The sequence below is a fragment of the Acidobacteriota bacterium genome (genome assembly GCA_040754075.1).
Lineage (GTDB): Bacteria > Acidobacteriota > Blastocatellia > UBA7656 > UBA7656 > JBFMDH01.
Window position 1 is genome coordinate 1 of record JBFMDH010000039.1, and the last position, 57,671, is coordinate 57,671.

At 48.8% G+C, this 57,671-nt stretch carries 44 protein-coding genes and 1 riboswitch (1 of these 45 running past the window's edge); of the genes, 17 read left to right on the forward strand and 27 right to left on the reverse strand.

What is annotated here, in order from left to right:
- Positions 1 to 201: 201 nt before the first annotated feature.
- The 3 genes from AB1757_27585 to AB1757_27595 are packed head-to-tail and all read right to left on the reverse strand — an operon-like array spanning position 202 to position 2,208.
- On the reverse strand, positions 202 to 1,764 hold the full coding sequence (locus AB1757_27585) for a glycerol-3-phosphate dehydrogenase/oxidase (GenBank protein ID MEW6130823.1): 1,563 nt from the start codon (positions 1,762 to 1,764) through the stop codon (positions 202 to 204).
- Entirely contained in the window at positions 1,761 to 2,099 is a 339-nt protein-coding gene (locus AB1757_27590; protein ID MEW6130824.1) for a hypothetical protein, read from the reverse strand. Before AB1757_27590 ends, AB1757_27585 begins: the two co-directional genes overlap by 4 nt.
- Complete coding sequence (locus AB1757_27595; GenBank protein ID MEW6130825.1) at positions 2,071 to 2,208, reverse strand: hypothetical protein; 138 nt, start codon at positions 2,206 to 2,208, stop codon at positions 2,071 to 2,073. Before AB1757_27595 ends, AB1757_27590 begins: the two co-directional genes overlap by 29 nt.
- A gap of 178 nt (positions 2,209 to 2,386) precedes the next feature.
- On the opposite strand from AB1757_27595, the gene argS reads away from it, so the two are divergent.
- From argS to AB1757_27670, 15 genes are all read left to right on the forward strand, one after another.
- Positions 2,387 to 4,396, forward strand: coding sequence for an arginine--tRNA ligase (argS, locus tag AB1757_27600; GenBank protein MEW6130826.1), 2,010 nt, complete (start codon positions 2,387 to 2,389; stop codon positions 4,394 to 4,396).
- 208 nt (positions 4,397 to 4,604) lie between these two features.
- Positions 4,605 to 5,054 (forward strand): GxxExxY protein, encoded by a 450-nt coding sequence (locus tag AB1757_27605; GenBank protein ID MEW6130827.1) that lies wholly within the window; start codon positions 4,605 to 4,607, stop codon positions 5,052 to 5,054.
- Between the two features lie 121 nt (positions 5,055 to 5,175).
- Positions 5,176 to 5,685: a carboxypeptidase-like regulatory domain-containing protein gene (locus AB1757_27610; GenBank protein MEW6130828.1), complete on the forward strand. Its 510-nt coding sequence runs from the start codon at positions 5,176 to 5,178 to the stop codon at positions 5,683 to 5,685.
- A gap of 121 nt (positions 5,686 to 5,806) precedes the next feature.
- The gene (aroF, locus tag AB1757_27615; GenBank protein MEW6130829.1) at positions 5,807 to 6,832 is read left to right on the forward strand and encodes a 3-deoxy-7-phosphoheptulonate synthase; all 1,026 of its coding nucleotides are present in this window, start codon (positions 5,807 to 5,809) and stop codon (positions 6,830 to 6,832) included.
- A 40-nt stretch (positions 6,833 to 6,872) separates the two neighbouring features.
- Entirely contained in the window at positions 6,873 to 7,421 is a 549-nt protein-coding gene (locus AB1757_27620; protein ID MEW6130830.1) for a hypothetical protein, read from the forward strand.
- 41 nt (positions 7,422 to 7,462) lie between these two features.
- Positions 7,463 to 7,963: a hypothetical protein gene (locus AB1757_27625; GenBank protein ID MEW6130831.1), complete on the forward strand. Its 501-nt coding sequence runs from the start codon at positions 7,463 to 7,465 to the stop codon at positions 7,961 to 7,963.
- Between the two features lie 136 nt (positions 7,964 to 8,099).
- Positions 8,100 to 9,674: a hypothetical protein gene (locus AB1757_27630; protein MEW6130832.1), complete on the forward strand. Its 1,575-nt coding sequence runs from the start codon at positions 8,100 to 8,102 to the stop codon at positions 9,672 to 9,674.
- 206 nt (positions 9,675 to 9,880) lie between these two features.
- Complete coding sequence (locus AB1757_27635; protein ID MEW6130833.1) at positions 9,881 to 12,046, forward strand: SUMF1/EgtB/PvdO family nonheme iron enzyme; 2,166 nt, start codon at positions 9,881 to 9,883, stop codon at positions 12,044 to 12,046.
- Positions 12,047 to 12,067: 21 nt separating this feature from the next.
- Positions 12,068 to 13,315, forward strand: a complete 1,248-nt coding sequence (locus tag AB1757_27640; protein MEW6130834.1) for a trypsin-like peptidase domain-containing protein — start codon at positions 12,068 to 12,070, stop codon at positions 13,313 to 13,315.
- 194 nt (positions 13,316 to 13,509) lie between these two features.
- Positions 13,510 to 16,794: a choice-of-anchor D domain-containing protein gene (locus AB1757_27645; GenBank protein MEW6130835.1), complete on the forward strand. Its 3,285-nt coding sequence runs from the start codon at positions 13,510 to 13,512 to the stop codon at positions 16,792 to 16,794.
- Positions 16,794 to 17,804, forward strand: a complete 1,011-nt coding sequence (locus AB1757_27650) for a hypothetical protein (GenBank protein ID MEW6130836.1) — start codon at positions 16,794 to 16,796, stop codon at positions 17,802 to 17,804. Before AB1757_27645 ends, AB1757_27650 begins: the two co-directional genes overlap by 1 nt.
- 205 nt (positions 17,805 to 18,009) lie before the next feature.
- Positions 18,010 to 20,400 (forward strand): hypothetical protein, encoded by a 2,391-nt coding sequence (locus tag AB1757_27655; GenBank protein MEW6130837.1) that lies wholly within the window; start codon positions 18,010 to 18,012, stop codon positions 20,398 to 20,400.
- A gap of 126 nt (positions 20,401 to 20,526) precedes the next feature.
- Positions 20,527 to 21,096 carry an RNA polymerase sigma factor gene (locus AB1757_27660; GenBank protein ID MEW6130838.1) on the forward strand — a complete coding sequence of 190 codons (570 nt, stop codon included), beginning with the start codon at positions 20,527 to 20,529 and terminating at the stop codon, positions 21,094 to 21,096.
- 73 nt (positions 21,097 to 21,169) lie between these two features.
- Complete coding sequence (locus AB1757_27665) at positions 21,170 to 21,850, forward strand: zf-HC2 domain-containing protein (protein MEW6130839.1); 681 nt, start codon at positions 21,170 to 21,172, stop codon at positions 21,848 to 21,850.
- Positions 21,851 to 21,870: 20 nt separating this feature from the next.
- Entirely contained in the window at positions 21,871 to 22,638 is a 768-nt protein-coding gene (locus AB1757_27670) for a hypothetical protein (GenBank protein ID MEW6130840.1), read from the forward strand.
- 146 nt (positions 22,639 to 22,784) lie between these two features.
- Here the strand turns inward: AB1757_27670 and AB1757_27675 are convergent, their stop codons facing one another.
- The 15 genes from AB1757_27675 to AB1757_27745 all read right to left on the reverse strand — a co-directional run bounded on the left by AB1757_27675 (position 22,785) and on the right by AB1757_27745 (position 42,406).
- Positions 22,785 to 24,062 (reverse strand): DUF5666 domain-containing protein, encoded by a 1,278-nt coding sequence (locus tag AB1757_27675; protein ID MEW6130841.1) that lies wholly within the window; start codon positions 24,060 to 24,062, stop codon positions 22,785 to 22,787.
- Positions 24,063 to 24,242: 180 nt separating this feature from the next.
- Positions 24,243 to 25,562: an amidohydrolase family protein gene (locus AB1757_27680; protein MEW6130842.1), complete on the reverse strand. Its 1,320-nt coding sequence runs from the start codon at positions 25,560 to 25,562 to the stop codon at positions 24,243 to 24,245.
- Positions 25,559 to 27,049 carry an amidohydrolase family protein gene (locus AB1757_27685; protein ID MEW6130843.1) on the reverse strand — a complete coding sequence of 497 codons (1,491 nt, stop codon included), beginning with the start codon at positions 27,047 to 27,049 and terminating at the stop codon, positions 25,559 to 25,561. The genes AB1757_27680 and AB1757_27685 overlap by 4 nt, the downstream gene beginning before the upstream one ends.
- Positions 27,050 to 27,130: 81 nt before the next feature.
- Positions 27,131 to 28,882: an amidohydrolase family protein gene (locus AB1757_27690; protein MEW6130844.1), complete on the reverse strand. Its 1,752-nt coding sequence runs from the start codon at positions 28,880 to 28,882 to the stop codon at positions 27,131 to 27,133.
- 241 nt (positions 28,883 to 29,123) lie between these two features.
- Positions 29,124 to 30,869 carry a sulfatase-like hydrolase/transferase gene (locus AB1757_27695; GenBank protein MEW6130845.1) on the reverse strand — a complete coding sequence of 582 codons (1,746 nt, stop codon included), beginning with the start codon at positions 30,867 to 30,869 and terminating at the stop codon, positions 29,124 to 29,126.
- Positions 30,869 to 32,218 (reverse strand): class I SAM-dependent methyltransferase, encoded by a 1,350-nt coding sequence (locus AB1757_27700; protein ID MEW6130846.1) that lies wholly within the window; start codon positions 32,216 to 32,218, stop codon positions 30,869 to 30,871. The genes AB1757_27695 and AB1757_27700 overlap by 1 nt, the downstream gene beginning before the upstream one ends.
- Positions 32,219 to 32,363: 145 nt before the next feature.
- Positions 32,364 to 32,585 carry a hypothetical protein gene (locus tag AB1757_27705; GenBank protein ID MEW6130847.1) on the reverse strand — a complete coding sequence of 74 codons (222 nt, stop codon included), beginning with the start codon at positions 32,583 to 32,585 and terminating at the stop codon, positions 32,364 to 32,366.
- A gap of 323 nt (positions 32,586 to 32,908) precedes the next feature.
- Positions 32,909 to 35,581 carry a PAS domain S-box protein gene (locus AB1757_27710; protein ID MEW6130848.1) on the reverse strand — a complete coding sequence of 891 codons (2,673 nt, stop codon included), beginning with the start codon at positions 35,579 to 35,581 and terminating at the stop codon, positions 32,909 to 32,911.
- 1 nt (position 35,582) lies between these two features.
- The gene (locus AB1757_27715; GenBank protein MEW6130849.1) at positions 35,583 to 36,029 is read right to left on the reverse strand and encodes a response regulator; all 447 of its coding nucleotides are present in this window, start codon (positions 36,027 to 36,029) and stop codon (positions 35,583 to 35,585) included.
- A 2-nt stretch (positions 36,030 to 36,031) separates the two neighbouring features.
- Positions 36,032 to 38,392: a PAS domain S-box protein gene (locus AB1757_27720; GenBank protein MEW6130850.1), complete on the reverse strand. Its 2,361-nt coding sequence runs from the start codon at positions 38,390 to 38,392 to the stop codon at positions 36,032 to 36,034.
- A 656-nt stretch (positions 38,393 to 39,048) separates the two neighbouring features.
- A complete protein-coding gene (locus tag AB1757_27725; GenBank protein ID MEW6130851.1) occupies positions 39,049 to 39,510 on the reverse strand; it encodes an MOSC domain-containing protein in 462 nt (153 codons plus the stop codon).
- Positions 39,511 to 39,523: 13 nt separating this feature from the next.
- Entirely contained in the window at positions 39,524 to 39,913 is a 390-nt protein-coding gene (locus tag AB1757_27730; GenBank protein MEW6130852.1) for a RidA family protein, read from the reverse strand.
- A gap of 16 nt (positions 39,914 to 39,929) precedes the next feature.
- Positions 39,930 to 40,283, reverse strand: a complete 354-nt coding sequence (locus AB1757_27735; protein MEW6130853.1) for a hypothetical protein — start codon at positions 40,281 to 40,283, stop codon at positions 39,930 to 39,932.
- 42 nt (positions 40,284 to 40,325) lie between these two features.
- Entirely contained in the window at positions 40,326 to 41,366 is a 1,041-nt protein-coding gene (locus tag AB1757_27740; GenBank protein ID MEW6130854.1) for a hypothetical protein, read from the reverse strand.
- Positions 41,367 to 41,479: 113 nt separating this feature from the next.
- On the reverse strand, positions 41,480 to 42,406 hold the full coding sequence (locus tag AB1757_27745; protein MEW6130855.1) for a cobalamin-binding protein: 927 nt from the start codon (positions 42,404 to 42,406) through the stop codon (positions 41,480 to 41,482).
- Positions 42,407 to 43,034: 628 nt separating this feature from the next.
- On the opposite strand from AB1757_27745, the gene AB1757_27750 reads away from it, so the two are divergent.
- Entirely contained in the window at positions 43,035 to 43,850 is an 816-nt protein-coding gene (locus AB1757_27750) for a DUF5694 domain-containing protein (protein ID MEW6130856.1), read from the forward strand.
- 255 nt (positions 43,851 to 44,105) lie between these two features.
- On the opposite strand, the gene AB1757_27755 is transcribed toward AB1757_27750, so the two are convergent.
- From AB1757_27755 to AB1757_27770, 4 genes are all read right to left on the reverse strand, one after another.
- Positions 44,106 to 46,544: a S8 family peptidase gene (locus AB1757_27755; protein ID MEW6130857.1), complete on the reverse strand. Its 2,439-nt coding sequence runs from the start codon at positions 46,542 to 46,544 to the stop codon at positions 44,106 to 44,108.
- Positions 46,545 to 46,556: 12 nt separating this feature from the next.
- Positions 46,557 to 47,609 carry an AAA family ATPase gene (locus tag AB1757_27760; protein MEW6130858.1) on the reverse strand — a complete coding sequence of 351 codons (1,053 nt, stop codon included), beginning with the start codon at positions 47,607 to 47,609 and terminating at the stop codon, positions 46,557 to 46,559.
- Between the two features lie 63 nt (positions 47,610 to 47,672).
- Positions 47,673 to 49,568: a phosphomethylpyrimidine synthase ThiC gene (thiC, locus tag AB1757_27765; GenBank protein ID MEW6130859.1), complete on the reverse strand. Its 1,896-nt coding sequence runs from the start codon at positions 49,566 to 49,568 to the stop codon at positions 47,673 to 47,675.
- Between the two features lie 201 nt (positions 49,569 to 49,769).
- A riboswitch (TPP riboswitch) is annotated at positions 49,770 to 49,874 on the reverse strand.
- 17 nt (positions 49,875 to 49,891) lie between these two features.
- Positions 49,892 to 50,443, reverse strand: a complete 552-nt coding sequence (locus AB1757_27770; GenBank protein MEW6130860.1) for a Uma2 family endonuclease — start codon at positions 50,441 to 50,443, stop codon at positions 49,892 to 49,894.
- A gap of 375 nt (positions 50,444 to 50,818) precedes the next feature.
- Between AB1757_27770 and ligD the strand changes: the two genes are divergently transcribed.
- Complete coding sequence (gene ligD, locus AB1757_27775) at positions 50,819 to 52,411, forward strand: non-homologous end-joining DNA ligase (protein MEW6130861.1); 1,593 nt, start codon at positions 50,819 to 50,821, stop codon at positions 52,409 to 52,411.
- 69 nt (positions 52,412 to 52,480) lie between these two features.
- On the opposite strand, the gene moaA is transcribed toward ligD, so the two are convergent.
- The 5 genes from moaA to glf form a co-directional block, all read right to left on the reverse strand.
- Positions 52,481 to 53,479 carry a GTP 3',8-cyclase MoaA gene (gene moaA / locus AB1757_27780; GenBank protein MEW6130862.1) on the reverse strand — a complete coding sequence of 333 codons (999 nt, stop codon included), beginning with the start codon at positions 53,477 to 53,479 and terminating at the stop codon, positions 52,481 to 52,483.
- Between the two features lie 212 nt (positions 53,480 to 53,691).
- Positions 53,692 to 54,783 (reverse strand): CBS domain-containing protein, encoded by a 1,092-nt coding sequence (locus tag AB1757_27785; GenBank protein MEW6130863.1) that lies wholly within the window; start codon positions 54,781 to 54,783, stop codon positions 53,692 to 53,694.
- 93 nt (positions 54,784 to 54,876) lie between these two features.
- Entirely contained in the window at positions 54,877 to 55,623 is a 747-nt protein-coding gene (locus AB1757_27790) for a CBS domain-containing protein (protein ID MEW6130864.1), read from the reverse strand.
- A gap of 372 nt (positions 55,624 to 55,995) precedes the next feature.
- Positions 55,996 to 57,162, reverse strand: coding sequence for a glycoside hydrolase (locus AB1757_27795; GenBank protein MEW6130865.1), 1,167 nt, complete (start codon positions 57,160 to 57,162; stop codon positions 55,996 to 55,998).
- A 55-nt stretch (positions 57,163 to 57,217) separates the two neighbouring features.
- A protein-coding gene (gene glf, locus AB1757_27800; GenBank protein ID MEW6130866.1) for a UDP-galactopyranose mutase crosses the window boundary here: on the reverse strand, positions 57,218 to 57,671 show its final stretch. It continues 644 nt past the right edge of the window; 454 of the gene's 1,098 nt are visible here — the last part of the coding sequence; the start codon falls outside the window, past its right edge; its stop codon occupies positions 57,218 to 57,220.

The window sequence follows — 57,671 nt, forward strand, 5'->3', positions numbered from 1 at the left end:
AGCTTTTGGCTTTGGGAGCGATCTTAATCTACCAACTTGTCTTGCTCTATCAATACGAGCAAGGCAAGACGGTAGGTAAAGGAATCAAAGCACTTTTGAGGGCGGCATGATTTATGACCACGCCTCAATTAAATGAATGAATCGGCTGTCGCTTCTTCAACCGCAGATAACATAGAAAACTGCAAAGCAACGCCTGGTGGCTCATTCAATCAAATAGCCTTTCGCGAGTTGGTTAAACGATTCAATTTGCTGTTGCTGCCAATGTTGATCGAGACCAAGTTCGTTTGCCAGAATTTCCGCCACGCGCGGAGCCATCTCGATTGCCGCACGCGCATTCAAAAACAGCGCCCGTGTACGACGCGCTAAAACATCCTCGACGGTGCGCGCCATCTCGCGTCGCACCGCCCAGATAATTTCCGCCAGCGTGTAAGGCAACGCCGTATGCAAAGGTTGACCGCGACTTGGGTCTGAACGAATCGAATCAAGTATGGCTATGGCATCCGAACCATAGACCGCAAATGCTGTGAATTTTTCAGGATTTCGGTGATAGCCGTGGATGTTCAAGCGTTCAGTGATGCACGGTTTATCAGGTAACTTCGCAAGCATCGCCGCCTGATTGACACAATCTTCAGCCATCCGCCGATAGGTTGTCCATTTGCCCCCGGCGACGCTCAGCAACCCCGATTGTTCGATTAAAATGGTGTGGTCGCGTGAAAGCGCCGCAGTGTTTTGCGCATTCGCAGCTTTCACGAGCGGGCGAATGCCGACAAAGACACTCAAGACATCTTCACGCGAAGGTTTTTTATGAAGATACTTTCTTGCTGTCGAAAGGATGAATTCAATCTCTTCATCAAACGGATGCGGTTCAAGCGAGGGTTCGCTAATCGGCGTATCGGTGGTGCCGACCAGAGTGTGATTATGCCAGGGAATGGCGAACATCACGCGCCCATCATCGGTGTGCGGAACCATAATGGCGCTATGACCAGGCAAAAACGAATGATCGAAAACCAGATGCACACCTTGACTTGGGGCAATCATTGGCTTGGCATCGGCGGTCGCCATCTGCCGAATCGAATCGCAAAATGCGCCGGTGGCATTGATGACGACTTTAGCTTCGACGCGAAACTCTTCGCCGCTTTCCATATCGGTAAAGGTCGCGCCATTAACGAAGCCTTCTTCGTCTTTCGTCAGGCTGGTCACCGCCGTGTAATTGATGAGGGTCGCGCCCTGTTCGGATGCGGTAGTGACTAAATTGATGAGCAGACGCGAATCATCGAACTGCCCGTCAAAATAGACTACGCCGCCGCGCAAGCCTTCGGTGTTGATGGTTGGCAAACGTTCAAGGGTCTCTTCTTTGGATAAAATTTCCGATGAACCGAAACCGTATTTTCCCGAAAGCAGATTGTAGAGTTTCAAACCCAGCCCATAAAACGGCGCTTCCCACCATTCGTAATTGGGAACCACGAAAGCCAGGTCGTGAACCAGATGCGGCGCGTTTTGTCTGAGAATCCCGCGCTCTTTCAAGGCTTCCATCACCAGTGAGATGTTGCCTTGTTCAAGGTAACGCACACCGCCGTGAACCAGTTTGGTGCTGCGGCTGGATGTGCCTTTGCCGAAATCCGCTTGTTCAAGCAACAACACTTCATAGCCGCGCGAAGCGGCATCGACCGCACAACCGACGCCGGTTGCGCCGCCGCCGATAATCAACATATCCCAGGCAGTGCTGCGTTGGGTGACGCGACTGAGCATTTCCGAACGATTCATAACAACTTACCCGACATGAAAAAGTTGATACGCCGTGATAAGCATCGCTTCTTATGCAAAGCTTGTTGAACGACATCGCATAGTTCTTCGGCGTATTGCTCGATTATGACCTGGTCTTTATCCCAATCAAAAGGTGTGTCAGTAAAAAGAATATTGATTTTGTCTGGCAGAATAACCCCTGAATCCGAGCGGTATTTGCCTGCTGATGAAATCGCTGTACAACCACCGAAGGCATAACTTAATTCGTCGCCTAATTCCTCAAGGATGCGAGCATAAGCCGGATCAGGCAGGTCTGGAATGAATATCTCAATGCGAACCTTCTTTGATAGCGGCAATCAGTTTCTCCTTGCGTTTGGCGAATGCCTTCACTCGTTTCAGGGCTTGCTCTCTATCAACCTTTTCACGTTTGGGACGCTCAATTTTGATTTTTTTTAGCGGTTTCATTTCATTCTCCAAGCCCATTATTGCAGAGGCGATTTCATCCCACAATTCAAATCCCGGCAAATCTAACAATATGCCGTCTCGTACAGGCTTATCAAATTGTTTGAGGACTGCTATCATCAACGATTCATCAGGCGAGCCTGTAGCTTGCCACCCGCATATCAAACGGAGATTTTCTTTTATGATGATTCAGGAAGTCGTGCGAGCGAAACTTGCCGACGCGATTAAAAATCTTTTTGAAATTGAACTGACAGACTTTTCAACCGAAGTGCCGCCGCGCACCGAACTCGGCGACCTCGCTTTTCCAGTGGCTTTTGAACTCGCGAAACGTTTGAAAGCCGCGACCGGTCAAAAACAGAATCCCCGCGATATTGCGACAAAACTCGCCGATGAACTTCGCGGCATTTCGGGCATCGCTCGTGTTGATGTAGCGGGCGCGGGATATTTGAATCTCTATTTCGACCGCGCGCAGTATTTGCTCGAAGCTTCAAGAATTGATGAACCCGCAAGACCACAACTCGGCGGCAAACTTATCGTCGAACATACCTCCGTCAACCCTAACAAAGCGGCGCACATCGGGCATATGCGCAACGCCATTTTAGGCGATACAGTGGTGCGCATCTTTCGCGCTGCCGGTGAGCAGGTCGAAGTGCAGAATTACATTGATAACACCGGCGTTCAGGTCGCCGACGTGGTTGTCGGATTTAAGTACCTCGAAAACAAAACCCTCGATGAAATCAAAGCGATTGAACCGGGATTGGGCGAGCCTTATACATCGGGCAGTAAAGATATGTTCGATTTTTACTGTTGGGATTTGTATTCCAAGGTCGGGCAGTTTTATGAAGAGGACAAATCGCGGCTCGAACTTCGCGCCAACACGTTACACGAAATCGAAGCCGGCGAAGGTGAGATTTATGAGATGGCTGATTACATCGCCATGCGCATTTTGCGTTGTCACTTGGCGACGATGTATCGTCTGGGAATCGAATACGACGTGATGCCGCGCGAATCGGATGTCCTGCATCTGCACATCTGGGATAAGGCGTTTCAACTGTTGAAAGAACGCGGCGCAATTGAATTTGCAACCGAAGGCAAACTGGCAGGCTGCTGGGTGATGCGTTCTGTGGATGAAGCGAAAGAATCGGACGAAGAGAGCGAACACGAAGCCGATAAAGTCATTGTCCGTTCAAATGGAACGGTGACTTATACAGGTAAAGACATCGCTTATCATCTGTGGAAACTCGGACAACTCGGATTGGAATTCGGTTATAAAAAATTCGACACCTACCCGGATGGTCATACGGTTTGGATTACCACTTCAAAAGCTGAAGAAAATGATTCGTCGCATCCGTCGTTTGGTAATGGCGCGGCGTATTTCAATGTCATCGACGTCGGGCAATCTTATCCGCAGCATTATGTCAAACTCGGCGTCAAAGCCATCGTGCATGATGAGCGCGTTGAACGCAGCGCCCATCTCGGTTATGAAAAAGTGGCGCTGTCGCCTGCCGCCGCCAAACAACTCGGCTATCAACTCACGGAAGAAGAAGAAAAGCGCACGGTGATTGGCATGTCGGGGCGTAAAGGTTTAGGGGTCAAAGTTGATGATTTGATTGACCAGCTCGAAGCCTCTGCGCTCTCGGAAGTAACCAGTCGCCATGCGGATTTGAGCGAAGCGAAAAAAAGAGCGATTGCTCATATCATTGCAGTCGGCGCTTTGCGCTATTTTTTATTGAAATTCCTCAGAAATTCAGTGATTTCATTCGATTTTAAAGAAGCGTTGGCAATGACCGGTGAAACCGGCGTTTATGTGCAAAACGCGGTTGTTCGCGCCAATTCGATTTTTAGAAAGCTCGAAGAAACCGGCATTGATACGCAAAAAGAGGAAGTGCATGAGCGTATGCCCGAGGTGTTGGCGCAGGAAGATGATTTGTGGTCATTGATCTATTTTGCCTTGCGCTTGGATGACGTAATTCGCAGTTCGGTAAACGCGCTTGAACCGGCGCATGTTGCAAAATGGGCATTTCAACTGGCGCAAAAGTTCAATGGTTTTTACGACAACGATAAAAATCGCATCATCGCTGAAAAGGACGAAGCGCGACGCGATTTGCTCGTGATAATTACCGGCGTCGTGCGTCGCCAGTTGACGGCGGCGTTGGATGTGTTAGGTATTCAAGTGCCTGAGCGGATGTAGTCAACGATTATCGGCAATCAGAGCAAATTTGCTTTGAGATTCTAACGGAAAGAGATCGTTTGCTTAATCACGGTGAATTTCCCAGCGGATGCGGCGGATGCGGCGGATTAGGACGGATTACCGGATAGGCGAACGATATTTTTAATGATTTAGGTGATTGTTGCAGATTTTTGAAATTTACATGCGTCATGAGAAACCGGAGGGTTTTATGACGCAGGATTTACAACACCGAGATTTGACCGACAAGATTCTCAAGGCATTCTACAAAGTGTATAACGCGCTCGGTTATGGATTCCTTGAAACAGTTTACGAGAAATCGCTGTTGCTGGAGTTGAGAAATTCGGGGTTGCGAGCCGAAAGGCAACAACCCATCAAAGTTTATTATGCCGGAAATCTGGTTGGCGATTATTATGCTGACTTGATTGTTGAAGGAGTAATCATCATCGAAGTGAAAATCGCCGATGCCATCTGCGAAGCACATATCGCGCAACTGAGAAATTATTTGCGGGCGACGGAAATCGAAATCGGCTTGCTGTTAAATTTCGGACCCGAACCAAAATTCGTGCGGAAATATTTTTCAAACGAGAATAAAAATCTTTCTGAAAAAATCCGCGACTATCCGCCGCATCCGCCGCATCCGCTGGGAAACCAACATTGAAAGAAGAATAATCAAGGCTTCCATCAACCGGATAAAATTGATGAGAAAAATCACAGGTGCGTTGCAATCTCTCTCTAAACTGACATTCAAAAAGATGAGAACTTAATTCAGGAATTCAGTCATGAGTAAAAGTAAAATCCAGACATTTGCAGCATTCTCGCTGATGTTACTGATTGTCGGTTTGGGATATGGGCAAACAAAAACCGGTCGCGTAGAGGGAACAGTGTTTGATCCAAACGGCGCAGTAATTCCAGGAGCCAAAGTTACTTTTGAAAATGCTCAATTCAGCCAGGTGACTTTTACTAATGAAGCAGGTCACTATGAGATTGAGTTGCCTGAAGATGTTTATACGTTAAAGATACTAGCCAATGGCTTTCTCCCACTTGAGATAATTTTGATTCGCGTTGAGGTTGGTAAAAATAATATCGAAAATTTGATACTAAAACTTGAACCGAGATCTTATATGCATCCACCCATAACAGGAGAACATCAAGATATTATTCCTTCCGAAAGGATAATCATTCCACGCATCGAAAAAAGTGGAGATTTAGTTAATGTTGCTGACATAAAAGGTCGGAAATCAAACAGAGAAGATACGAAAATTAAAAAGCGAAAACCGAAAGGACATTGATACACCGAATCAAATCCTAACTGAGATTGAATTGAATTTTAAGGGAATTAAAGAAGGAGAATTTGACTACACCCAAGAAACCCCTATCCTTGAATTGAAGAAATAATTTTGGAGAATTTATATGTTAATCGTCATGAAACCGGAAGCCACTAACGAAGATGTGGCGAGAGTTTGTGAAGTCATTACCCAACTTGGATTTGTAGCGCATCCGATGCCCGGCGAATCGCGCACCGCCATCGGCATCACCGGCAACGCGGGCGCGATTGATTCAACTCACTTTGAAGATTTGCCGCAGGTCGCGGAAGCCATTCGCGTCACCAAACCTTACAAACTGGTCAGCCGTGACCTCAAACACGATGACACCATTATTCAAGTCGGCGATGTGGAAATCGGTCGCGGCGAACCGGCAATCATTGCTGGACCCTGCGCCGTTGAAACGCTGGAACAAACGATGGAGATTGCTGAAATCGTTGCCTCAACCGGCGTCAAACTCTTTCGCGGCGGCGCATTCAAACCGCGCACTTCGCCCTATTCATTTCAAGGTCACGGACTCGAAGGGTTAAAAATTTTAGCTGCCGCGCGCGACGAGTTCGGACTGAAAATCGTCACCGAAGTTTTAGACACCGAGACCGCAGACCTGGTCGAAGAGTACGCCGATGTTTTACAAATCGGCGCACGCAATATGCAGAATTTTTCTCTGCTTCGCCGGCTTGGCAAAGCCAGAAAGCCGGTGATGCTCAAACGCGGAATGTCGGCGACGCTTGAAGAATTTTTACTCGCCGCCGAATACATCATGGCTGAAGGCAATTACAACGTGATGATGTGTGAGCGCGGGGTGCGCACCTTTGCCGACCACACGCGCAACACGCTGGATTTATCGGTAGTTCCGGCGGTACAGAATCGTTCGCATCTGCCGATTATCGTTGACCCTTCGCACGGCACCGGCAAACGCCACAAAGTGATTCCGATGGCGCGCGCCGCAGTGGCGTGTGGCGCGGATGGCATTATGGTTGAAGTTCACAATCACCCGGAACGCGCGCTTTCTGATGGGCCACAGGCGCTACTTCCTGAAATGTTTAAAGAACTGGTCGCTGATGTGAAAGCGATTTATCGGGTGATTGCCGAAAAAGAGACGGCAATGGTGTAAAATCTAAAGCATATTTTTTAGAAATTGACGGGAGGCGAAAATGTTTTTGTCTGCCCTGTTGGTCGGATTTATTGGATTATTAGCTATCACGAGTTGGATAGGGCTTTCGCTTTACAGTAAGAGAAAGCCTGAATCCGTTGCCAATCATTTGAAAAAAGTTCTTTGTATAGCCTGCCTGGCCATTGGGATTCCTGTAATTATTCTTATTGGCATTCAAACAATTTTAAATTTTTCTCCGGATTATGTTTTCGCATCGAGTTTTGGTTTTAAACCTCCGGCGGAAGTAAGAGAATTGCAAGGGCGTAAGTCGGCTTTCTTTGATTCGGGTGACATATACCTGCGATTTAAAGCGAATAAGCCGATACTGGATAAAATAGTCGCCTCGAAATTTTTCCCGATTAAAGAACAATTTTTTAACTGGCCTTCCCCACAGCATCATCCGCCCGATTGGTGGAACCCTTCGGATAGTAAACCTAAGCTCTTTTATCAGGCATTAAATTTTAATCAGGAATATAGCTCGAACTCAGCTTTCCTTTGTTATGATGAAACCCGTGAAATTGTGTACTTTTACTATATTGGCATTGATTGATGTGACGGGCACATAAAACTGGATAGGCAGAGGAGACCGAGATGATCAACAATCGTTCAATTAGCATTTGGGTTGCGATTCTGGCTTTTGCTGTCACCCCGGGGTGCATCTCACGGCATTCGACATATCGTGCTGATGAATTCCTTATCGCCAAGTTCCAAGCGCATAAATCCGAATTCAACACACTTCTCGAAATGTTCCAAGTCGATAAGGGGCTGATCTACTTTGCATACGATCAAACCATCCCAGAGAATCCACAGTCGGTTGGCATTAGTCCTGACAGGTTGGCGCAATATCGACGCTTGTTTTCAGTGCTGGGGCTGAATGGAATGGCTGCTGAGGACAGGCAAACAGGAGCCAGAGATGAGATTTGGTTCTTCACGTCTATCGAAGGAGCCAGACGAAGCACCTTCAAGCATTACGCCTATGTCATCAAGCCAGCGAAGGGGGTCATTCAAGATTTGGATAAGGATGGTTCAAAGGCGACTCCATATCGGCAAATTGAAAACAATTGGTATCTCGCTCTGGATGACGCCGACTAACCGCAGCCTCTGCCTAACAGAGGCGTGCAGTGGAGCGCGGACAGCGAGTTTGGTATGGTTCCATCAGCGGCGTTACCCGCGCCCACTGACGCCGGTCGATAGGCGAAATCGGCAAACGGCGCTGAATCACCGGCAAATGATAAAGAAAATTCCCGATATTTTTTTAATTTCTGCGATAGCTTCGATTTTATCCATCACCGCATTTCTCTATTTCTACCATCACAATATGACCAATCTATACGGCGATGGCATTGCCCATGTGAACATCGCTCGTAAAGTTGTCGATAGCCCTGACGATTCGCTCTGGCAGAGGTATATGCAAATCGGCTCGCCGTGGCTTCCATTGCAAACCGTGTTGATGTTGCCGCTGGTGGCTAATGATTGGCTTTGGCGCACAGGCGTTGCCGGAAGTTTGATTTCAATGTTTTTTTTCATCATCACGGCGATTTCCATCTGGCAACTCGCGAGATCGCTTTATGCGAAAGAAGCCAACGGCTACAAAAATATTTTGCCCTTCGTGTCGTTCGGCATTTTCGCGCTTAATCCAAGCGTGTTGTTTATGCAATCGACGCCGATGACCGAGTTGGTGTTTATGGGCGCTTTGGCGTTTGCCATCTGGATGTTGCAACGCTGGACTGAGGAACAAACCTCTCGGCGATTAATGATTGCGGCGGTTGCAATGACCGTAGCGACGATGGCGCGATACGAAGCCTGGGCGGTTGCCGCAATTGCCTGCGCGTTGGCGCTTGGTTTATCAAAAGGCAACTGGCAACTGAAAATCAAAAACGCGATTTACTTTTCATTGATTGTGGCGATTTGCCCGTTGTACTGGCTCTGGCACAACCGGGCGATTTACGGCGATGCGTTGTGGTTTTTGAGAGGCCCGCATTCGGCGCGCGGTATCTATTTGCAGAATGCCGCGAATCTCGGATGGTCGCGGGTTTTTGTTGGCAATGCTTTTCTTGATGGGTTGTTGATGACCGTGACGGTGGCGGCTTGTGTCGGGATAATTACGATTTTGCTGGGATTTTCGGGGTTTTTAAGACTGGTTATCACCCGCAAACGAGCCTTAATCGAACACGCGCCTTTGTTGCTTTTCATTGTGCCGTTTTTCTTTCACTGCCTGAGTCTCTATCGCGGCGAGATTCAGATTTTTCCGTTGAGCGCCTTCGGACTTTTAAATGTGCGTTACGGGTTGCCGCATTTGATGGCGCTGGCGTTATTCATTCCGGCGTTGATTCCGCTGTTTGTCCGCTTGGGTAAAATCACCTCGATTGTAATCATCTGCGCGATGGTCGCCTTTCAATATTTTTATTTGATTTCGGATGGCGTGTCGCAACTGGCGGTCTATCAGGAAGGCTACCGCAACGGGGTGAATTCCGAAGCGGCGCGGCAATGGGCGAAAGTTGCCGCGTTCACCAGCGCCAATCCGCCGCCGACAAAAATTTTGATGCAGACCGGGTCGCTTGGGCCAGTGGTTTCGCAAGGCAGATTGAAATACGCCGAGATTATTCACGAAGGCACTTCGCGGTGGCATCAATTCGATAAGGCGATTCCCGAAGATATTGAAACGATTATTATTGAGAAGCGGGATGCGCTCGATGAACGGTTGAAAAATAATCCGGTGTTGATGATGGATTTTTCGCAGAATTTTCGAGAACAGTTTGCTGCCGGTAATATCAGAATTTTTAAGCGAATTCCGAATCCATAAACCGGTTGGCTTGCTTTAAACAATGACACAGGAGGTTGATGGAAAAGACCGGGATTGGGTTGCAAGTTGATTTTGAGCTTAATGGTTTTCCATATTAACCATCCTTTTAAACCTCCATCAAAATATCCGTATCTTTAAAGAATACTTCATTCAGTGATGACAATTTTTTGCCTTATAGGTATGCTTATCGGGAATCTGAAAAACGCATGTCGAGAATAGACAAATATTTAATCATTGAAGAAATCGGACGTGGCGGGATGGGTGCGGTTTATAAAGCCTTACATCCGCAATTTAAAAAACTCATCGCCATCAAAGAAGTCCGCGCCGATTTAGCCAATGACCCGGAAATCCGCCGTCGTTTCGAGCAGGAGATTGAACTGCTCGCGCAACTGCCGACCCATCCGAATATTGTTACCGTCCGTGATGCGCTGGTTTGGGAAAGTAAACTTTATATCATCATGGATTACATCGAAGGGCGCACGCTCGGCGACGTCATCAAAGAAGGCGCGGTGACCGCAGACCGCGCCGCAACCCTGCTTGAACAGATTCTTTCAGGGCTTGAAGCCATCCATTCACGCGGCATTGTGCATCGCGATTTGAAAAGCGGCAATATCCTGCTTGATAAAGAAGGCAATGCTTACATCACTGATTTCGGAATTGCCGAATATGCGCATCGGCAATCGAGCGGCGCGGTCATGGCAACGCCGCGTTATGCCGCGCCCGAACTGCTTGACCCCAGCCTCAAAGGCACCGACCAGCAGATTGATATTTATGCAACCGGCATGCTCGCTTATGAAATGATACTCGGCGAGCAGGGGTTTCGCCGGGCGTTTCCCGAAGTCTATGACGGCAACAAAGGCAATGAAGCAGAGAAGTGGTTGCGCTGGCATAAAAATCGTGCCCTTTCTGCAAGAAACCTCTCGGACATCAATCCCGCAATCCCTTATCCGTTGGCAAGAATTGTGGCGCGAATGATGACCAAGGACGTCAATCATCGCTACAAAGATGCCAGTGAAATTCGCAGAGATTTAAACAATTTTCTTGCTAAAAGGGCGACACAGGTTTTGCCTAAGGAAGGGATGCAAAATGCCTTTGTGCCGGACACCCAATACACCATTCCGATTTCGGTATCGGGAATTTCCAACTCAACTGCGCCCAACGTTCAGGAACCGCAAACCCCCAATTCATTTATCCCGAATACCTCTGTGACGCCGGGGCTACAGACTTCGCCAACTCCTGATGTGGCGATAACCGGCGTGACACCCACGAAAAATTATTTATGGTTGGGGATTGCGGCGGGCAGCGGCTTGGCGCTGATTGCGCTGCTGGTTGGCGTGTATCTCATCTTCTTTGCGGGTTCAACGACGCTCATTATTCAGAATGCGCCGCCTGAAAGCGCGGTTTATGTCGATGATGTCAAGCAAGGCGTAACCGATGCCAGCGGCATTTTGAAAATTACCAAAGTGAAAGATGGCAATGTGAATATCCGTGTCACCCACGAAGGCTACACGGAGTTCAATACCGTGGTTGCCTTGGAAAGCGGCGCGGAGCGAACCATTGCCGCGCGCCTTGAAAAACTCGGCGGAACCACCAAAACCTCAACTCCCAATGACAAAGAGATTGATTATAACGGCGCGATGGTCTTAATTCCCGCGGGTGAATTTGCAATGGGCGATAACAATTACAATCAAGATGAAAAGCCTGTGCATACGGTCGATGTGCCGGCATTCTACATTGATAAATTTGAAGTCACCAATGCCCAGTATAAAAAATTCTGCGAAGAAACCGGGCGACCAACGCCGACCATAACGGCATACCATAGCGATTATTTTAATCAGAATCCCAATGCGCCGGTCATTGGCGTGAGTTATTCGGATGCCCTCGCTTATGCGAACTGGGCAGGGAAACGTTTGCCTACGGAAGTTGAATGGGAAAAGGCTGCATCGTGGGATGAGGCGACAAAAAAGAAACGCGCTTTTCCGTGGGGCGAGGCATCGGATACCGCCCGCGCCAATTTCGGGCAGAAGATGCGCACTCCAGCGCCCGTCGGGCAGTTCTCAAATGGCGCAAGCGCCTATGGGGTGATGGATATGGCGGGCAATGCCAGTGAATGGGTCGATAGCTTTTATCAGGCTTACCAGGGGAATACCTCGCAAAATGCCGATTTTGGCACCACCTATCGGGTGGCGCGCGGCGGCAGTTTTCGTTCTCCGGGGGCAGAGGTGCGCACCACCCATAGAGAAAAAGTTTTACCTGATACCAAAGAGGGCATCGACCCGCAGACCGGAAAAAATAGTTATACGGCATATGGCTTTCGTTGCGCGGTTTCCGCCAGCGACCCTAAACTGCAAGAGCGTCTATCGAAAAAATAGATAGTCTGAGCGAGGCAGGACATGAAGCGACTATCGAAAATTCAATGCGCATCGGCGTTCCTATTTGCGCCGCTGGTGGTGGCGGGCGTGGTTTGCGCAACCCACACAAATTTATCCAAAGTCGGACAGAAAAAATCGCCGGTTTCGGCAGAAACCCGCGTCCTTGCCCGACAAGCGGCGCTGGCGGTCGGCTTAATTTCGGTTCGCAATACCAATGAAGTCACCGCGCCGAAGCCGCGAGGCTCTGCGGTCATCGTCAACAGCAATGGATTGGTGGCGACCAATTATCACGTCATCAGGCAGGACAATTTCGACAGGCTATTTGATGAGCTATTCATCACCTTGTCAACCGGCGATTTTGCCAGCGCCTCCGCGAAACGCTATCGCCTGAGAACGGTTTCCGTCAATAAAATCCAGGACCTTGCATTACTAAAAATTGTCGCAGATGGCGCAGGCAAACCGCTCGCCTCAAACGCTATCTTTCCGTCCCTGCCGATGGGCGATTCCAACAAAGTCAAATTGCTCGACGATATCATCATCATCGGCTTTCCCGAAAAAGGCGGCACCACGATAACGATTAATGCCGGCATGGTCGAGGGTCTCGATAACCTTGAAAGCTGGATAAAGACCGATGCGCGATTGATTCATGGCAACAGCGGTGGTGCGGCAATCAACAGCGAAGGCAAATTGATTGGCATCCCTACGAAAGTGCTGGCGGATTCGCGCAAAGTGGATAAAGACGGCGATGGCTTTCCCGATGAAGTGACTTCGCTCGGCTCGGTCGGTTTTTTGCGACCCGCGAATCTTTTGGCGCGAATGATTGAACAACTGAGCAACAGCGACCGCGCGATGGCAAAAAATATTCCTTCAGGCAGCGGTAGCCAATCCACGCAAAGCCCACCTGCGCCTAAACCGAATGCGACGCCGAAAGTGACGATGCGACCGCCTCCTTCAATGACGGAACCGGCGACGGGTCAATCAAGCGGTGAGTTGATCGTTCGCGGAACCATGCGGGCAACCAATAATGGTTCGCCGGTTGCCGGAGCGCGCGTGGGGATTGTGCCGCTTGGCGCGTCAACCATTACACCGGAAAATTTATTGACCTGGTGCAGCACCGACGCCAACGGCGCTTTCATTATGAATAAGTCGCTGCCCGCCGGTCGCTATACCTTAAAAGCCCGCGCCCTGGGTTATGAACCTTACTCGAAAGATATTGAAATCAGCGCAAGCAACAATCGCTTTATTATTGAACTCAGAAAGGCGCAATGATTCCGGTTTTCATCCGTCACCCTTCACGCGACTTTAGCCTGCATGATATTATCGCCTACTCAAAAATATGCTGATTGATAGTTGGCATTTCTAAACTTAAGCGAGCCGATTGATGCTGCGCCTCGGCGTTCACCGTTAAGAAATTGAGTTGGACTCAAAATTCAATATTGTCTCACCGGAAAGAGTAAAGCTTTATGAAAAATAATCTGGCTAAATATTTACTTGAAAAACAACCGGGTAAACTTGCGATGGCAAATCGAAAAGTTCATGCCCGTAGGCTGATTAGCGTAGGATTTTTTGCATTTATCATTGTCAGTCTCATGACCGTTACGATGCGCGGACAGGCGCAATCCCCCTGCGATACGGGCATAATTACAGTTGCCGGCACACCCTGTAAAACCAACCAACCGACGAAAGTAGTTTTTTTAATTGACCGTTCGGGCAGTATGTCGCCGCGCGGTCAAACCTACAACGCGCAGATTGAAGGCATCATGAAAACGTTGCGCGACCCGACGATTATTTCGCGTGATGGTTCGGTTGAAGTCGGTATCGTGGTCTTCGCCGGTGGCGCCAACGTTTTGTTGGTTCAGGATAAAGCCTTAACCCGCATTGATTCCTTAACCGCCGCCGAAAATGTGGCACAGGCGGTCGGTAATTTGAAATGCGCGGATCTCTCAAGTGGCATTGCGCCTTGCCCTGCCGGTGAAACCAGTATGACTTCGGCAATTTTTACGGCAGATGTTTTAGTCAGTCAAAATGGCGCGACTAATGCCAATCGTCTGTTCATTCTGTCAACCGATGGACAGACTTCAACCGGCGATATTGCTGAAGCGGTCGGTCGGGTTGCGGCAGCGCAAAAGGCTGCGACGACGCTGGGTGTCGGTTTTGAACTGGATGTGATTTTAATGGGGCTTGACCCGGCGACGCCGGAATTTGCCATCAATAAAGCCAACGTCGATGCGTTGGTTTATCCGCCGCCGGTTGATGCGCTTCCAGGCGCGACATTAGTTTTAGCCAATGGTGATTGCAATGTTTCAGCGACCGGCACAGCAAACCCCGATTGTCAGCGACAAATCAGTGATTTTGCGAGTGATGTTCGCGACATTTTACGAAGCGGGATTATCAGCACCAACTATGTGGTTAATACCGAAGTTGATACCGCGCCGGGGGCAACGCCGGGTACAACTCTATCGCTTCGTCAAGCCATCGAAGCCGCAAATTGCAACGGTGGTGACGCGAACATTACTTTCGCCGAATCTCTACGCGGCACAACCATTCGCCCGCTGATTCCGCTTCCGGCGCTTGTCAGACCGAACATCAATATCAACGGTTGCGACGGTGAAAACTGCGCGCCGATTGTCACCATTGATGGCGTCAATACTGATTCGGATGCCGGTGAAGCCCACCGCGATGGCATTTTAATTCGCTCGTACAATAACACGGTGCGTGGATTGCGCATCATCAATTTTGACCGCGCAGGGATTGCCATTGACCCGATTTGTCCTGCGGACGTGACGGTCAACAACACGGTTGCTCAGAATGTGCTTGAAGCCAATGATGAAGTGGGGGTATTGGTGCTTGACCCGGAAGTTGCCCGCGCCATTGCTCACAGCACCGGCAATACCATTTCGCGCAACAACATTTCCGATAGCCCGGTGTTGATTGATTTGGGCGGTGATGGTCTCACGCCAAATGATGAAGGCGATGCCGACACGGGTCCTAATCTGTTAGTCAATTTCCCCGATTCAATTAATGTGGTCACCGGCGAAAACAACCTTGTCAATATCACCGGACAGGTGAATGGCGCTGCGGCTGTGGGTTCCGTGGTGGAACTGTTTGCCGTAACCAACTTCACAGTGGTTTCCAACGTCATTGTGATTGGTGGGGTCAATCATATCGGCACTGCTGAAACCGACGGCACCGGCGCATTTTCAGCTACGGGGCTTGCAACTTCGCCGGTTGGCATTTACACGGCAACAGTGACCGACATTGAAGGCAACACTTCGGAATTGTTGATTGATGCAGCCAACACCAAGCCCGGTCGCTCGATAGCTGCCGCTGCCACTCCGATTGCTTTCGGTGAAGTGACGGTCGGCACGACTTCGCCTGCAAAGCCCGTGCAGATAACCAACAACGGCAATGCGCCGCTGGTGATTACAGGCTGTACGGTTGTTAAATGCGCGACCGCTGACCCCGACAACACGGCGCGATTTGCGGTGACCAATTGCCCGACTGCGGCGATTAATCCGGGGCAGAGCGTCAATGTCAACGTGACGGTTACACCTAACGCCTGCGGCGCGATAAAAGCCTGTGTGCAATTTACGACGAACGATCCGCTCAGACCGCAAATCACTTCCGAATTGACGGCTACCGGCAATGCTGTCGGTCAGGGCAGAGTGACGATTGAAGGCGGCGGCACGACGGTTGATTTCGGCACTGTGGGGGCAAAAGGCAACGGGCTGAAATTGAAGAAACAGCCGCGTCGTCAATTCACCATTCAAAACACCGGTTGCCAACCACTGACTTTAACGCTCGCAGGATTTGTTCGCACCGGCGCGAATACGACGAATGGCAAAATCACAGGCACCAATGACAGCGCGTTTTTCAGCATTGTGCGGTTGGCTGCCGGTGGAAATGAAACGGCGGTTACCAGCCCAATCACCTTGGGCTTTAATGAAACGGCGACCTTCCGTGTGCGCTTCCGCCCGGCGATTCCTGCGGTGGTGAATGGCACAACCGGGCTTGCGGCGTCGAGCGTTTTACCGGACACAGTGACATCACAAGTCGTGTTTCAACAAGCTGGCTCAAGCCCGTTGATGGTTCCACTCATTGGACGGGTGACGACCGGCGTGAAGTTTATTAATCCATCGAACCCGGCAAATGACCCGGTGGTGAATTTCACGCGCAATGGTGATGAATTCACGGTTGAGTTTTCCTTGTTCGATGCGAATTTGAATACCACGCGCGCGACCTTTGATTTTGTTGACCGTAGCGGTCGCGCGGTGCAGACGGTTGATGTCGATCTGGCATCGCAGATTCAGGCGCGAGGCTTAGTCACAGGGCAGAGCTTTACGGTGACGCAGAAATTCACCGGCGCGAAAGACAATCCCAATGTTTCACTGGTGCGCATCAACGTCACGGATGGCGAATCAAACGCCTCGGGCAGCGCCGATTTGGTGGTACTCAGTTCGCTCAAAGTTGAATCGCTCAAGGTCGAAGGCGGCGCGAAACTGGTGATGCCAGTCGTCAGGCTTGAGAATAAAAAATCGCTTTCGTTGAGAGGCGGTCTCCGACCGCGAACCTTAGCAGAGGGAACTCTTCTTCTGACTTTTGCGAGAGCCGCTTATCAAGAGTCCCCTGAATTTTTTACTGATGGTTGTAATACGTGTTTTGATGCTAAGGGGCGATTAGCTGGAAATTATTTAGAAGAAAATAGGCTTCTCATAAATGTGAATCGCCTAACAAAGGAGAAACGCTAATGATGAAACATAAATTTACTGCAACCACGCTCAGTGTTTTATTGGGTTTTTGTCTGGTCGTTTTATCGTTGCCGAAAGCTGTTGCGGCGAAATCAGGTGACGATGAACCGGTGATTCGTTTGCGCGCTAACCCTGGCATTGCGCCGCTTGGCAAACTCTATTCGCTTGGCGCAATTTCCATCAATGGCAAACCGACAAGCGGTGAACAGTTCATCTGGGGCGGGGAACTCTTGCAAGCGTTTTCTCAAAGCGCCAACGTGAGGGTTGAGGCGGTTGCCGAGCTTACCTTGAAACGCGGCGCTATGGTGCGACTGGCAACCTCGAATACTTATCAAAACGAGTCATCGCGCGGCGTGTTGGTGGCATCGCTGCTTACAGGCGATTTAAATATTCGACTGGAAGACGGGGTGAGCGCCTACATTCAAGCGGGCGCATCCATCATCACCGCATCAAACGGCGCAGCTTTTAAAGTCACCACCCGCGAAGGTCGCGCGACGGCTGAAGCCTCACGCGGCACAGTTGAAATTGCGCAAACCACTCAACCCCGATTTACGGTTAAGCCTATCGGTATGGGCGCGACCAACAGTGTGGTGGCGCGCAGCACACGCCAATTGCAGGTGCAGGTGACCGACGAAAACGATAAACCGGTTCCCGACATTCCGATTATTTTTGCTCTGGGCGCTACCGGTTCGGGAACGCTCGGTTCCGGTTCAAGCGCCGGAACGACGTTGACGGTGCGAACCGACGCGCAGGGCATGGCGCGGGCGCAATTTAATGCGGGCGATGCCGGAACTTCGACCGATATTTCCGCAACCGTCGAAGGCACACGTTATTCGTGGACGGGAACGTTCAGCGCCGTGAAAGCCGCAGCCGGGTTCTGGAATCCGCTTACCACCACGCTGGTTGTCGCAGGCGCGGCTGTGGGAGTCGGGCTTGGGGTTTATTACGGCACACGCGACAACAACAACGACCCGATTCGCCAAAGCGGTAATCCTGATGTCAGACCTTAAGGTTGATTGAAAGGATTGGTTAGATTCACACCCATAGAGGCTCTGTTTGTTGCAACCGAACCCAACGGTTTGAGCGAACTGGCTATCTATGGGTTTTTATTTTTTTGATTTTGTGGTTGATTGTTTTCGCCACAACAAAGAAAATGTTTATGTTTTAGCCACCTTTGCTCTTCCACGATTGCATCACAAACCTTGCGAGGTTTTTATGAAAAAGCGTTTAACAGTTAAATTTGGTTTTTCAATATTCCTACTTTCAATTTTAGTTTTCTCTATTCACTCGATTAATGCTCAAGACGCGCGCGACCGGCGCATTAAAATTAAAGTCGGTGAAACCCCTGATGAAGCCAGCAAAAATACCGAGGTTCAATTGTGGGGCGTCATCATTGGTGTTTCGCAATACAAATATGGCGATCAAACCACCAAAGAAGGCGAGATTCCCAATCTGAAAAATGCCGGGGATGATGCGCAGGCGATGTACGATTTTTTGCGTAGCCCGAACGGCGGCGGCTTCCGCGATGTCAGTGACGGCGGACGTTTGATTCTGCTTAAAGATGAAAACGCCACCAAAGCGAATGTTGAAAAAGCTTTGAATACCTTGCGGCAGACGCGACCAAACGACTATTTCATCATTTACATTGCGGCGCACGGCGCGCTGGTGCCACAAGCCAATCCGCAAACCCGCGCCACTGAAGAAATCCCTTATTTCGTTTTGCACGACACTAACCTTGGCGATATGTCGAACACCGCGATTCGCATGGATGCTTTTCGCAAACTGGTGAGCGAAATTTCTGCGAAAAAAGGCTTGGTGATATCCGACACCTGTCACAGCGCCGGTGTGCAATTGCAGGGGCGCGGCATCAACATCACCAAACGCGCCAATTCGCGTTACCTTGAAGAGATGAGCAAAATTCCAAGCGGCGTCGGTTTCCTTTCAGCCGCCGACCAGACCGAACTTTCCTATGAACTCGATACCTTGAATGCCGGGGTGTTTACCTACTCGGTGCTCGAAGGTTTGCGCGGGCTTGCCGATACCAACAGCGATAACGTCGTCAATTTTAAAGAGCTGAAAGATTACGTTAGCGATAAGGTTGCCGAGATGACCGAACGCCGCCAGCGTCCGCAGGGCAATGTGACCTCGGTTGAAGCCAATTATATTCCGATTTCAATCGTCAATTATGCGAGCGAAAAAACTGCGCCTGCGAGTAACTATGGATTGCTGGTGATTCGCACGCCGGATGTTGATGGCGTCGAAGTCGCAATCAATGGCAAGCCGGTCGCTACGCTCGATAGTCGCATTCCGAATACCGTGAAGGTCGAAGCCGGAACCCAGACGCTTTCATTTTCAAAAGGCGCGATGAAGCGCAGCATTCAAGCCAGTGTCGAACCCGGCAAATCGAAACTTGTGGAAATCAATCTCAGTTTCAGCGAAGGCGATGAGGATTCGTTGATTGAATCTGCGAATAAGCAGATCAACGTCTTCTTGCGTGAAGACCGCGAGCCATCCAAAGACGCCAAAGATTTATTCCAAAAAGGCGTCGATAGTTTCAACAAACAACGATTCGCTGAAGCGATTGCGACGCTCAACAAAGCGATTCAAAGCAATGGCGGCGCGTATGCTGATGCCTTCGTGTATCGCGGACGGGCACAACAATCGTTGAGCGATAATCGCGGGGCGGTTGAAAGTTTTCGCCAGGCGATTGCGCTTCGCCCGACTGATTTTGAAACCCGAACCTTGCTTGCCGAAGCGCGGTTCAATATCGGCGATAATGTTGACGAAATCGTTACGGAACTTCGCGAGGTCATCAAACGTCATCCGAATTTCGGTTTTGCCAGAGTCGTGCTGGCAGATGTGTTATTGTGGCGCGGCGAGGCGATTGGCGCGGAGTTGCAACTGAAAGCCGCGATTCGCAGCAATCCCAAACTGCCGCCCGCGCATATGATTCTGGCGGATGTGCTCACCTATCAGGATTCGTTTGAAAAACAGAAAGAGGCGACGGTCGAAGCGCAAAAGGCGCTGGAATTGTTTGATGAGGTTGCCAAAAAACAGGTATCGGCGGCGCGCGGTCTGAAACGCCTTTCGCTTTCGCATATTCTTTTCGGCGGCGCGCGTTACGAAAACAAAAAAGCGATGGCTGAGGTCAACTATATTTTGGGCAAGACCAAAACCCGTCTGGTCGAATATGCTACGAATAACGCCAAATCGCTGCCCGAAAGCGCGACGCTTTTACAACAATCCAATGGTCATTTGCAGGAAGCCATGAAACTTGCCCAGGCAAGCGGCGATAAACGCCGCCAGGTTCTGGTAATGGCGACCCTGGCACAGAACGATTTTTTGCGCGGCGATGTGGCGCTGGCAGTTAAGAACGGCGAAGCGACGTTAAAAGCTGCGGAAGCGACCCCCGAACTCAGTATGTGTGAAGTCTATTTGACGCTTTCAAATGCCTACAACAGTGACCAGAAGTACCCGAAAGCGGCAGAGCAGCTGCAAAAATTTATTAATTCCTGTGGCAATCAATTGACCGCCGACGAGCGTCAAAGATTTGAGGAAGATTTAGCGCAACTCAAGAAACAAAAGGAAGCCAATCGCAAGAAGTAATTTTTAGCAAATAAGGCTTTTATTTGTTCTGGTTATTTGAACTAAGTGATATATTTTTGAAGCAACCGAACCGGAGATGACCGCATCACAGCGCGTGTCATGAACTTGATAACCCAAACTTTAACGATGCCAGTGATTGTAGAACGGACTGAACCTGCGCCCGATGCCGATTTGGTGAAAGCCGCAGCCGAGGGCGATGTCGATGCCTTCGAGCAGCTTTATCATTTACACAACCGACGTGTCTTCTCGCTGTGTATGCGCATGCTTGGCAGCACCACCCAGGCAGAAGACCTCACGCAGGAAGTCTTCCTACAGGTTTTCAGAAAATTGAGCAGCTTTCGCGGTGAATCGCAATTTACCACCTGGTTGCATCGCTTGACGGTCAATCAGGTGTTGATGCATTTTCGCAAACGCGGCGTAAAGCTGGAACATACTAGCGGAGAAGGCGATTTTACCAATGTCACGGATACGCCCATACAAAGCACCCGGCGCGTATCGATGGTTGACCGGATTGCTCTTGAAAAAGCCATTGCGGAATTGCCACCCGGTTATCGCACGGTATTCGTTTTGCACGATGTCGAAGGCTACGAGCACGAAGAGATTTCACATATCCTGAAAGTCAGCATCGGGACATCGAAATCGCAACTCCATAAAGCGCGAATGCGGTTGCGAGAATTATTGAAGGTTCAAAATTAACCAGAAGGGTTGAGGGTATGACAGACTATGGCATCGCTGAGTGCCCGGCGATTTTCGACAAGAGTTAAAAACCATGAATTGCAATGAGTGTTTAGAAGTAATTTCAGAATATGTGGACGGCATGCTGGAACTGGGCGCGCAGACTAAAATCGAGCGCCATCTGGCAGATTGCGAAAGTTGTCGCGCGGTGCGCGATGACTTGTTGCAAATCGTTCATTTCAGCGGGCAATTACCCATGCAAGCGCCCACCAGAGACTTATGGGTAGGCATCAAAACCCAGATCGAAGCTGACCGTCCAAAGACCTATTTAGCACGGGCGAAACACTGGTGGCAGCAACTGCATAACCGCGATTTGTATTTTACGGTGCCGCGAATGGCAGCCCTTGCGGCTTCGTTTATTTTACTCGTTGTCGTCGGTGTCACGATATTTAAAAACTTTTCACCCAATGCGAATCAAGTGGTGAATGGAAATGTTTCGCCAGCCCAGCAAGAGCATCTTGGATTTAAAGATTTGGAACCTTATGAAAAACGCATCGGTGAGTTGAAAGAAGCGGTTGAACAGAAGAAAAAAAACTGGGATGCCAATTTACAATTATCGTTTGAACGCAGCATGATTTCGGTTGAAGACTCATTGAACGAAAGCCGCCGAGAATTTAACAATAATCCGTCGGATGAAAATTGTCGCGAATTGCTCATCAATGCTTATCGCGAAAAAGTCCGGGTTCTCGAAGGTTTCGCTGATTTCAAGCAATAATAAAATCTATGGTAGTGTTTATGCTCCGCTCTGAATTCGCATGGAATAAAAAAAATATGGGCAATGTGATTGAACGTGCAGGAATATTTTTTATCCTCACGAGTTGTTTATTACTGCTCACGAGTGTTGGTTATGCATCCGAACCGCCCGCGAAATTTGAACGCACCTATAACACTACCGGTCGTGCGCATCTGACCATTTCAAATATCAACGGCTCGATTAATGTCACGGCGTGGAATCGCAAAGCGATTTCCGTATTCGCTAAAAATGACGCCTCAGCGCCGATTTCTGAACAGGTCACCGGCGATAACATTTCACTGAGCGTAAGAAAATCACTGACCCCCGGAAGAGCCGATTTTCAAATCTATGCGCCTGCCGAGACCTCCATACAGCTTAATAATTACATCGGGCAAATCGAAGTGCGCGGAGTGCGCGGCGATGTGAAAATCAAATCCTTCGATAGTGAAATTCGTTTGATTGAAGTCCGCCTTCCTTCGGCGGATGTCAGTGTCACGACCGGCGACATTTTTTTTGATGGAGAACTTGCGGGCGATGGTCCTTACACGTTTCAAACCCTCAGAGGCGATGTCGATGTCAGTCTGCCATCGGGCACGTCGTTTCAACTTTCGACCCGCGCCTTGAGTGAAAATATCAATCTGGGTGATTTCATGAATTCGTTGACCGGAACCAATCGCGCGCCGAAAGGCATCACCGGAACCCATCTGAAAGGTGGACCACGATTGAATCTGATTACCTTTAACGGAAGAATTTTGCTGCATAAAAAATAGCCATTGCTTGATCCTCCAAACTGCAAAAGCCGCAAGAGCTAAAACCCTTGCGGCTTTTTTATTACTGAGGTTGAGGAGGCGGTCTTCGATGCATCTGGTAATTCGTCGCGGTCAAAGACTGCTTCCTCAACGAGTTTTCAATCCTTTTAGAAGCTGTCGCGAAGGATGACTTTGGTTGCCAGCACTGAACCATCGGCTAAGGTCAAGCCTTTGACTTTTACCGATTTGCCGACTGAAAAAGCGCCGTGTTCGGTTGACAGTTTGGTCGTCGTCGTGACGTGAATGGTGCGGTCTTTGACTTTCCAATCGCCAATTAAGGTTGGGTCGCCTGGCAAGGTTTGAATCGCGCCTTTGACGCTTAATGAATCGCCTTCACCCGAACGGCTGCTGCTGCCAACCGAAGAGGCTGTCTTCACTTCGATAGTCGCAGCATCCAGAGACCCATCCGCGCGTGTGGTGCCTTTGACTTCGACGAGAACGCCAACCGCTACTTGCCCGTGTTCGAGATTGATAATAGTCGAACTGGTGACGTGAACCGTGCGTCCGCTGACACTCCAATCGCCGATTAAACCGCTTGGAAAACTCTGAACGATGCCGTGCAATTCGTTGCGGTCATCATCCTGCCCGCCGCCGCCGCTGCCACTGCCACTGCCGCCGCCGCTTGAACTGCCGGATTTCACTTCGATGCTGGTGGCATCCATTGAACCGTCGGTTCGCATACTGCCTTTGACTTCGACGAGTGCGCCGACCACTGCCGCGCCATGTTCTAAATTGATCATTGTTGATGAGGTAACGTGAATCGCGCGTCCGCCAACCTGCCAATCCCCTATGAGTCCGCTGGATGGCAATTGTTCGATGATCGCGGTAATTTCACTTCGCCCGTCACCCCCCGTTGCACTTGATTGAATTTCAATTTTGGTAGCATCCATCGACCCATCGGCTCGCAACGTGCCTTTCACTTCGGCAAATGCGCCGACAGCAACCGGCCCGACTTCGGCTTCAATACGGGTTGAAGCGGTCGCGTGAATTACTTTACCGCCGATTTGCCAGTCACCCACAAACGATGAGGGGAAACTTTGAATGGTGCCTTTAAAGCTGATGTCGCCCGGTGAAGGATTGGGCGATGCCTGACGCAATTCGATTTCGGTTGCATCGATTGAGCCGTCGCTGCGCGGGAAACCTTCGACCTTGACGGTCGCGCCAACGGTGATGACGCCGTCTTCGTGATTGATAATTGTCGAACTCGATGCGTGCACCACTTTATCGGCAACGCGCCAATCGCCAATGAATCCGCCGCTCGGCAAGGCTTGCACGATTCCCGTGAATTTAACATCTTCAGTAAAAGTTAAAGCGGATGAATGAATCGGCAATAAACTTAAAACCAGAATCAATAAGCTTGATAATTTAACAAAACTACTTCTCATAAATTGCATGACCTCCAAATTGTCGTGACTGTAATTTTCTCCGGCCCTCACTCTCACAAAACAGTAGAGCGATGGGGGTGGAGAAAAATACCGGAAATTTATGGCTTGAATTTTTTAGTGAACAAATAAATAAGGGCAGGTGATGCCTGCCCATTGAAGTAAATAAATTGGAAAGCCGGATTACGGTCGGGCTTTGTATTTATCGTTCAACTCGGTGTGCTTGCTTGTAAGCGGCACCTGTTTTCCGTTAATGAAGAGGTATTTGATTTGCGTGAGGATTTCCAGCGGGTCGCCATCAGTGACAATTAAATTGGCGATTTTGCCGGTTTCAATGGAACCGATTTTATCGGCGACGCCCCAGATTTCCGCTGCATTGATGGTCACGGCTTTGAGCGCGTCCTCTTTCGATAAGCCGAAAGCCGCAGCCATGCCTGCGTGATAGGGCAGGTTGCGCACATACGCCGAATCCGCAGTTTGAAACGCAATCTTGACGCCCGCTTTGACCAGCAATCCGGGATTGGTGAACGGCGCATCGTAACCGTCGTCTTCGTTCGACGGGAAACGCAGAATCGGTCCAACAATGACCGGCACGTTATTCGCTTTGAGCAACTCGGCAACCTGATTGGCTTCGACGCCGCCGGAGATGATCAGTTTCAAGCCCAACTCTTTGGCGAATTCAACGGCGCGTTTGATGTCGCGGGCGCTGTTGGCATTAACCACCACGGGTATTTGCCCGCGCACCACGGGAATCAAGGCATCCTTTTTCAAATCGACATCGAGTTTCGGAAGACTGGCATCTTTGGCGCGGGCGTCTTTGGCATCGCCATAGGCTTTGGCGTCAAGCAAGGTTTTTTTCAATCCTTCGATTTGCCGGTCTTGTTGACGGCGCAACTCGGTAATCGAACGTTGCCCGCCGCCGAACCCGCCGAATCCGCCACCGCGTCCACCACCTGCGCCGGGCCAGTTGATGTGCATTGCCACAGGGGTTTTCAAAGTCAACTCTTTCCATGTCCAACCATCGAGATTGATGAGCGCGCTTTGCCCGGCAATGGTGCCGCCTTGCGGAGCGCTGAGCGTCGTGGTGATGCCGTTCACGCGAGCCACCGGAATGTGTGAGCTTTCGGCGTGAATGGACACATTGACGTGAACGTTGGCATTGTTGTCGCTGATTTCCGAAGTGTCTTGACCGCCGGCAACCGAACCGATTTCTTCAAGTCCCATTGTGGTGCCTGAATCAATCATGCCGGGGTAAACCGAAAGCCCTGTGCCGTCGATGACTTTGGCTCCCGATGGCACGGCAACGCCTGCGCCAACTGCCGCGATTTTACCGTTCTGAATAACCACAGTGCCTTTTTCAATGGTCGCGCCGGTGACCGTGACAATCCTGGCATTGCGAATCGCATAGGTATCATTCGCTTGCGCAGCAGTTTGAAACGGCGCAAGGCAAACGGTCATCAAAAACATTGCGAGTACGAAAAAAGCCTTGATTTTATTGGTCATTTCGCACCTCCATCTTCCGGGTGGTGATGACCGTCAATGATTTCTTCGTCATTCGGCATCGGCGTCGTCGGTTGCGGTCTGCCGACAGGCGTGGTGCCGCGAGTCTCGCGCTCTTTCTTCTTCAACTCTTCTTTTTCTTTCTTTATCGCCTCGCGCATTTCCAAATCTTTTTGACGGTCGAAATAAACTTCGCCTTCGATGATGGTCATTTCAACTCGCGAATAGACCGAGAACGGATGACCGTTGAAAATCGCGAAGTCGGCATCTTTGCCAACATCAATCGAGCCTGTACGCTTATCGATTTTGAGTTGCATCGCGGGATTGAGGGTGATGGTTCTGAGCGCCTGTTCTTCCGTGAGTCCGCCATACTTCATGGTCTTTGCGGCTTCGAGGTAAAGGCGACGCGCATGTTCGTCGGAATCCGAATTGATGGAAACGACGACGCCTTTGTTGGTCATAATCGCCGCGTTGTAGGGAATCGCGTCGTAGGCTTCGAGTTTATACGCCCACCAATCCGAGAAGGTCGAACCGCCTGTGCCGTGCGCGGCAATCTCTTTGGCAACTTTGTAACCTTCGAGGACGTGTTGCAAGGTGGTGACTTTGAAACCGAGTTCGTCGCCGAGTTCCAGTAACATCTGAATTTCATCGGCGCGATAGCAATGCGAATGGAGCAAGCGTTTGCCTTGCAGAATTTCTACGAGGGCTTCAAGTTGTAAATCGCGACGCGGCGCAACCGCATTCGGGTCTTTGCCTTTCGCGGCTTCGTATTCCTGCCAGTCGCGCATATATTCTTTGGCGCGAATGAAGGCTTCGCGAATAACCTCCTCAACCCCCATGCGGGTGCCGGGATAACGACGTTGTTGACCGGGAATGATGGCATTACTGTTCGAGCGTTTGGGATTTTCACCGAGCGCGAATTTGATGCCTGGCAACGCATCTTTAATGAACCATTCGTCAACCGGTTTGCCTTTTTTCAATTTGATTACCGCGTTTTGTCCGCCGATGGCATTCGCCGAACCGTGCAACACATTGCAGGTTACGAGTCCGCCAGCGAGTTCGCGATAGACGTTGACTGCATAAGGGTCAATCACATCCTGTATGCGAACCATTGAAGTCACGGACAATGAGCCTTCGTTGACGCTGCCTTCAACGGCAGTGTGTGAGTGGCAATCGATGATGCCCGGCGTAACATATTTGCCGGTGGCGTCAATGACCACTGCGTTGGAGTCTGTGGAGTTGACATTGGCGCCGACCGCCGCGATTTTGCCATCGCGCACCAGTATCGAACCGTTTTTAATGGTGCCGTGCGAAGCGGTCATAATCGTGGCGTTTTTAATCAGCATTTCACGCGAACCGCTGCGTTGCATCGTAGCTGTATTGGGCTGCGCTGTGCGGGTCGCTTTACGTTTGGTGGTTTTAGCAAACACCGGAAACGCCATCACCAAAATCAGTATGAGCGATATGCCTGCATAAATTTTTGTTTTCATAAATCCTCCGTTCGATTGCAGATTAGCGTTACTTGAATTGCGCATCTGGAAATCCGCAATTCGCAATCCGCAATCCGCAATTTACTTGGGTCTCGTGCCGGTGAAATCGAATGCGCCCATCGCGCCAAGCGCCAGCACGCCTTTAATCGCATCGCCATCAATGGTCGCGGTCATCGTCGCTTCCATATTGTTGCCGCCCGCAGGAATGGTTACCCGCGCCGTCAGGCGATTGCCCTCCATTGCGATGTCGCGCACATCGGCATTGCCCATTGGGGTTGCCAGTGAGCCACTGTAGTTGTTGCCGTCTTTGCGAATGTTCATTTTGACGTTCAAATCGCCTTGCGGAGAATTGACCATTAAACTCCATTCGCCTGAGGGGTCAGCGATTCTAGCTTGTTGGGGTGGCGCACCTGGTCCGCCGGGTCTGCCTTGCCCGCCGCCAAAGCGTTGTTGTTGAGGCGGTGTATTTCTGACCTCGAATTGTAAGCCGTCGATGAAGACGTGGCGAACCCGCGATTCTCTTGCAAACAAATCGCCGCTCATTACCACAAGATTGGCAATCTTTCCGGCTTCGATGGTGCCGAGTTGTTCACTGACGCCAAAAATTTCTGCGGCATTGATGGTCAAGGCTTTCAAGGCTTCGTCTTTCGATAGACCGTTTTCAACCGCGCGGCGAACGCTGCTCAGGAAATCGGCAGGACGCTGGGTTCCGGCAGTGAAAGCGAACTTGACGCCCGCTTGATTGAGCATTGCCGCGCCCTTAGGGGTTTCGGCGCGCATCCGCAAAACTCTGATGGGTTCATCTTCATCATCGGGTAAATCGGTGGCGCGGGCAGGGAAGTCAACCGACAGCACGACGGGAATATTTTTCGCTTTCAATCTGTCGGCAATACGATAGCCATAAAGCGCGCCGCCGATGATCGGTTTCAGTTTGAATTCATCGGCAATCATCAATGCGCGACGAATATCCTGGTCGGAATTGGCGATGAACATCACAGGCATTTCGCCGCGCAAAGCGGGTTGCAATGCCGCCAGCTTTTTATCAGTTTGCGGGCGCGCGATGCCGCGTTTGATGCGATTATACCTGTCCCACTCATCGCGATAATGCACCGCGTCATAAAAGGTCTGGCGGATGTAAGAGACAGTGCCCATCAGTGAGCCTGGATAGCCGCCGCCGAAAAATGAGCCGGTTGAAAATTGGACGGTGAGCGCCACAGGCGAACGCAAAACCAGTTTTGCAGCGTCATCGCCTGCGAGATTAATCAGCGCGCTTTGCCCTGCAAATATTCCCTGACGCGCCGAAGTAAGTGCCGTGGTGATGCCGGCGTTGCGCGCGTCTTCGACATTGGTGCCGCCGGGTTTGACCTGTTCAGCGGCGGAGTTCGACGGGTCGCCGGTGTTGGATTCAGGTTGCTGACCTGCGGCAGCGGCTGCGGCAATCGCTGCCTGTCTGCCACCTGCGCCACCCGCGGCGGGAGTCGCCGGTTGTTGCGGTGCCGGAAGTCCGAGGTTGGTGTAACCATCAATGAAGCCCGGATAGACGACCATACCTGCGCCATTGATGATGCGGGCATCAGCCGGGATTTTGACATTTTCGCCAACCTCTGTAATCAGGCCGTTGCGAAACACAATGGTGCCTTTGGCAATCGTCTTGCCGGTGCCGGTGACGATCTGCGCATCTTTGATGGCATAAGCATCTGCATCATCGAGCCGCGCCGTTTGGCTACTATTGAGTACAAATGCCAACCCCGCGACCAGCGCCAAAAAGATATAAAATTTGGCGCGATGAACAGCAGCCTTTCGCATCAGACGCGAAAAGGTTTTGTCTGACATTGGTGCATGCCTCCTGCAAATTATGGTTTATTAGTGAATGAAATCGTGAATTACGCCGTGTCCACTGTAGCGGCTGTCAATTTATAGCAACCGAAGCCATACTGCAAGGCAACACGGTTCAGGATAATTGGGTTTGATTGCTGAAAAACCTTTTTATGTGAATGTAGAGGAGTTTACAAAGATTTAAGTGCGGGCGATTGATGCATAAATTTCTCGTTTTTTCATATGAGACGTTGAAACTTCAAGGTGTTGAACCTTCGGGAATCTTTTCAAACGCATAGGGGCTTTCAGCGATTGAGCGATTCTCATCAAGCCAAGCTTTTACGTTTTCCGCTGAATGAAGCTGATTGCGCAACAAAGTTGCGATAAAGTTTCTGGTCAGCACCGTATTAAATGCCGGCTCATACTCCATAGAGACTTTCTGACCCGGCAGTTTCACCATAAATGGTATGCGATGATCGACATTCTCAACCGATTCAATCACCTCATCATCGGCTTTTGTCCAGTATGGCGTAGGTTTCCAAATGTAGGGTCGCCACCAATGGTCTGAACTGACAATCACTGTGCTTTTATCCCATTCACCCGCATCTTCCATCGCTTCTCTTACCGCCCCCAATGCCTTGTCGGCAAGCGCCAGATTATCAAGATAACAACTCTCTTCATCCAGCTCAAAGGCTGCCTTCTCGCGGTCGTAAATGCCCGGCGGATGAGGAACCGGCAGGTGAATGAACACCAGACCATAATCGGAATTAGCCGCCATAGGCTTTGCCGCTTGCAAAATGTTTCGATAGCCGTTGCAGTGTTCCTGCCGTTCCCATTTGTTTTGCATACTGTCCATAGCTTTCAACCCGGGAAACCCGGGCAAATTCTCTATCGCCCGTCTGAAATGACCCCACATATTATGTAGGAGATTTTCGTCCCTTACTTCCTGACCAAAGCCGCTGGTCAATTGCTTGCCAAATATTCGGTGATAGGGAATCGCCCAACCCGCAAGCGCCGTTCGGTAATTTAATTCATACGCATCGGAAAAGACTGTCGATTCTGCCGCGAGACTTTGTGATTCATTTGCTCCATCAAAATTTATCAACATATCCGCAGGGCTAGCCGGACGAACCTTTGAAACCAGACGACCAGTAAATAATGCTGGAATTGACATCAACGTGAAGCCCGCAGGCGGATAGGCATTCTTCGCTGAAACGGCTTGTTGACGCAACCCATCAAACGCCGGGAGATTCAGCGTTGCCGCTCGCTTGCCAAAAGACTGAGAATAATCCAGACCGTCAAAAACAATCCACACGACTCGCTGCGACGAAGGCGCTGCCGCATTTCTGGTCGCCTGCGGGTGGGTGAAGGATTTACTCATCAGATAAATTCCCTGAGCCGATGTCCAGATAAAAAAAGGAAACAGAATCAAAGTTAAAACTGGCGTGACTTTAACGATATGATGGCGCAACCAAATAAACACCAGCGAAACGGCAATGAGCAAAATGGTTAGGGCGATGAGGAATTCGGTTTTAATGGCTAGCCAGAAAATCGCGCCCGCAAAGATGCCGATTCCATATCGCAAACGGTGTTTGAGCAATAAGGCTGTGGAAGCGGTAATCAAGGTTCCCAGGGCGCGAAGTTCGGTTAAGTTGAAATACCCGACCGATCTCAGTAAAGCCGTTTGAAAGCTAAAATCTTTTCCGAATAATTGCGGCAAAATCGCAACAGCCGCAAACAGAAAAAAGAGCAGCGAAAAAAGTAAGCGTCCGGTTTGCAACAGGCGGTCATTTTTAGAGCGACGAAAGAGTTGCATTGCCGCGAAAAGCAGGGCACCGAACAGGCATACATTAACCAGTAATGCCAGGATGTTTTTAAAACTGAAAAGCGAAAACTTGCCAAACCAGAAATGATTAATATCCAACAAAGCGATCCATTGGCTTGTAAAAAACAGATTCGCGAGTGACAACGCTCTTGCTGCATCTTTGAGAATTTGGTTTCGCATTATTTTTTTCTCAGCCAATAAAGCCAGCGATGGGTTCCGTCGAGGTGTTGTGAACCGCTAATTGCAAAATGGCGTTTGCAGGTTTCTTCAAAAAATTCGCGCGTGAGGTATGAAAATAGATGTTCTCTGCCACGCATCAACCGGCGAAACATCGAATCGGCAGGAGCAATAAATTCGACAATCAATTGCTCGGTACAAAGTTCGGCGGCAAGTTGCAGGATTTCTGCGAGCGGAATGCGTTCGGTCACTAACATATGATGGATGACCGCCAGCATCAGCACGGTATCGAATTTGCCCTTTGCCCGCTCAAGAAATGATGGACATTCGTGATTGCGCCAACCCATTGCCGGCGTCGGGCGCGTCAGATTGACGACCAGTGGCAGAATATCGAGATGCTCGGCTTTGGCGCGAACCAGTGTCTGATCGACAACCACCGGATCATAATCAATGGCAACGACGCTTGCGCCGGCGCGCGCGGCAATGGCGCTGAAATGACCTGTGTTACACCCGACATCCAACACCTTTCGGGGATGCGAGGTTTCTACGACTTCCCGAACAAACTGCTCTTTGGTTTGAAAATGTTCTTGGGTGTAATTGTTATTGGCGTCGAGATAATCCGACCAGGTTGATTTCTGATTGCTCGCGGGTTTTAGCTTAACCAGCACCTTGCGTAAACGTTTGAATGAAGTTTCCAGAATAAACCGGGCTTTTTCAGGATTATTCAACATCTGCTTTTGATAGATGGTCACATCATCCTGATGATGGCGGCGACCGAGCCAGGTCGGAATTGACACGCAGGTTAAAAATGGCGGTCTGAGTTTTTGCAGGGTTCTGCAAAGTTTGTAAACCTCTTCGGGTTCCAATCCCTCACGCCTTGTGGTGAGCAATTGTTCAAGCGCAATACCGAAATATTTATTGGTCAGTAGCGGTAACAAAAAGGTGCGTTCAAATTGCGCCAGCGCCATCCATATCGGGTCATTCGCCTGACGGTTTTCAAACGATAAAACATCGACAAAAACCGGTTGGGTGGCGCGGAAGAGAATGTTATAGGGCGTTGCGTCTTTTAATCCCATTCCTTCTGCAAGCAAACTTTCGGCTAAATCCAAGGTCAGATGTGCCGCTTCATATAACATTCCCGGAGACCATTCATACGGGAAATTTTGAAAGGGGATTTTTTCATGTTCCGCTAACGTAAAATCACCAAAATCGGAAAACGTTTTTCCCGATTCACGATATGAGAAAAGCGCAAGAGCCGCATCTTCATTCGGAAACTCTGTATTGACGATAGCGCCTTGTTGATGGAATTGGCGAAACGTTGAAGACGCCAAAAAGCTTTTCAGTTCCTCCATTGCTTCCGCTTTAACTGCCCGTAAAACGCGAGCATTGGTAAGCAACAGGCAGCCTGCCGGGTCACGAAACGACCGCATAAAAGAAGGCGATTTTATTTCTGTGTGTCGCAACATCGCTGATTGATAAACTGCCAGGTACTTGCCATCAGACGGATGTCCGATCTGTTGATGTAGTGGAAGATTTACGTGGCTTTAAGGCGCGAAACCAACTGATAATTTTTCGCAAATAAAACGCCAATCCGAATGATGCTGCCAGTAACATCTGCCAGATTAAGGTGCCGGAACCCGGATCGGTATAGGCGTGTACCTGGGTTTGAGTAGCAATTAAAAGAATGAGAACCCAGAAAAATAATTTTGAAACTTTCATGAGTTACCTCCTTAATTGAGGAGCGTGATCAAAAATAGTTGGGGAGATTAAAACGCAACTGCTCAAAGAGGGGTGAGACCACTATGGTTGAATTTATTATTGTTCTGATTACGACAGGGCAAATGCCAAAGGTGAGTACCGAAGGGACATTGCAATTCAAATAAAAATCAATCAACAGTTTTTATTTGCCCAATTATCATAACAAAAGAGAAAAGCAGTTCAATACTTTTTTAATGATCCGCCAGTGAAGTAACTGTGATGGAATGTCGCCAATGAATAGCCGTCAACTTTAGTTGACAGCTATAAGGCTGGATGAACCTTTATCAGGTTGCCTGGTTTAACAGTAACTCTTTTACCTTGCGGGTCAGGGCGTCCGGTGTGAAAGGCTTTTGCAGAAAGGGAATATCGGCATCGAGAATGCCGTGATGGACAATGGTATTTTCGGTGTAGCCTGAAACATAAAGCACTTTCATTTGATAACCAAGCCCTTTAAGCGTTTCAGCCAATTCGCGTCCACTGGCTCCGGGCATCACCACATCGGTAATCATTAAATCAATGGTTCCCTGATAGTGCTGACAGACTTCCAGCGCCTCACGGGCGTTTTTCGCTTCGAGGATGATGTACCCGCTGCTTTCGAGAATGATTCGCGCAAGTCCGCGAATCATCTCTTCATCTTCGACCAGTAAAATCGTTTCAGACCCTTTTAACGAATCAACTGCCGAAATTTGAGTCTTGGTAGTTAGGGATGCTTCAGGGGTTCGTGGAAGATAAATTTTAAATGAAGTTCCTTTATCCACTTCACTGTAAACCCAGATATTTCCGCCGGTCTGTTTGACAATGCCATAAACGGTTGATAATCCGAGTCCGGTTCCTTTACCAGTCTCTTTGGTGGTAAAGAAGGGTTCAAAAATGCGTTCCTGAATCTCTTTGGGAATCCCGGCTCCGGTATCGCTGATGGCAAGCATGACATACGCGCCGGTGGTCACGGCGATATGATTGCGCGCATAGGTTTCGTCCAGGTCAGCATTGTGGGTTTCAATAATCAGTTTGCCGCCCTGCGGCATGGCATCGCGGGCATTGACCGCAAGATTAAAGATGATTTGTTCGATTTGACCGGGATCGGCTTTCACGACGCCCAAATCCGCAGCCAGTTTAATGATCAGTTCAATATCTTCGCCAATTAAGCGGCGCAACATATTTTCAATATTGGCAACCGTGTCATTCAAATTAAAAACTATCGGTTGCAGAATTTGCCGGCGCGAGAACGCCAGCAATTGTCCCGTCAACGAGGCGGCGCTGCGACCGGCTTTTTCAATCATCTCAAATTTACTGTAAAGCGGGTGGCTGCTATCGAGAACATCTTTCCCTAGCTGGCTGTAGCCGATGATGACCGTCAGCAGGTTATTAAAATCGTGCGCCACACCGCCCGCGAGTTGACCGATGGCTTCCATTTTTTGTGACTGGCGTAACTGTTCTTCGAGGCGTATGCGTTCGGTAATATCCAGCGAAGAGCCTACCCATTCGCGCACCGTGCCAGTTTCTTCGATGATCGGCACGGCGTTGGCAATATAGGTATGATAGGTTTTATCCAGGTGGATTTGCCGGTATTCGACATCAAACGGAACCTGATGCCGGAGACCCTCTTCAAATTTTTTGGCGACGCGCTCGCGGTCGTCCGGGTGAATACTGATGAGCCAGTTAAACGGGTCATATTCATCGCCCAGCGTATTTTCGATATTGGTGATGCTGGTGAGATTGCCCTGCGGGTCGAGCGTCCAAACGATTTGAGAAGTCGATAGCGCCAGTGAACGATAACGCTCTTCGCTCCTGCGCACCTCCTCTTCGGCGCGTTTCCGATTGGTAATATCCTGAACGATTGCCAGTACGCTGTGAATTTCCTGCGCCGCGTTGTGTTCCGGCACGAGCCTCGCCGACACATAACGAAGTCCTTTACGTCCTTGATAGTCGTATTCCAACAGCTCAGTATTGCCCGAATCGAAAACCTCTTGAATGGCGGTTTCCCATAACTGCCCCTGAGTCAAATTCACGATTTCTGTTGGCTTGCGCCCAATGATTGCGGAACGCGGTTGTTTAAACGTTGCTTCGACAGCGGCGTTGATGTATCGAATGCGCAAATCCCTGTCGTAACGGACAACCACCACGGGAAGATTATCCGCCAGGGTGCGGAACTCTTCTTCGCTCTTTCGCAAAGCCGCATCCGTCAGTTTGCGTTCATTGATGTCATGCAGGATGCCTTCGTAATACAACTCGCCGTGTTCGTTGCGAAAGGCGCGGGTGTGTTCGGCAATCCAGATCAAACTGCCGTCTTTACGTTTCGCTTGAATTTCAAAGTTCGTGACCGAACCGGCGATTTGCAGAGCTTCGATAAACTGAGCGCGTCGCGCCGGGTCAACATAGAGTTGTTCTTCGATGTTGGTAATGTGTGAGATTAAATCATTGGGCGAATCATAGCCAAAAATCCGCGCCATTGCCGGATTTACCGTAATAAAGCGACCGTCGGGAGTGCTTTGATACAGCCCTTCTATGGCATTTTGAAAAATCGAACGATAACGCGCCTCAGCCTGTCTGATCGCTTCATCCATCAGCCGATGCGCCAGACGCAGGCGGCTTTGTTCTAACACCTGGGTGACCGAAAGCCCCAGACGCGCCAGGCGGTCTTTGAGCAGATAATCGGCAGCGCCAAGTTTCATTGCGGCAACGGCAAGTTCTTCGCCAATCGTTCCTGAAACGATAATGAACGGCACGTCGGGTTGGTGTTGTTTGGCTAATTCCAAAGCCCGCAAGCCGTTGAATTGCGGCAACTGATAATCTGAAATAATCACAGCTAAATCAGCATGAAGTTTTTCAAGGTAGGCTTTTTCAGTATCCACACGATGCCACTCAGGCGCAAACCCTGAGCGGTTTAGTTCGCGAATAATCAGTTCGGCATCATTGGGGTTGTCTTCGACAACGAGGACGCGAATGGCTTGGGGCATTTCACTTCTCCAGCTTTGGCAATTGGTTGAGCAGCAGCCAGTACATTCCCAGATTGTGAACGGCTGCCGAGAAGCTTTCAAAATTTACCGGCTTGACGATATAGCTGTTGACGCCGAGTTTGTAACTTTCAATGACATCTTCCTGTTCTTTTGATGAGGTCAACATGACGACGGGAATCGAAGCAGTGCGCGGGTCGCTTTTAATGCGTTGCAACACTTCCAGCCCGTTTACCTTGGGGAGGTTTAAATCCAGGAGGATGACCTTGGGTTGATCTTCGATTTGCCGATGAGCAAATGCCCCTTCGCAGAAAATAAACTCCAGGGCTTCGACGCCATCGCGAGCGACTTGAATATGGTTGGCGAGATGCGCCTTTTTTAACGCTCTAATGGTTAATTCCCGCTCGTGCGGATTATCTTCGACAAGTAGAATTTCAATGGCTTCATTCATCGTCACGGCTCCTCGTGCAAGGTGAAATAAAAAGTCGCGCCCTGATCAACAATTGATTCTGCCCAGATTTTGCCGCCATGCCGATCAATGATACGGCGCGCGATTGAAAGCCCGACTCCGGTTCCTTCAAAATCTTCTGCACGATGCAACCGCTGAAACACGCCAAATAATTTACCGGCATAAGCCATATCGAACCCGACCCCGTTATCGCGGACGAAGAAGGTATCTTTACCGGCTTCCTGCACACAGCCAATCTCAACGATGGCCGGGGCGCATCCGCGTGTGTATTTCAAGGCATTGGATAAAAGATTAATCCAGACCTGCTTGAGTAATTGCGCATCGCCTGTGCATTCGGGTAAATCCCGGAGTTGAATTTCAAGCTGTTGCCGCTTTTCGGCGCTTAATTCATCAAGCGCCATTTGCACAAGCTCTCGGCTATTCACTGTTTGTTTGATTAAGGTGTGACGGCTGACTTGCGAAAACTGCAATAAATCATCGATCAACTGCCGCATGTGGTTTGCCCCATCACAAATGATGTGCAGATAGCGTTGACCTTCTGCCGGTAAAAGCGACCCGTAATCTTCAAGCACGGCTTGCGAAAATCCGTCGATGGTGCGCAGCGGCGCGCGCAAATCGTGCGACACCGAATAGCTGAACGATTCGAGCGCCTGATTGGCAGCCTCCAGTTGCGCGGTTCGTTGTTTGACGCGGGCTTCGAGTTCAAGGTTGAGTTGATGTACCGTCTCTTCCGCCTGTTTTCTTTCGGTAATGTCATAGCCCAGACTCAACACATAGGCTTGACCGGCGAGGTCAATGATTTCTGCCGAAAGTAAAATATCGCCAAGCTCTCCGGAGAGCTTACGATACCGGGTTTCAAAATTGTGGATGTACCCTTGCTGACGCAGCCGTTCATACATTTCGGTGTGGTGAGCGGGATTTGCCCACAAGCTCAATTCTGTTGAGGTTCGACCGATGACCGCTTCGCGGGTCAACCCATAACGTTTCAAGAATGCGTCATTGACATTGAGATAGGTGCCGTCTTCGAGTTTGGTGATAACGATACTCACGGGGCTGACGCGAAAGACGGTTGAAAACAACGCTTCACTTTCGCGCAAGGCTTTTTCGGCGCGCTTCTGTTCGGTGATGTCGCGCGTTCCAATAACCGCGAGAATTTGTTCGCCTTGTTGATCAAACACCGGTTCGCCGCTGAAGCTGAAAACCCATTGTTGTCCGGTATCTTTTCGCCGTCCAAGCAATTCCCAGTCTTTAATCGCTTCGCCTCTGAGCACACGATTTAACGGCCAATTTTCAAAGGGCAGAAGGTCTCCGTCAGGAGTCCGCAGTTCGTAACGTTCGGCATAAAACGCCAGGCTCTGCTTCATCTCATCGACGGAAGCAAAGCCGTTGATACGGGCTTCGGCTTCATTAATCATGAACAGATTGCCGGTCATATCGGAAACCACCAATCCTTCTTGAATCGCCTGAAATACCGCTTCAATCTGGGCGCGTTCACGGCGGAGATTTTCCTCAGCTTGTAAGCGTTCGGTGACATCCCGGTAATTGGTGACGATGCCGCGCACTGCCGGATTATTCAATAAATTAGTGGCGGTTCCTTCCAGCCATAACCAGTTGCCGTTTTTATGACGCCGCCGCCAGAGCACCGGCATCGGGGTTCCGGGATTGGCGATTAATCGCTCAATAATCTGTTGAACGTAAGGGATATCGTCGGGATGGGTATTCTCTAATCCGTTGCGCCCAAGCAGTTCTTCTGCCGAGTAACCTTCGACGCGAACCGCAGAAGGGCTGACATAGTTGATATGGTTATCGGCGGCTATCACCACGACACTATCCTGACTGTGTTCGATGATGGCGCGATACCACTCGTCCTGATGTGGTAATGGCGTTTCCGCCGGTTGGCTGTTGGTGATGGCGGTTGCGCTTTGAATAACCTCCGAAGGGATTTGTTCAAGTCTCTTTTTTTCAATAAACGGTTGATGCTGATGCGCCCAAGCGTCGTTTGATTGTGCGATTGCAAAGGGTTCTGTGGGAGATTCCAGGGTTTCCGAAAAACTGACAACCTCGCCTGCCCGATTTTTGATTACCGAATAAGTGCCCTGAACGGCAATGGATTCTCCGTTTTTATCAAGGCGCACCGTGGGTATTGAAATGGTGGACTGGCATTGTTTGAGACATTGGAAAATTTGCCGGACTTTTTCCAGATGATTTTCGGGAGTCAGGCGGGTAAATGAGGAACCTAATATTTCCGTTGCCGCGTAACCGAAAAGCTTTTCCGCATCCTTGTTCCAGCCAATTATTTCACCCGTCAAATCATAAAAGATAATGGGGGTAACTACCGCTTTCATAAACATACTTCTCCCACCCCCCGCTGAAAATCACTATTAATAGTGAAAACACCGCGTTAGCCACAGATGCTTGTGGTCTTTAACATTAACCCGTACTTCATACCGCCATTTCGATTAGCATCTTCGGGGAGTCGGATGCTCATTTTGAAACTGTCAATTAAGAGACGGAGATCGTCACCCTATACAAAATGTTATTTACCGATAACCCGAAAGGTTCGCTAGAAACAAGCTCATATTACGTTCGGGGCTTTTAAAAAGCAAGATATTGTATCTATTCTGAAAGCAGAATTCCCCAGGAGTATCGGTTCGTAATATGGCATCACCATCGTGCAACCATAAAATATATAAAACCGCTTAAATGCGATTCACCATCAAGATCAGGCGACCCTTAACATCCGATGTTTGAGTTAAAAGAATTTTATGGTCTGAGCCGGATGACAATTTAGTTTAAATGGTCAGTTGGTTTCTTGAACGCCGGTTAAATAAATCGATTTATATCTCAAGAATTTGCGCAATTCCGAATATATGAAATCCGGCGAATGCCGTTGAATACGACCGGATAAAAATCACCAGTAACCCCACCGGGGGAACTTGCCGGACTTTATGGCAACGCGGGTTTGGGGCGCACACACGATTTGATACCGGCGGTTATTTTATTAGATTTTTGGGTTGAGAGGTTCGCTCTCCATAATCACCGCGTCACCCACAGCGATTTCACCATCGTCCAAAACCTCGCCGAATACCCCGCCGCCCCAATCGGTTTTTAATGCTTCGCGCAAACCTGAAAGGGCTTCATCCATCCGTTCACAGGGGCGGGTTTCGCCATAAATTTGAATGCGACAATTGCCGATGCGCAAAATCTGCCCGCGAGTTTTTGCCAGCAAAATTCCCGTGACCATTAAATTGGCGCGTCGCGTCGCCGGCGATAGCTCGGCGTTCAACTGCTGCATGACCGCTTCCCAGGTTTCTTGAGCGATGATTGTGACCTGACGTTTGCCGCCTTGATTGGCATTGCCTCTCAAGCCGCGACCGGCAACCAATAGAGCCTTTTCAACCGCATCCATCGGGCCGCGTTTCGCTCGTTTAATCCAAATCGCTGCGAGTTTTCCGGTGCTCATCTCAATGCCTCGTTTAGTCGTTGACTACGGCGACGGCTTCGATTTCAACCAGCATTTCAGGCGAAATCAGACGTCTGATTTCAACCATCGACGTTGCCGGTCTTATGTTTGAGAAAAACTCGCCATGCGCTTTGCCGATTTTCTCCCATTCAGCAATGTTGGTTACATAGATGCGCGTGCGCACGACATCCGCAAGTTGCGCACCGGCTTTGTGCAAGGCGCGTTCGATATTTTTGATGGTTTGAATGGTTTGCGCATAAGCATCATTGATGCCGACAATCGCGCCCGCTTCATCGGTTGCGGTGGTGCCGGATACATAAATCGTATTGCCGATGCGCACGGCTCGCGAATAGCCGACCACCGGTTCCCAGGGCATTCCGCTTGAAATATTTTCTCTTTTCATAGGTTGCATTGTAGCGTCAGGCATCAAGGTCTGGAAAATACTTTCGGCGGGATTTCCTGTTGCCATTAAAAACCCCTGCCGCCAATTTATCACAATGCCATACCCCGATGCGTAAGTGATAAATTGGCGGCATTGCTGAATCGGGTTTTCGCCAACCGATATAGCGGTTGAGATTGATGGAACCGTTTAAACGCCCCATAGGGGTATAATCCAAAAGCTCAACGCATCGCGTTGGGTACAAGTCAAGCAATGGTTCAACCCCTGAAGGGTAGCGGCAATTTTCGTCGAAGACTCCTTGAAATTTTGAGGACGGACTTTCATAAATCGGCGCAGACTCGACAGTCTGCGCTACCGTTTTCCTTAACTTCATGCCATTGCCCTGTGGGGCTTGATACAACGATTAAATTACTGTTTAGCGAATGTGCAAGGTTGAACGAACTTTTTCACCGTTAATTACTTCAAGGGTTCGCCACGAGCTTTCATCATTGAGGGTTTGCCAACGCCGCTCTTCGCGAATGTAATTCCAGTCCTTGTCATTCTGGTAATAGATTTGAATGTTGCCGGCTTCCAGAATGTTGAGAATTTCATTGTCGTGATAGTTATACTCATCGAAATCGGTGATGGCTTTTTGCGCCATTCCCGAATAGAGTTTGTTCAAATCGAGCAGCGATTCATTGACTGTTTCATCAAGCGTTGTGACTTTCAAACCGATGCGTTTGGCTTCGCGCGCGGTAATCGGATAACTGTGCGAAGGATAATTGGCATTCAAATGCTGACTGATGCGCTTGCATTCCTGTTCGTCGTTGATGTGATAAGACAAAATCTCCTGACAGATTTTTATTGACAGCGAACTCGACCGATCAATCGCGCCCACGACCAGCGGGTGAATGTATTTGAAGACTTCCGCATAAGGATTTTCGTGATGGTCTTTGGCATTGTGATTCCACAGGTTCACAATGCGGCTCATGACGTCTTGACTGACGCTGACGCGGCGATTGTCTATATGGTCAACCGGCGACAGGTCGTGGGTGAGCGATGAATCAATCGCCGTCAAATGGGCAAGCGGACCCATACGAATTTCGTTTGCGCCAAGCGCCATCATGGTCGCTGCCGAAGCGCATTCCAGGGGAACCAGAGCGATGATATTTTTGTAATATTCGCGAATGAGGTTGACGATTCTCAATGCCGCTTCGACATCGCCGCCGCCTGATTTGATAAAGACGGCGAGGGTTTCGCCCTGTCCGATTTTTTTAAATATTTCGTAAAGCGCCACGACATCGTTATCGCAAACATTGCCTCTGAATGAGGTCCAGTAGACCAGCGTTTTATATCCGGTGATCTCTTCGAGGCGGGAAATAATCATCTGGGTGTGGTCAAAAAACAACGGCGGTTGTTTGATGCGTTTCGGTTCGACGACTTCTTTGGGAGAACTGATTTCGATTTCCTGATTCATATTTAATGCCTTTCAAAAAATAGTGCAAAGCCGATTATATGACGGCTGCCCGACCAAACAAGCATAATGTTTTCGCTTTTTAAATCAGGCTATTTTTTATAAGAAATGTGCGCTCATTCACTATATCGCATCCAACCGCTGCCTTCGTGGTTGAATTGAAAAATTTCGGGATGCAGAATTTCCGCGAAAATTTCCAGAGATTCGACCACACGCGGACCCGGACGATTGAAATACTGATTGCCGTCTGCAACAAAAACGCGCTGCTGTTGCACGGCGCGCAAACGCTTCCACTCCGGTTTCGTCGCCAGCAACGCCATCTCTTCAAGGGTTCTCGCTATATCGAATCCGCAAGGCGTCACGACTATCACTTCGGGGTCTTTGGCGACCAACGCTTCCCAACTCATCCACGGCGAATGTTTTCCCGCTTCGCCAAACAGGTTGGTGCCGCCCGCCATCTCCACAAGTTCAGGCATCCAGTTGCCCGCCGCCATGAGCGGCTCTATCCATTCGATGCAGGCAAGCGTCGGATGATGGTCAAGTTGTTGGGCGCGTTCGGCAATCGTCTGCAGGCGGGCTTTTGCCTGTTCGATAAACTGTTCACCGCGTTCGGAAATATTTAAGGCATCGGCGACTTTTTGAATATCGCGCCAGATATCCACGAGGGCGTTCGGTTCAAGCGAAACGATTTGCGGATGTGAACTGGTGAGTTCGCATACAGCCCGTTCAACATCTTTCAAAGAGACCGCACAGACTTCGCATTGCGCCTGCGTGATGATGTGCGTCGGTTGCAATTTTTCCAAAAGTTCGGCGTCAACCCGATAAACGCTCAAGGCTTCCTGCAACACGGCTTTGACGCGCTGGTCAATTTCGTAACTGCTGCCTTCGACATTGAATTTCGGCGCGGTGCAAACCGGCAGCCGTTTGACGGTAGCGGGGAAGTCGCATTCGTGCGAACGTCCGACTAAAAATTGCTGCATTCCCAAAGCGCAAACGATTTCAGTTGAACTGGCGATGAGTGAAATAATTCTCGGGTGAGTCACAGAATATAATGAACCCTTTCTAAAAAACTTCGTTAAGCGTCCGCACGAATTAAACTTCAATGATTGTTCGATAGGTCTAATGCAGGCTCCACGAACCGATTGAAGTCCAGCGTTTGCTACGGAAAGTCATTGTGCCACTACTCAAGGTTGGCTTCCCAGCGGATTTTGCGGATGCGGCGGATGAGGACGGATAAAATTATTCAGGGGTTAGCAATGATGAATCGAATTTATCGATTAAAAAATCCGCACTCATCCGCTTAATCCGCCGCATCCGCTGGGAAATTCAATTTGAAAATCAGCCAGGTCTTTTTCCGTAAGCCCATCACCAATTCATTAATTGTTTTTATGCCATGCAAACAAAATTCAAACCAGCAAAAGGGTTTTATGAGTTTGCGCTGATTTGCAGAAGCTGAAGACCGGATGCTGACAGCTTCAAGCAGCCATTTTTATGAAAATGTGACACCGAGAGGTTGGCACCAATGAGCGGTATATAAAACTATCAACGCTTGAACCCAAAGAAAAAATCTGAAACATCATTTGGCAGATTCGACGTAATGCAAGCCTGAGATAAAATATCTGGCAACATAATTCATTTGAATATTAAGGACACTTTAAAATGAGAAAATTGATGCTACCGATTTTGACCTTGCTATGTAGTTTGACTGCCTATGCCCAAGAGCTTCCCAAAACCATTCCCGGACTCGACACCGATGCGCCGAAACCCAAGGTGATGATTTTGGGCACCTTTCATTTCGCCAATCCCGGACTCGATTACACCAAAGCTGAACGCGACAGTATTTTAAGCGCCAAACGCCAGCAGGAAGTCCGCGAATTGATTGATAAAATCAAAGCCTTTAAACCGACGAAAATCGCCATCGAAGTTCCTTACGGCAACACCACGGTCAACGACAATTACAATCTTTATCTGCAAAATAAATTTGAATTGAAAGAGAGCGAAACTTATCAAGTGGCATTTCGTCTGGCGAAAGAATTGAATCACCGGATGCTGTACCCGATAGATTGGAAAAAAGACATGGATTTCGACGCTTTGTTGAAATCGGCGCAGACTAACGGGCAGCAGAAATTTCTGGAACGCTTTCAACAGGCGATGGGCTTTGTTACCAAAATGCAAGCCGAAGCCAATAAATACACGGTGCTCGAACAACTCCGTACCATGAATGATTCGGCAGCGCAGGCGAGATTGCATCGCCTCTATCTGCTGCTTGCCGAAGCCGGGAAGGGAGCAGATTACACCGGCGCGGATGTGGTTGCCGGTTGGTACGAACGCAATTTAAAAATAGCGATGAATGTGGTGCGCGCCGCCGATTCACCGGACGATAGAATTTTAGTGCTCATCGGCGCAGGTCACGTAAAACTGTTGCGCGAATTCTTGAAAGAATCGCCAAGCGTCGAATACGTTGAAGCGAGCGAGTACCTAAAGTAATAAGCGATACTTCAATGTGGGGAACGTTACTAAATCGAAACTTAAGGGATTGGTACAAATGTCTAAACCGGAATGCAGAAGCTTGGTACACTCCATATTGTGATAAAGCCTTGTTTATGGGTATGCTCGCAACCTCGAGTGTGCCAATGTCTTAATTTCTGGTTTAGTGCGAACTATTCAAAATTACTAATAAATTCACGTTACATTAGATATATAACGCTACTTGGTTAATGTACTAATCCTTTACTATCTGATTTAGATTCGTATTCGAGTTCTTTGGCTGATACGTGTCTGTTGATATACGTGAGCGTATATATCAACAGTTGGATTTTCATGAGATAGCGAGACAACAACAGCGAATCGCTGACTCGTAATATCAACAGGTGCCCATTTGCGTTGGCAGATTACAGCTAAATACAATGAGTTGCCGTCATATTGCCAATTTGCATTTGAAATATGGAGGCTTCCTCGCTGTAGGGTTCCTTTCTTTCTTAAAGTGGATCGAGGATTGAGTTTGAGCCGATTTCGATTAATATCTCCTAAAATAGGTATATCGGCGTTTCCTCCAATATTTTCTATCTCATCACGGTTCCAGGCGCGAAGAGCTTCTGTGATAGATTCCGGTTCAATATTTCTGAAAAGACAAAATTCCATAGTTACACCTAGATAGCTGTCGCCTCTGGTATGGCGCGTAGGAGGATCAAAAGCAAGTGAAACAGAAATGCAACCCTTCCCTTGAGCAGTAAGGAACTCTTGCGGCAAAGATGGGACTTGGAATATTTGAAAAGAATCAATGTCAATTAGCCCATCTGTCATTAAAAGGACTTCATTATTATCTGACCACCGAGCTCTTGCAAAATCGGGGTGACCATACCCGTAGACTCTTAATAAATCCTTATCCCAAGGTTGCCTATCAGAAAAAAGTAATGGTCGATTTTGAGGGATTCTCGCTGAATCTGCAATCAATGCTCTTATCAGGTTAGAAGAAGCGGTTGGGAATTCTCCGAATAATTGAGCCGCCAAATTAGCAACGCGAGGGGCTGCAAAACTTGTGCCTGCAACTGTCCTAAATAATTTACCATCTGGTGGTGCAAAGTTTTTAGCAGTTGAAGGTAAACCCGCATAGGCTGGTTGAGGATTTATATTATGCAATTCAGAAATACGACCTCTTTCAAACTTCCAGTCTCCGGCAAAATCCACCACATCTGGTTTAATGGATCCATCAACGCCTAATCCTGTTCGAGTAAATGGAGATGGCCAGCCTTCCTCTCCTGCAACCAGTCGTTCGATGCCTCGGTCATAATGTCTTTGTATATCTCTACCTGAACCATATGATAGACCACCAACTGTTAGTGCTAATGCTGATGTAGCCGGGTCAATCAAACGAGCCTTTTCATCCAGCAAATATGTAGGGTATTGTTGAAAAATCTCTTCATCGCTTAGTTCGGTGGGAAAGAAATTTCCTGTTGATATAACAAAGATAATCTCACGATCACGATAACGATGTGCAAGTTCGTCAATAGTGGAGGCAAAACGAAATTGATAGTTGCCACTTGAGTAAACAAGCCTGCTATCCCCTAAAGAGATGTTAATGACTTTAATGGCAGGATAGTTATTCAAGAAGTAATCAATGGCTTCTTCTAATTGGTGTTCAACTAATTCATTCTCATCATATTCATTTTGATCATCCGTCACCCTAGCAGAAAAAAGGCGAGCAGAAGGAAGAAAAGTTCTGTTGGAGATACATTCTCCAACATTGTTGTAAAGAGCAATACCAGCGACTGCTGTCCCATGTCCGCCTGACCGTTGATCACCATCCTCTGCCCCACCTGCAATTCGTTCGCGCAAACTATCTGGAAAAACTTGTGCATCTCCTAACGCTAACCCAATTAGAGGATGCTTTTGCATGACACCACTATCTATAATCAATATACCTACCAAATTGCCTGGAATTTCTTGCTCTACCTGAAGTTGGGCTATTTCGAGTCTGGCAACATCAAGCATTTCAAAAGTTGGTGCTGGTCTGCGGTCTATTTCTTTGATGTAATCAATCTCGAGTAATAAGGCCAACATCTCCGCATTAACTTTAGCGCGTATTAGGCATATGTTTTCGCCTATCCATGAATCTGTGACAGCCGCTCTTCCCAAAAAATTCTGAATTTCCCCTATGTTTTGCTGACATTTTTGACGATTTCCTGTATGCCAAAGCTCTATGTCCAAAGAGGCAAATTCGTCATTTTCCAAGGGTTGAATTCTTAACATTGATCCTAAACGATCTCCAGAACTGAGTTCTTGAATCGCATCAATCGCTGCTAAACCTTGATATTGTTCCTCCTGAGCATAACTTCTTAACCGACGGCGTAGCTCGTTTAAAGTGGACTCATCAGGGAATACCACGACTGCACGACGAGAGTCTCTTGCTAACATTTGCAAACCCATTTGCTCAAGTTGTCTCTCGTCCAGATAACCTTTGGGGTTCAATTGAAGTTTGAATATAAGTTTTGGATTGATGCCCTGCGGTGCAGTTTGTTGCCGTTGTTGCAAGCGGTTGGCAATCTGTTCTGCCTGCTCAATTAGCATTTGCCCATGCTCTTGGCGGCTGTCTCTTTCGACATATCTTCCTCTGCTTTGTCTACGCCTTTGCAATGGTTGTTCCCAGCTAGGTAGTTCCAAGTGTTCTAAATTCCTAGCCATCTACTTTTTACCTCAACTGTTTTTTTTATTATTTCTGTTAGCCTGTTTATTACAGTTGTCTGCGATTTGCGAAAGCTGTCGGGAAATAGTCATACGTTCCCGAAATGAACTCAGAGCAGCTTGTGCATCTTTCTGATAAATTTGGTTGCGACTTTCTAATAATGCTAATCGTACAGACTCGAGACATAGTCGTTCAATATCTGCACCAGTTGCGTCTCTCATTTGTTTGGCAATCGCTTCAAGGTTTAAGTTTGAATAATCAAAACCTCTAAGAAATTGACGCAACATCAAAATTCGATCTTGCAAAGATGGTAAAGAAAACTGAACAACGGATTCAAATCTACGCCAAACAGCCTTATCTAGCAACCCTTCATGATTGGTAGCTGCAATAAGTAAGCTTTCGCCGCGAAAAGCATCCATTAACTGAAGAAGTGTGTTTACTACACGCTTCAGTTCACCATGCTCAAAAAGATTATCGCGATCTTTGCCAATGGCATCGAACTCATCAAAAAGAACTACCCATTGTCCACGTCGAACGAAATCAAAAACCCTTCTAAGATTTGCGGCAGTTTCTCCTAGATATGAAGATACTACTGCATCAAATCTTACTGTTACTAAGGGAAAGTATAAGATTGCTGAAAGCACCTGAGCCGCAAGTGTTTTTCCGCACCCAGGTGGCCCAAAAAAGAGTACTTTTTGAGTAGGTCTAACCCCTCCACTTGCTAATAAATCTTTATGATGATGCTCTTTGGCAATTCGCTTGAGAATGTTGAGAGATTTTTCTGCGAGGACAATACGCTCCCAATCAAAGGCATATTCTGCAATATCAAGGAGTGGAAAGCCACGTTCTCGATCTTTGGGAACTTCGTATGGATTTATGGCATTCTTTTTTTCAATGTGAGTACCATTTCCATTGAGTAGAATTCTTTCTAAATCGTCTGCTAACAAACGATGGTTTTTTTCTCTTTCTTCTTTAATCAGTTTTTCGGCAGCAGTACGAAACGCAGAATCATCACGCTGTGCAAATCCTCGAAAAAGTTGGCGTAATATTTCTCCATTTGTCATATTGCCAATCCTCTATTTACCTAACGTAAATTAACAGATTTGCCGTGGGGCAATCTACATTAATCAAGCTTTGGTGTAAATCTCTGAGCCGAGTTGGACAAACTGCTGCGACTTCTCTTGCAAGCCCGCTTCGATAGCCGTCTGCTCATCTAGCTCTTTATGCGCGGCGTAATCGCGCACTTCCTGAGTAATCTTCATGGAACAGAAATGCGGGCCACACATGGAACAGAAGTGCGCCACTTTTGCGCCTTCCTGCGGCAAGGTCTCGTCGTGATATTCCATTGCCAGTTCCGGGTCAAGAGCTAAATTAAACTGGTCTTCCCAGCGGAATTCAAAACGCGCTTTCGATAAAGCGTTGTCCTGATATTGCGCTCCCGGATGTCCCTTGGCTAAATCGGCAGCATGCGCGGCAATTTTATAAGCAATCACCCCATCGCGCACATCGTCTTTATTCGGCAGTCCCAGATGCTCTTTGGGCGTCACATAACAGAGCATCGCTGTGCCAAACCAGCCAATCATTGCTGCGCCAATCGCTGAGGTAATGTGGTCGTAACCCGGCGCGATGTCGGTGACGAGTGGACCCAGGGTATAAAACGGCGCTTCGTGACAGACCGCCAGTTGCCGGTCAACATTCTCTTTAATCAAATGCAAGGGCACATGCCCCGGTCCTTCAATCATCACCTGACAATCCATATCCCAGGCAATTTTCGTGAGTTCGCCGAGGGTGTCAAGTTCGGCAAATTGCGCTTCGTCGTTGGCATCGGCAATCGAGCCGGGTCTGAGGCCATCGCCCAAACTGAACGACACATCATAAGCGCGCATGATTTCGCAAATCTCGCGAAAATGCGTATACAGAAAACTCTCCTGGTGATGCGCTAAGCACCACTTCGCCATAATCGAACCGCCACGCGACACAATCCCGGTCGTGCGTTTGGCGGTGAGTGGAATGTAGCGCAGCAACACGCCCGCGTGAATCGTGAAATAATCAACACCCTGTTCGGCTTGTTCAATCAAGGTGTCGCGATAGGTTTCCCAGGTGAGTTCTTCGGCTTTGCCGTCTACCTTTTCCAACGCTTGATAAATCGGCACTGTGCCAATCGGCACCGGCGAATTGCGGATAATCCATTCGCGGGTTTCGTGAATGTTTTTGCCCGTCGATAAATCCATCACCGTATCTGCGCCCCATTTGATTGACCAACGCATCTTTTCGACCTCTTCTTCAATCGACGAAGCGACTGCCGAATTGCCGATGTTCGAGTTAATCTTCACCAGAAAATTTCTGCCGATAATCATCGGTTCCGATTCCGGGTGATTGATGTTGGCGGGAATGATGGCGCGACCGCGAGCCACTTCATCGCATACGAATTCCGGCGTCACAAAACGCGGAACGCTTGCGCCGAACGATTCGCCCGCGTGTTGAAAATAGAGCGAACTGCGGTCGCCGGTTTTAGCGGCTGCAAAAGCGGCTTGCCTGCCGAGGTTTTCCCGAATCGCGATGAATTCCATTTCCGGGGTAATGATGCCGCGTCTGGCATAAGCGATTTGCGACACCGCCTGACCTGATTTGGCGCGCAGCGGCAGACGGCGAAGTCCCGGAAATGATTCAAAGCGGTCATTCTGTTTGGCGTATTCTTTTGCGCCTTCCGTGAGGTAGCCATCATCTTGCGGTTGAATGGCGCGACCGACATATTCTTCAACATCGCCGCGTTCGATAATCCAGTTGCGTCTGAGTGCCGCCAGCCCATCGGTTGATGAACAGTTAATCTTCGGGTCGCCCCACGCGCCTGTGGAATCGTAAACCCGCACCGGGGCGTTCTCTTCAATCGCACCGTTCAGGCTGCGCGTCGGATTCAAAGCGATTTCGCGAAACGGCACGCTGATGTCGTCGCGTGAACCCTGCACATAAACTCTTTGCGATTTCGGAAAATTCACTTTGCCATTGATTTTTGTGTCGCTCATTTTTTCTACCTCGATTCTAAAAAGTGCTGAGGACTGAGGACTGAGGACTGAGTTGTATGAAGTATGAAATATGAAATATGAACTAAGATTTTCTTCTTGTTCATCCTTCATCGTTCCTACTTCATCGTTTCTTCTCAGTCCTCAGTCCTCAGTCCTTAAAAACGAAAGCCGTTCCGCCTGCGAGAGAACGGAACGGCTCAATAGCGTTTCCTGAGTTCTCCCTGCGTCGGCATTATCCGCATCAGGTTCTTAGGGTCTCCCGCTGTGGGACTCTCAGCCTCCGTTGAAGCTCCCCTGAAAAAATTCATTGAACCAAAGATCGGTTATAAAAACAAATCATCAACCGCCATTGTCCAACCGGGCAGAGCCGGTTCAGCATTCGCCCTTTCGCCGCGCCGAAAAACCGTTGCCTGATGGGGCATATCGAAACGATAAACGCTGATCAACTCGCCTCTGAGCACATCAACATCCCAGACGACCTGTGTCCCTGCCGCAAAGTAATCGGCAAGCTTTTCGATAATCTGTTGTTCGGCTTTCGCGCCATAATCATTTTCGCTTCTGACTTCAACAGCAAAAATCGGCGCGCCTTCGGGGAATTTACCGCCTGTTGGGCGACCTGTATAAAACGAAGCGTCGGGGCTGATGGATTGGCGATTGGGCAAATTGACGATAAAGCCGATGTTATCGGTTAAAGCATAGCCGCGTTTGGTTTTTCGCGCATAATCTCTGAGGCTGGCAAAGATTTCACCGGCTGCGTAGTTTGGCAGAAATCCTGTGGGACTCATATAGACTAACTCTCCATTGACGATTTCAGCTTTGCCGTTATCCCGAACCTTGTACAAATTTTCGATTGTCGCCTCGACTTTGCTGCTCATAAAATTTCAAACCCTTATGAAACGCGAAGCGCGTTTTTATTTCCAGATTGCGTTAATTCCCGTTTTGCCTGAATCATTGGTGCATCAACAATCAATTCAAGCAGTGCCATCCATCGCTCATTGATTTTTGTTGCAGGCAAACTTGAGATTAACAATCAATCTATCTGTGAGCAAGGTTTTAAAAATGTCTTTCAGCGCCTTGCAGGCGATTAATCACACACAGCGATGCGGCATTCGTCTTGCATTTCTGATATTGAAAATAAATGATGAAGAAAAGTGAGTTGAAATCGAACGACAGATCATTTTGACTTGATTGCAAAATATACAAGGGGTCGATGGGATTGCGGAAAAAAAGCGAGTGAAGGAATCAGCAACATGGGATTGAGGCTTTATAATAAGAAAAGGAACTTTCAACAGACCAGTGAACCTCGCGGAGAAATCTCAAAGAGCAAACATCACCGCTTTGTTGTGCAGGAACATCATGCTTCCAATTTGCACTTTGATTTTCGCCTGGAAATGGGCGGCGTTTTGAAATCCTGGGCGATTCGTAAAGGTCCGTCGCTTGACCCGGATGTCAAACGGCTGGCAATTACCACCGAAGATCATCCTGTCAGTTATTTGAAATTTCAGGGCACCATTCCTGAAGGCAGTTATGGCGCGGGTGAACAATTAATCTGGGATACGGGGACTTATGAACCGCTTACCGATGAAAATCCGATGCAGGGGTACGAAGACGGAAAACTTAAATTTATTTTGAACGGTGAAAAGTTGGGCGGCGAATTCAATCTCATTCGCTTGACCGATCAGGTGAATCACTGGCTGCTCATGAAAGCGAAAGATGATTATGCAAAATCCGGCTGGCAACTTGAATTAATTCTTCCCGAAAAACAGAGCAAGAGCGCTATCGAAAGCCAATCGGAAAAATCTGCTGCTTCAAAAAAAACAGCAGTCGAAAAAGAAGTTGCAACTCAGCCCGGTCGCCGGTTGATGACCGTTAGACGCGCGTTTACGGCTGAGAAACTGGAAGGCAATGTCGATCTCAAAGTTGGCAAGCACATCGTCGCTTTAACTCATCTCGACAAAATTTATTACCCGGATGATGGCATCACGAAATGCGTTTTGGCACGTTATTACTATGAGATTGCCGATACCATTTTGCCTTACCTGAAAGACCGCCCGATGATCATGAAACGTTACCCGGAAGGCATCAACGGTTTTTCGTTTCATCAACACGATGTCGATGAAGTCCCCGATTATGTGCGCACCGTCAGGCTTGATGTTGCCGAGGGGCACACCGTGGATTATTTGATTTGTGATAATCCCGCGACTTTGCTTTATATGACGAACCTCGGCGCGATTGAACGCCACCCCTGGCATTCGCGAATCAAACATCTCGATAATCCCGATTATTTGGTTTTCGACCTCGACCCCGGAACCGGCGTGGAATTTCCGATGATTTGTGAAGTTGCTCTTACGACCAGAAAAGTTCTGGAAAACCTCGGACTCGAAGCTTACGCGAAAACCTCCGGTTCAAGAGGTATTCATATCTATGTGCCGATTAAAACGATTTATACCTATGAACAGGTCGCCGGGTTTGCCGAGCAGGTTGCAAAACTCGTAGTTAAAGAAAACCCTGAACTCGCAGCCGTTGAACGAATGCTCAGTAAACGAAAGCAGCAGCAAATCTATGTCGATTATTTGCAGAACGCGCGCGGCAAATCGGTGGTTGCGCCCTATTCCGCGCGACCTAAACCCGGAGCCACGGTTTCTGCGCCGCTCAAATGGGAAGAAGTCAGCCGCAAAAAAATTACGCCACAGGATTTCACGATTAAAAATATACTCAGGCGTGTGGACAAAGTCGGCGACCTGTTTGAAGGCGTGCTTGGTAAACCGCAAAAATTGCACGAAGCATTCGTAAAACTTGAAAATCTCCAGGAGGTGCAAATATCCCGACAGCGCAACGCTTAAATGAAGGTTGAGACGAATAGATTTTTGCGAAAGGTGGCAGCAGCGGCGCAATGAAGCTAAAGATTTCGCTCAGCCGCCGATGAATACCATAGTGCGTGGCGGTTGAATGAAGTCGGGTTCATTGATGCGATGCCCGGCTTCTTTTTTCATGACCGTATCGATCATAAATTGGGCGAGCGCTGCGCGTGTATCGTCGCGTCGGATGCGGTCGCGAATGCTGTGGTCAACCATCGAAAACAGGCAGGTTCGCAAATTGCCATCGGCAGTTAGTCTGAGCCTCGAACACGCGCCGCAAAAAGCCTGAGTGACCGGTGCGATGATGCCGATTTCTCCCTTTGCGCCATCCGCGAAAACATATTTCAAGGCGGTTTCGCTTGGATTATCGCGTTTGATGGGAACCAGTTTATGCCGGGCTTCGATGCGCTCCAGAATTTCGCGACCGCTCACCATCATGGTTCTATCCCATTGGTGCGCGTTATCAAGCGGCATATATTCGATGAAGCGCATGGCAACGCCGGTCTGTCTGGCGAAATCTGCGAAATCCGCAACTTCCGTTTCATTCATTCCACGAATCACCACACAGTTAATCTTGGGCGGCGCGAAACCGGCTGCCATAGCCCCTTCTATGCCATCGAGCACCGATTGCAGCGCATCACGACGAGTGATTTGTTTGAAGACTTCGGGCTTTAAGGAATCACAACTGATGGTTAAACGTGAAAGTCCCGCATCACGCAAACTTTTAGCGCGTTCTTTCAAACCATCGGCGTTGGTCGTCAGCGCCAGGTCTTTGACACCTTCGATTTTTGCCAGCCGTTCGATTAAAAATTCAATATCTTTGCGAAGCAGCGGCTCGCCACCCGTGAGGCGGAGTTTTTCGACGCCAAGGCTTACGGCGATTTCGGCAATCAGAATGATTTCTTCGTAAGTGAGAATATCCTGACGACGTTTCCACACCACATCTTCATCGGGAATGCAATAAAAACAACGGAAATTGCATTTGTCGGTCACAGAGATGCGCAGGTCACGAATCACTCGCCCGAATTTATCCTGTAAAAGTGTTTGTGTCATGTTCAGAATGTCGCCCAATGAATTAAATCAAATTCTAACAGTCGTACAAGAGGGGAGCAACAAATTGGGTTGTGCCATCACAAGGTAAAGCAAGTGCGTGCAAGTCACCAGCATCGCGTACTCAGTGAAAATTAATTGAATGGATAGGCATAAATAAAAATGCGCCGTAACCATTCAGGTAAACGGCGCATTTTGGTGAACGAGATGAAAAGCTATCGATTCCCTCGCCAGTATTTTTTCGGTTGTGAGATGCGTTCGAGGGCGCGTGCGAGTTCTATGTTGCGTTCGGCTTCAAGGGCAATATCTCGGGTGGCAACCATGCCGCGAAGTCTGCCGTTTGCGTCACAAACCGGAATGCGGCGGACTTGATATTCGCCCATTTTATTGATGGCTTCCATTACCGATTCATCCGGGTGGCAGGTGATAATATCTTCGGTCATGGCATCTTTGGCGGTTGTCAGGCGCGTATCTTTGCCTTCTGCCAGCACGCGGCAAACGATGTCTCTATCGGTCACGATGCCCACCAGGCGACCATTTTCAACGACAGGAATTGACCCGACATTTTCATCATCCATCATTTCTGCCACCACTCTTAAATGGGTGTCGGGTGTGCAGGTGGTCACGTCTCTGGTCATAATATCCCGGCAATTGAGCTGATAGCTTTGACCTTGCCAATTTCTGGTTCCCAAGGCTCCGTAAGTCTCGTACTCCATGCCATAAGGTTGATAGCCGAATTCGCCTACATAAGGGTTTATGCCGTACTCGTAATCATCGCGGGTTTGATAGCTTTCCTGATTGCGGTAGCCTTCGCGATTGATTCGGGATTCATGGACATTGCGGCTTGCGTTATAGTCCCTGACTTGTTGCGAAGATTGTCCGCCCTGTTGACGAAAGCGACCTTGATAGCCACGAGTTTGTTGTGAGCCGCGATTGGCTTGCTGGCGGTCATACTCATCCAATCGCTGACCTTCACGAATGCTTCGTGAATAGAAATCGCCGGTGTCTTCTTCGCGGTCTGCGAGATTTGCCTGGTCATATCTATCGGGTTGACGGGTTAGCGAGCGACCGGTGGATGCGCCTCTATTGAAGCGGTTCGCCCAGTCCCTATCGGCAGAGGATTGCCAGCGGCTTTCGTTTTGATACCGCTGAGAACGCGACCGTCTCGGAAAATCGGTCACGCTTTCCTGCCCGCTGCGATATGCAGTATTGAACCCGATGTCGGATTGTGTGGTCGGTTTTTCGGTAATGGATTGATGCTTTGCTTGATTTTTCTCTTTTTCAATCGCTTCTTTGCTCTTACTCATAATTGCCTCCCTATGGCGATTCACCAGATGAATGTAGTGAACCTGAAAATTCACCTACGGTTGCGCAGTGAACATAAAAATGATTCTGGTAACTTAAAACCCCAGGTAGTAAGCCATGCGACCAAACCAGGATGAAGGTTTGCTGATCTCTTCGAGCGACTCACCGAGTTCTTTATCGCGATTGGTTTGGGTTGCCACATCCGCCATCGAGATGATGCCGACGAGCCGGTCGCGCCGATCAACAACAGGAATCCGTCTCACCTGATGGTCGCCCATTTCACGAATGACATCGACAATCCGGTCATTCTGGTTGGCGGTGTATAAATCCCTGCTCATGCAATCTTCGGCAGTAATTTCCGCGTCATTTTTATCTCCGGTTAATCCGCTTACGATAATGTCGCGGTCAGTGACGATACCCTCGAGTTTGCCGTTTTCATCAAGCACCGGAATTGACCCAATGTCTTCGGTGCGCATCAATCTGGCGATTTCCTGAACCGGCGTGTTTTTATGACAGGTGGTCAGGTTGCGCGTCATGATTTCGCGACACCTGAGATGCGAGCGCGTTGCGCCCTGACGAAAATAACTTTCCTGATCGCTATAGTTTTCCTGCGCGTAGGCGCTTCCGGCGGAATAGCGATCCGGGTAATCTAATCCTCTATTCTGAAAACGTCTCTCGCCACTGTAACCCTGATTACCATGTGAAAAATTTCTGCCTCTTTCGCGCAAATTTCTTTCATCGTAACCTTGCGTGCGATAATCTTCCGATGACCGGTGGTTACGGTAATCATCATCGCCTTCATAGGCATCCTTATAAGAATCGTACGCTCTTCTGTAATCCATGTGACTATGCTCCTTTAGATTTGGATTTAAATGACGATTGAAACAGAGCAAAACGGTTTACGGTTGTAATGCAAAGAATTGTCGAGATGGTTTGAATCAATGGTGTTCTGTTTCAATCGCCGGATTTGAACGATTTCTTATCGCAATCTCTATGCCGAATATTGATTGATGGGAAAGTGAAGCCTGTAGATGGGAGATACCGGAAAACCCCTATGAAAATCGGGCTGCAAGCCATTTTTCAGGAAAGCGATTTTGCTCAGGTTAAATTCGAGTGTGCATATTTTACTTGAGCCGTGTTTGCTTATAAAACAATCGTCCGATTGAAAGAGTTCGACATTCGTACAAAACAATTAGCGAGAAGTCATCGGTTGATTAACCGTAAGCGATTGAGCGGCTCTTTTGATGTGTGGTCTTTTGCCATTCAACATGGTTTTCCAAACGTTGCGCAGCTTTGAACGCTTCCAGCATCGGCGGGAAGGGAACCCGTTTTAAACCATCCTCAACTTCGACCAAATCCCAAAGCCCCAGGCGCGTCCATTCATCGCGAAAATGCCATTCGGGCATTCCGAGAATCGGATACAGGCAAACGCCTCGCAAGGGAATCTCTTCGTTGAGCACCGCTTCCACTTCGCCGGTCATTTCGTTTAACCACACCGGTCGCATGTCATTGACGTGACTGGTTTCGGTTACGAGCATCTCTGTGCGATAGCGCTCCCAGACAATGGCGATAAGCTGGCGTAAAGATAAGCGGCGCGGGTCTGTATCCGCTAACGGTTTACCGGTTTTTCCCCACTCCCATTGATTCGTCCAGTAATAATTGATGCCGACGATGTCCAGATGTTTCGGACTGCCGCCAAGTTCGGGAAATAAACGCCCGCTCAATATATCCCAGGATTGAAATACCGACTGGTCATTAAATGACTGTACGGCATCAGCCATTTCCGGGCGATTCGGCGGCAGCGCGACTCTGCACAACGGGTCAACACTGACCATGCGGGATTGCGAGTTCGCTGCGCGGATGGCTTCAATCCCGGCAATCGCCGCTTTGATAAGTTGCATCTTTAATTCAAAACCGCGCCCGATTTTATGCGGCGCGAAAAGTCCCATCTCGCCGGCAGCCCAGGAAAAAAAAGAGGGTTCATTGACCGGCGTGTAATAACCTCTACCCGGAATTTGTCGCGAAATATAGCGCGTCACGGCATAGCAGTAATCCGCAAAGCGTTTGGGAAATTCATCGGAAAACAGATTGATGTGTTGCGGGTAGCCGAAATGGAAAAGGTCAAAAATGATTTCGATGCCGTGGCGTTTGCCGGCTTCGATAAACGGTTGAAGCGAAGAAAAATCATAGGATTTTTCCCGATCAATGAGGGGCCAGCGAACCGCTTCGCGAACCGCGCGAATGCCCAGACTTTGCAATCGCGCATAATCTTCATTAACAAACCGGTCGTGCTGGGTGGCTTCGATTTGATCGAACCACTGATGATGAATGTTGTATCCGGTACTACCTTCAAATCCGCCTAAAAAAAAGCTCTGAAACATCACTACCTCTTACCGGCAACCTGTTGATGATTGATGGCTGATTCAGGAAACCGGCTCAGCGCAGGTGGCTGCGAATTTTGCTATAAACCGACAGCGCCTGCGCCACGACCTGATCCTGATTGTAATATTTATAGGTTGCCAATCTTCCTACGAAATGAACGGTCTTGGTGGCATTTGCCAACTCTTGATACTTTTTATAAAGCTCCATATTTTCAGGACGCGGGACGGGATAATATTGATCCCCCTTTGCCTGAGAAAATTCATAAACCACACTGGTTTTTTCATGCTGTTGTCCGGTCAGATATTTGAATTCGGTGATGCGCGTATAAGGGTGTTCATTCGGATAATTGACGACCGGTGCCGGTTGATAAACCGGTTTGTCATAAGTTTCGTGTTTGAATTCCAGTGAACGATACGGCAGTTCACCAAAGCGAAAATCGAAATACTCATCCACAGGACCCGTGTAAATCATCTCTTTGAACGCAACTTCGCGTTCAATTTCACGGTAA

What these genes read in the sequence shown, in the direction of transcription:
- AB1757_27645 (MEW6130835.1), top strand. Translation starts at nt 13,510, where the DNA reads ATGAAAAATAATCTGGCTAAATATTTACTTGAAAAACAACCGGGTAAA.
- AB1757_27630 (MEW6130832.1), top strand. Translation starts at nt 8,100, where the DNA reads ATGATAAAGAAAATTCCCGATATTTTTTTAATTTCTGCGATAGCTTCG.
- AB1757_27690 (MEW6130844.1), bottom strand. Translation starts at nt 28,882, where the DNA reads ATGTCAGACAAAACCTTTTCGCGTCTGATGCGAAAGGCTGCTGTTCAT.
- AB1757_27605 (MEW6130827.1), top strand. Translation starts at nt 4,605, where the DNA reads ATGACGCAGGATTTACAACACCGAGATTTGACCGACAAGATTCTCAAG.
- argS (MEW6130826.1), top strand. Translation starts at nt 2,387, where the DNA reads ATGATGATTCAGGAAGTCGTGCGAGCGAAACTTGCCGACGCGATTAAA.
- thiC (MEW6130859.1), bottom strand. Translation starts at nt 49,568, where the DNA reads ATGAGCGACACAAAAATCAATGGCAAAGTGAATTTTCCGAAATCGCAA.
- AB1757_27635 (MEW6130833.1), top strand. Translation starts at nt 9,881, where the DNA reads ATGTCGAGAATAGACAAATATTTAATCATTGAAGAAATCGGACGTGGC.
- AB1757_27740 (MEW6130854.1), bottom strand. Translation starts at nt 41,366, where the DNA reads ATGAATCAGGAAATCGAAATCAGTTCTCCCAAAGAAGTCGTCGAACCG.
- AB1757_27640 (MEW6130834.1), top strand. Translation starts at nt 12,068, where the DNA reads ATGAAGCGACTATCGAAAATTCAATGCGCATCGGCGTTCCTATTTGCG.
- AB1757_27665 (MEW6130839.1), top strand. Translation starts at nt 21,170, where the DNA reads ATGAATTGCAATGAGTGTTTAGAAGTAATTTCAGAATATGTGGACGGC.
- AB1757_27625 (MEW6130831.1), top strand. Translation starts at nt 7,463, where the DNA reads ATGATCAACAATCGTTCAATTAGCATTTGGGTTGCGATTCTGGCTTTT.
- AB1757_27720 (MEW6130850.1), bottom strand. Translation starts at nt 38,392, where the DNA reads ATGAAAGCGGTAGTTACCCCCATTATCTTTTATGATTTGACGGGTGAA.
- AB1757_27695 (MEW6130845.1), bottom strand. Translation starts at nt 30,869, where the DNA reads ATGCGAAACCAAATTCTCAAAGATGCAGCAAGAGCGTTGTCACTCGCG.
- AB1757_27670 (MEW6130840.1), top strand. Translation starts at nt 21,871, where the DNA reads ATGCTCCGCTCTGAATTCGCATGGAATAAAAAAAATATGGGCAATGTG.
- AB1757_27735 (MEW6130853.1), bottom strand. Translation starts at nt 40,283, where the DNA reads ATGAAGTTAAGGAAAACGGTAGCGCAGACTGTCGAGTCTGCGCCGATT.
- AB1757_27585 (MEW6130823.1), bottom strand. Translation starts at nt 1,764, where the DNA reads ATGAATCGTTCGGAAATGCTCAGTCGCGTCACCCAACGCAGCACTGCC.
- AB1757_27750 (MEW6130856.1), top strand. Translation starts at nt 43,035, where the DNA reads ATGCTACCGATTTTGACCTTGCTATGTAGTTTGACTGCCTATGCCCAA.
- moaA (MEW6130862.1), bottom strand. Translation starts at nt 53,479, where the DNA reads ATGACACAAACACTTTTACAGGATAAATTCGGGCGAGTGATTCGTGAC.
- AB1757_27760 (MEW6130858.1), bottom strand. Translation starts at nt 47,609, where the DNA reads ATGACAAATGGAGAAATATTACGCCAACTTTTTCGAGGATTTGCACAG.
- AB1757_27795 (MEW6130865.1), bottom strand. Translation starts at nt 57,162, where the DNA reads ATGTTTCAGAGCTTTTTTTTAGGCGGATTTGAAGGTAGTACCGGATAC.
- AB1757_27755 (MEW6130857.1), bottom strand. Translation starts at nt 46,544, where the DNA reads ATGGCTAGGAATTTAGAACACTTGGAACTACCTAGCTGGGAACAACCA.
- AB1757_27785 (MEW6130863.1), bottom strand. Translation starts at nt 54,783, where the DNA reads ATGAGTAAGAGCAAAGAAGCGATTGAAAAAGAGAAAAATCAAGCAAAG.
- AB1757_27725 (MEW6130851.1), bottom strand. Translation starts at nt 39,510, where the DNA reads ATGAGCACCGGAAAACTCGCAGCGATTTGGATTAAACGAGCGAAACGC.
- AB1757_27660 (MEW6130838.1), top strand. Translation starts at nt 20,527, where the DNA reads ATGCCAGTGATTGTAGAACGGACTGAACCTGCGCCCGATGCCGATTTG.
- ligD (MEW6130861.1), top strand. Translation starts at nt 50,819, where the DNA reads ATGGGATTGAGGCTTTATAATAAGAAAAGGAACTTTCAACAGACCAGT.
- AB1757_27650 (MEW6130836.1), top strand. Translation starts at nt 16,794, where the DNA reads ATGATGAAACATAAATTTACTGCAACCACGCTCAGTGTTTTATTGGGT.
- aroF (MEW6130829.1), top strand. Translation starts at nt 5,807, where the DNA reads ATGTTAATCGTCATGAAACCGGAAGCCACTAACGAAGATGTGGCGAGA.
- AB1757_27655 (MEW6130837.1), top strand. Translation starts at nt 18,010, where the DNA reads ATGAAAAAGCGTTTAACAGTTAAATTTGGTTTTTCAATATTCCTACTT.
- AB1757_27610 (MEW6130828.1), top strand. Translation starts at nt 5,176, where the DNA reads ATGAGTAAAAGTAAAATCCAGACATTTGCAGCATTCTCGCTGATGTTA.
- AB1757_27715 (MEW6130849.1), bottom strand. Translation starts at nt 36,029, where the DNA reads ATGAATGAAGCCATTGAAATTCTACTTGTCGAAGATAATCCGCACGAG.
- AB1757_27675 (MEW6130841.1), bottom strand. Translation starts at nt 24,062, where the DNA reads ATGAGAAGTAGTTTTGTTAAATTATCAAGCTTATTGATTCTGGTTTTA.
- AB1757_27705 (MEW6130847.1), bottom strand. Translation starts at nt 32,585, where the DNA reads ATGAAAGTTTCAAAATTATTTTTCTGGGTTCTCATTCTTTTAATTGCT.
- AB1757_27595 (MEW6130825.1), bottom strand. Translation starts at nt 2,208, where the DNA reads ATGAAACCGCTAAAAAAAATCAAAATTGAGCGTCCCAAACGTGAAAAG.
- AB1757_27710 (MEW6130848.1), bottom strand. Translation starts at nt 35,581, where the DNA reads ATGCCCCAAGCCATTCGCGTCCTCGTTGTCGAAGACAACCCCAATGAT.
- AB1757_27680 (MEW6130842.1), bottom strand. Translation starts at nt 25,562, where the DNA reads ATGACCAATAAAATCAAGGCTTTTTTCGTACTCGCAATGTTTTTGATG.
- AB1757_27700 (MEW6130846.1), bottom strand. Translation starts at nt 32,218, where the DNA reads ATGGAGGAACTGAAAAGCTTTTTGGCGTCTTCAACGTTTCGCCAATTC.
- AB1757_27790 (MEW6130864.1), bottom strand. Translation starts at nt 55,623, where the DNA reads ATGGATTACAGAAGAGCGTACGATTCTTATAAGGATGCCTATGAAGGC.
- AB1757_27730 (MEW6130852.1), bottom strand. Translation starts at nt 39,913, where the DNA reads ATGAAAAGAGAAAATATTTCAAGCGGAATGCCCTGGGAACCGGTGGTC.
- AB1757_27620 (MEW6130830.1), top strand. Translation starts at nt 6,873, where the DNA reads ATGTTTTTGTCTGCCCTGTTGGTCGGATTTATTGGATTATTAGCTATC.
- AB1757_27685 (MEW6130843.1), bottom strand. Translation starts at nt 27,049, where the DNA reads ATGAAAACAAAAATTTATGCAGGCATATCGCTCATACTGATTTTGGTG.
- AB1757_27770 (MEW6130860.1), bottom strand. Translation starts at nt 50,443, where the DNA reads ATGAGCAGCAAAGTCGAGGCGACAATCGAAAATTTGTACAAGGTTCGG.